This window comes from Bradyrhizobium sp. 139 (assembly GCF_023074175.1).
Lineage (GTDB): Bacteria > Pseudomonadota > Alphaproteobacteria > Rhizobiales > Xanthobacteraceae > Bradyrhizobium.
Window position 1 is genome coordinate 17501 of the sequence record NZ_JADPKS010000088.1, and the last position, 54117, is coordinate 71617.

At 64.4% G+C, this 54117-nt stretch carries 54 protein-coding genes and 1 pseudogene (1 of these 55 running past the window's edge); 35 read left to right on the forward strand and 20 right to left on the reverse strand.

The features are described from left to right. The 5 genes from IVA80_RS20985 to IVA80_RS21005 all read right to left on the reverse strand — a co-directional run. A protein-coding gene (locus IVA80_RS20985; protein ID WP_247434545.1) for a Gfo/Idh/MocA family oxidoreductase crosses the window boundary here: on the reverse strand, positions 1–1253 show its 5' portion. The gene continues 61 nt to the left of window position 1, outside the view; 1253 of the gene's 1314 nt are visible here — the first part of the coding sequence; its start codon is at positions 1251–1253; the stop codon falls past the left edge of the window. A gap of 191 nt (positions 1254–1444) precedes the next feature. Beyond that, positions 1445–2245, reverse strand: a complete 801-nt coding sequence (locus IVA80_RS20990) for a phytanoyl-CoA dioxygenase family protein (RefSeq protein WP_247434548.1) — start codon at positions 2243–2245, stop codon at positions 1445–1447. 156 nt (positions 2246–2401) lie between these two features. Continuing rightward, the gene (locus tag IVA80_RS20995) at positions 2402–3079 is read right to left on the reverse strand and encodes a GntR family transcriptional regulator (RefSeq protein WP_247434551.1); all 678 of its coding nucleotides are present in this window, start codon (positions 3077–3079) and stop codon (positions 2402–2404) included. A 191-nt stretch (positions 3080–3270) separates the two neighbouring features. Next, the gene (locus IVA80_RS21000; protein WP_247434554.1) at positions 3271–4083 is read right to left on the reverse strand and encodes an alpha/beta hydrolase; all 813 of its coding nucleotides are present in this window, start codon (positions 4081–4083) and stop codon (positions 3271–3273) included. A gap of 2 nt (positions 4084–4085) precedes the next feature. Beyond that, positions 4086–4904 carry an alpha/beta hydrolase gene (locus IVA80_RS21005; RefSeq protein ID WP_247434557.1) on the reverse strand — a complete coding sequence of 273 codons (819 nt, stop codon included), beginning with the start codon at positions 4902–4904 and terminating at the stop codon, positions 4086–4088. Positions 4905–5039: 135 nt separating this feature from the next. Between IVA80_RS21005 and IVA80_RS21010 the strand changes: the two genes are divergently transcribed. Next, the gene (locus IVA80_RS21010; RefSeq protein WP_247434559.1) at positions 5040–5582 is read left to right on the forward strand and encodes a methylated-DNA--[protein]-cysteine S-methyltransferase; all 543 of its coding nucleotides are present in this window, start codon (positions 5040–5042) and stop codon (positions 5580–5582) included. A gap of 4 nt (positions 5583–5586) precedes the next feature. Here the strand turns inward: IVA80_RS21010 and IVA80_RS21015 are convergent, their stop codons facing one another. Further along, complete coding sequence (locus IVA80_RS21015; RefSeq protein WP_247434562.1) at positions 5587–7131, reverse strand: acyl-CoA synthetase; 1545 nt, start codon at positions 7129–7131, stop codon at positions 5587–5589. 151 nt (positions 7132–7282) lie between these two features. Continuing rightward, positions 7283–8455 (reverse strand): acetyl-CoA C-acetyltransferase, encoded by a 1173-nt coding sequence (locus IVA80_RS21020; RefSeq protein WP_247434565.1) that lies wholly within the window; start codon positions 8453–8455, stop codon positions 7283–7285. 213 nt (positions 8456–8668) lie between these two features. On the opposite strand from IVA80_RS21020, the gene IVA80_RS21025 reads away from it, so the two are divergent. From IVA80_RS21025 to IVA80_RS21060, 8 genes are all read left to right on the forward strand, one after another. Further along, positions 8669–9268: a TetR family transcriptional regulator gene (locus tag IVA80_RS21025; protein ID WP_247434700.1), complete on the forward strand. Its 600-nt coding sequence runs from the start codon at positions 8669–8671 to the stop codon at positions 9266–9268. A 54-nt stretch (positions 9269–9322) separates the two neighbouring features. Continuing rightward, complete coding sequence (locus tag IVA80_RS21030) at positions 9323–10081, forward strand: SDR family NAD(P)-dependent oxidoreductase (RefSeq protein WP_247434568.1); 759 nt, start codon at positions 9323–9325, stop codon at positions 10079–10081. A gap of 185 nt (positions 10082–10266) precedes the next feature. Further along, entirely contained in the window at positions 10267–11073 is an 807-nt protein-coding gene (locus IVA80_RS21035) for an enoyl-CoA hydratase/isomerase family protein (protein ID WP_247434572.1), read from the forward strand. 44 nt (positions 11074–11117) lie between these two features. Further along, positions 11118–12989, forward strand: a complete 1872-nt coding sequence (locus IVA80_RS21040; protein ID WP_247434575.1) for an AMP-binding protein — start codon at positions 11118–11120, stop codon at positions 12987–12989. A gap of 191 nt (positions 12990–13180) precedes the next feature. Further along, positions 13181–14308, forward strand: a complete 1128-nt coding sequence (locus IVA80_RS21045; protein WP_247434578.1) for an acyl-CoA dehydrogenase family protein — start codon at positions 13181–13183, stop codon at positions 14306–14308. Positions 14309–14426: 118 nt separating this feature from the next. After that, positions 14427–15671, forward strand: a complete 1245-nt coding sequence (locus tag IVA80_RS21050) for an acyl-CoA dehydrogenase (RefSeq protein WP_247434581.1) — start codon at positions 14427–14429, stop codon at positions 15669–15671. 133 nt (positions 15672–15804) lie between these two features. Then, entirely contained in the window at positions 15805–17049 is a 1245-nt protein-coding gene (locus IVA80_RS21055; RefSeq protein WP_247434584.1) for an acyl-CoA dehydrogenase, read from the forward strand. Positions 17050–17165: 116 nt separating this feature from the next. Next, a complete protein-coding gene (locus IVA80_RS21060; RefSeq protein ID WP_247434588.1) occupies positions 17166–17873 on the forward strand; it encodes a nitroreductase in 708 nt (235 codons plus the stop codon). Positions 17874–17971: 98 nt separating this feature from the next. Here IVA80_RS21060 and IVA80_RS21065 read toward each other — a convergent pair whose 3' ends face one another. Beyond that, positions 17972–18520 carry a sigma-70 family RNA polymerase sigma factor gene (locus IVA80_RS21065; RefSeq protein WP_014491704.1) on the reverse strand — a complete coding sequence of 183 codons (549 nt, stop codon included), beginning with the start codon at positions 18518–18520 and terminating at the stop codon, positions 17972–17974. Beyond that, positions 18520–18753, reverse strand: coding sequence for a NepR family anti-sigma factor (locus IVA80_RS21070; protein WP_247434591.1), 234 nt, complete (start codon positions 18751–18753; stop codon positions 18520–18522). Before IVA80_RS21070 ends, IVA80_RS21065 begins: the two co-directional genes overlap by 1 nt. A 220-nt stretch (positions 18754–18973) precedes the next feature. Here IVA80_RS21070 and IVA80_RS21075 point away from each other — a divergent pair, with 220 nt between their 5' ends. The 4 genes from IVA80_RS21075 to htpG all read left to right on the forward strand — a co-directional run bounded on the left by IVA80_RS21075 (position 18974) and on the right by htpG (position 23213). Continuing rightward, positions 18974–19780 carry a response regulator gene (locus IVA80_RS21075; protein ID WP_247434594.1) on the forward strand — a complete coding sequence of 269 codons (807 nt, stop codon included), beginning with the start codon at positions 18974–18976 and terminating at the stop codon, positions 19778–19780. A gap of 148 nt (positions 19781–19928) precedes the next feature. Further along, positions 19929–20528 carry a nuclear transport factor 2 family protein gene (locus IVA80_RS21080; protein ID WP_247434596.1) on the forward strand — a complete coding sequence of 200 codons (600 nt, stop codon included), beginning with the start codon at positions 19929–19931 and terminating at the stop codon, positions 20526–20528. Between the two features lie 247 nt (positions 20529–20775). Further along, positions 20776–21216, forward strand: coding sequence for a hypothetical protein (locus IVA80_RS21085; RefSeq protein ID WP_247434705.1), 441 nt, complete (start codon positions 20776–20778; stop codon positions 21214–21216). Between the two features lie 119 nt (positions 21217–21335). After that, positions 21336–23213, forward strand: coding sequence for a molecular chaperone HtpG (htpG, locus tag IVA80_RS21090; RefSeq protein ID WP_247434600.1), 1878 nt, complete (start codon positions 21336–21338; stop codon positions 23211–23213). Between the two features lie 30 nt (positions 23214–23243). Here htpG and IVA80_RS21095 read toward each other — a convergent pair whose 3' ends face one another. Beyond that, a complete protein-coding gene (locus tag IVA80_RS21095) occupies positions 23244–26381 on the reverse strand; it encodes an efflux RND transporter permease subunit (RefSeq protein WP_247434604.1) in 3138 nt (1045 codons plus the stop codon). 428 nt (positions 26382–26809) lie between these two features. On the opposite strand from IVA80_RS21095, the gene IVA80_RS21100 reads away from it, so the two are divergent. Together IVA80_RS21100 and IVA80_RS21105 are read left to right on the forward strand one after the other, a co-directional pair. Continuing rightward, a complete protein-coding gene (locus IVA80_RS21100) occupies positions 26810–27088 on the forward strand; it encodes a DUF3551 domain-containing protein (RefSeq protein WP_247434607.1) in 279 nt (92 codons plus the stop codon). 28 nt (positions 27089–27116) lie between these two features. Further along, positions 27117–27386: a DUF3551 domain-containing protein gene (locus IVA80_RS21105; protein WP_247434610.1), complete on the forward strand. Its 270-nt coding sequence runs from the start codon at positions 27117–27119 to the stop codon at positions 27384–27386. Positions 27387–27407: 21 nt separating this feature from the next. Here the strand turns inward: IVA80_RS21105 and IVA80_RS21110 are convergent, their stop codons facing one another. Together IVA80_RS21110 and IVA80_RS21115 are read right to left on the reverse strand one after the other, a co-directional pair. Further along, entirely contained in the window at positions 27408–28136 is a 729-nt protein-coding gene (locus IVA80_RS21110; protein ID WP_247434613.1) for an SGNH/GDSL hydrolase family protein, read from the reverse strand. Positions 28137–28179: 43 nt separating this feature from the next. Then, positions 28180–28386: a hypothetical protein gene (locus tag IVA80_RS21115; protein WP_247434616.1), complete on the reverse strand. Its 207-nt coding sequence runs from the start codon at positions 28384–28386 to the stop codon at positions 28180–28182. 164 nt (positions 28387–28550) lie between these two features. Between IVA80_RS21115 and IVA80_RS21120 the strand changes: the two genes are divergently transcribed. The 6 genes from IVA80_RS21120 (at position 28551) to IVA80_RS21145 (ending at position 34577) form a co-directional block, all read left to right on the forward strand. Further along, complete coding sequence (locus IVA80_RS21120) at positions 28551–30365, forward strand: long-chain-acyl-CoA synthetase (protein ID WP_247434619.1); 1815 nt, start codon at positions 28551–28553, stop codon at positions 30363–30365. A 147-nt stretch (positions 30366–30512) separates the two neighbouring features. Next, positions 30513–30758 (forward strand): acyl carrier protein, encoded by a 246-nt coding sequence (locus tag IVA80_RS21125; protein WP_247434623.1) that lies wholly within the window; start codon positions 30513–30515, stop codon positions 30756–30758. Then, positions 30745–32127, forward strand: coding sequence for a class I adenylate-forming enzyme family protein (locus IVA80_RS21130; protein ID WP_247434625.1), 1383 nt, complete (start codon positions 30745–30747; stop codon positions 32125–32127). Before IVA80_RS21125 ends, IVA80_RS21130 begins: the two co-directional genes overlap by 14 nt. Beyond that, the gene (locus IVA80_RS21135; protein ID WP_247434628.1) at positions 32120–32842 is read left to right on the forward strand and encodes an SDR family NAD(P)-dependent oxidoreductase; all 723 of its coding nucleotides are present in this window, start codon (positions 32120–32122) and stop codon (positions 32840–32842) included. The genes IVA80_RS21130 and IVA80_RS21135 overlap by 8 nt, the downstream gene beginning before the upstream one ends. A 125-nt stretch (positions 32843–32967) precedes the next feature. Beyond that, a complete protein-coding gene (locus tag IVA80_RS21140; RefSeq protein WP_247434632.1) occupies positions 32968–33177 on the forward strand; it encodes a hypothetical protein in 210 nt (69 codons plus the stop codon). A 254-nt stretch (positions 33178–33431) separates the two neighbouring features. Beyond that, positions 33432–34577, forward strand: a complete 1146-nt coding sequence (locus IVA80_RS21145; protein WP_247434636.1) for a DUF3095 domain-containing protein — start codon at positions 33432–33434, stop codon at positions 34575–34577. Between the two features lie 4 nt (positions 34578–34581). Here the strand turns inward: IVA80_RS21145 and IVA80_RS21150 are convergent, their stop codons facing one another. From IVA80_RS21150 to IVA80_RS21160, 3 genes are all read right to left on the reverse strand, one after another. Next, a complete protein-coding gene (locus IVA80_RS21150; RefSeq protein ID WP_247434638.1) occupies positions 34582–35016 on the reverse strand; it encodes a DUF2147 domain-containing protein in 435 nt (144 codons plus the stop codon). A 96-nt stretch (positions 35017–35112) separates the two neighbouring features. Then, positions 35113–36498 carry an MATE family efflux transporter gene (locus IVA80_RS21155; protein WP_247434641.1) on the reverse strand — a complete coding sequence of 462 codons (1386 nt, stop codon included), beginning with the start codon at positions 36496–36498 and terminating at the stop codon, positions 35113–35115. An 83-nt stretch (positions 36499–36581) separates the two neighbouring features. Next, positions 36582–37109 carry a GNAT family N-acetyltransferase gene (locus IVA80_RS21160; protein WP_247434646.1) on the reverse strand — a complete coding sequence of 176 codons (528 nt, stop codon included), beginning with the start codon at positions 37107–37109 and terminating at the stop codon, positions 36582–36584. A 232-nt stretch (positions 37110–37341) separates the two neighbouring features. Here IVA80_RS21160 and IVA80_RS21165 point away from each other — a divergent pair, with 232 nt between their 5' ends. From IVA80_RS21165 to IVA80_RS21215, 11 genes and pseudogenes are all read left to right on the forward strand, one after another. Further along, entirely contained in the window at positions 37342–37938 is a 597-nt protein-coding gene (locus IVA80_RS21165; RefSeq protein WP_247434649.1) for a superoxide dismutase, read from the forward strand. A gap of 213 nt (positions 37939–38151) precedes the next feature. Beyond that, positions 38152–38763 carry a permease gene (locus IVA80_RS21170; protein WP_247434651.1) on the forward strand — a complete coding sequence of 204 codons (612 nt, stop codon included), beginning with the start codon at positions 38152–38154 and terminating at the stop codon, positions 38761–38763. Next, positions 38760–39260, forward strand: coding sequence for a hypothetical protein (locus IVA80_RS21175; RefSeq protein WP_247434653.1), 501 nt, complete (start codon positions 38760–38762; stop codon positions 39258–39260). The genes IVA80_RS21170 and IVA80_RS21175 overlap by 4 nt, the downstream gene beginning before the upstream one ends. Before the next feature lie 43 nt (positions 39261–39303). After that, positions 39304–39552 carry a hypothetical protein gene (locus IVA80_RS21180; RefSeq protein WP_247434656.1) on the forward strand — a complete coding sequence of 83 codons (249 nt, stop codon included), beginning with the start codon at positions 39304–39306 and terminating at the stop codon, positions 39550–39552. Between the two features lie 2 nt (positions 39553–39554). Further along, positions 39555–40313: an ABC transporter ATP-binding protein gene (locus IVA80_RS21185; RefSeq protein WP_247434660.1), complete on the forward strand. Its 759-nt coding sequence runs from the start codon at positions 39555–39557 to the stop codon at positions 40311–40313. A gap of 6 nt (positions 40314–40319) precedes the next feature. Further along, positions 40320–41189, forward strand: coding sequence for a metal ABC transporter permease (locus IVA80_RS21190; RefSeq protein ID WP_247434663.1), 870 nt, complete (start codon positions 40320–40322; stop codon positions 41187–41189). A gap of 6 nt (positions 41190–41195) precedes the next feature. After that, positions 41196–42059, forward strand: a complete 864-nt coding sequence (locus IVA80_RS21195) for a zinc ABC transporter substrate-binding protein (protein WP_247434668.1) — start codon at positions 41196–41198, stop codon at positions 42057–42059. Positions 42060–42113: 54 nt separating this feature from the next. Continuing rightward, positions 42114–43157 carry a GTP-binding protein gene (locus tag IVA80_RS21200; protein ID WP_247434671.1) on the forward strand — a complete coding sequence of 348 codons (1044 nt, stop codon included), beginning with the start codon at positions 42114–42116 and terminating at the stop codon, positions 43155–43157. Next, on the forward strand, positions 43157–44176 hold the full coding sequence (locus tag IVA80_RS21205; RefSeq protein WP_247434674.1) for a WD40 repeat domain-containing protein: 1020 nt from the start codon (positions 43157–43159) through the stop codon (positions 44174–44176). Before IVA80_RS21200 ends, IVA80_RS21205 begins: the two co-directional genes overlap by 1 nt. 146 nt (positions 44177–44322) lie before the next feature. Beyond that, positions 44323–44552, forward strand: a pseudogene (locus tag IVA80_RS21210) (MgtC/SapB family protein); the annotation flags it as partial. 119 nt (positions 44553–44671) lie between these two features. Then, complete coding sequence (locus IVA80_RS21215; protein WP_247434708.1) at positions 44672–45010, forward strand: hypothetical protein; 339 nt, start codon at positions 44672–44674, stop codon at positions 45008–45010. A gap of 150 nt (positions 45011–45160) precedes the next feature. Here the strand turns inward: IVA80_RS21215 and IVA80_RS21220 are convergent, their stop codons facing one another. The 5 genes from IVA80_RS21220 to IVA80_RS21240 form a co-directional block, all read right to left on the reverse strand. Beyond that, positions 45161–46603, reverse strand: a complete 1443-nt coding sequence (locus IVA80_RS21220; RefSeq protein ID WP_247434677.1) for a homospermidine synthase — start codon at positions 46601–46603, stop codon at positions 45161–45163. 48 nt (positions 46604–46651) lie between these two features. Next, positions 46652–47041, reverse strand: a complete 390-nt coding sequence (locus IVA80_RS21225) for a RidA family protein (RefSeq protein WP_247434681.1) — start codon at positions 47039–47041, stop codon at positions 46652–46654. Positions 47042–47171: 130 nt separating this feature from the next. After that, on the reverse strand, positions 47172–47759 hold the full coding sequence (locus tag IVA80_RS21230; protein ID WP_247434684.1) for an N-acetyltransferase: 588 nt from the start codon (positions 47757–47759) through the stop codon (positions 47172–47174). A 132-nt stretch (positions 47760–47891) separates the two neighbouring features. After that, on the reverse strand, positions 47892–49034 hold the full coding sequence (locus IVA80_RS21235) for a type III PLP-dependent enzyme (RefSeq protein ID WP_247434688.1): 1143 nt from the start codon (positions 49032–49034) through the stop codon (positions 47892–47894). A gap of 677 nt (positions 49035–49711) precedes the next feature. Beyond that, positions 49712–49966, reverse strand: a complete 255-nt coding sequence (locus tag IVA80_RS21240; protein ID WP_045004054.1) for a hypothetical protein — start codon at positions 49964–49966, stop codon at positions 49712–49714. Between the two features lie 137 nt (positions 49967–50103). Between IVA80_RS21240 and IVA80_RS21245 the strand changes: the two genes are divergently transcribed. Genes IVA80_RS21245 through IVA80_RS21255 form a run of 3 tightly spaced genes read left to right on the forward strand, consistent with a single transcriptional unit; the run spans position 50104 to position 53989 of the window. Next, the gene (locus tag IVA80_RS21245) at positions 50104–52185 is read left to right on the forward strand and encodes a M3 family metallopeptidase (protein WP_247434691.1); all 2082 of its coding nucleotides are present in this window, start codon (positions 50104–50106) and stop codon (positions 52183–52185) included. Continuing rightward, positions 52185–52823 carry a DUF1007 family protein gene (locus tag IVA80_RS21250; protein ID WP_247434695.1) on the forward strand — a complete coding sequence of 213 codons (639 nt, stop codon included), beginning with the start codon at positions 52185–52187 and terminating at the stop codon, positions 52821–52823. Before IVA80_RS21245 ends, IVA80_RS21250 begins: the two co-directional genes overlap by 1 nt. Next, entirely contained in the window at positions 52823–53989 is a 1167-nt protein-coding gene (locus IVA80_RS21255; protein WP_247434711.1) for a nickel/cobalt transporter, read from the forward strand. The genes IVA80_RS21250 and IVA80_RS21255 overlap by 1 nt, the downstream gene beginning before the upstream one ends. The last annotated feature ends 128 nt before the right edge of the window (positions 53990–54117 follow it).

The window sequence follows — 54117 nt, forward strand, 5'->3', positions numbered from 1 at the left end:
GGGTCGAATTCGACGTCGCTCCAGCGCACCATTGCGCCGCGCGCGACGTCCTGTCTCAGCTTCACGCGATGCGCCAAGCCGATCGGTAGCGCGCCGGCTTTCAGGCTCGCGGCCGCCGGCACCAGCTTGCCCCACACCGTGTAGCCGCCTTCACCGTCCAGCATCTCGCCGGCACGCAAATCGCGTTTTGCCACGGCGGCGACGTCACCGCGGAAGCCTGTGGCCTGGCCGGTGGGCTCGCCTCGCAATGCCGCCGACAGGACCGAGATGTTCAGCTCCAGCCCGATCAAATGATAGGGCTTGTACATCGCAGCGAAGCGTCCGCTGGCGTCGGTCTTCAGGCCGTATTGCCTGAAGCAGTCCGCGGCATAGTCGTTCGGCGCCTCCAGCACGACATAGACGCCCCAGCGCAGGTCGCGAAACACCGGCCGGCCGTCGCGCTCGAGCGAGGACACCACCTCCACCACGCCGGACCGCTCCAGCACGCCGCCCTTGTCGCGCAGTCGCATCACATGTGGCAAATCGTCGACGCCGCAGGGCGGAAACAGCAAGCCGCCCGTGGGCACGTCGAGCCCGCAGGCATTGGCGATCGCGGCCATCTCGATCGCCGATTTCGTGCCGTCGAGGAAGGAGTTGAACATCTGCGGGTTCATGCCGGCCGACTGCGCTTCGCCCGCGGTCAGGCCGTAATGCTGCCAGACGCCGTCAGGCGTCACCTCGTGATAGGCCGGCAGATACTTCGTGCCCTTGCCGGCGGCGACGACGCGGAAGCCGGTGGCGCGCGCCCAATCGACCATCTCGGCCGTCAGTGCCGGCTGATCGCCGTAGGCGAGCGAGTAGACCACGCCTGCTTTCCGCGCTTCTTCGGCGAGCAGAGGCCCCGCCAGCACGTCGGCCTCGACATTGACCATCACGATATGCTTGCCAGCCGCGATGGCCGCGCGTGCGTGGCGGATGCCGACCGCGGGATTGCCGGTGGCCTCCACCACCACGTCCATCGCGCCGCCGGCAATGGCGCGCGCACCGTCATCGGTGAAGACCGTTGCGGCGATCCGCGCCGCGTCCCATCCCACGGTGCGGCAGGCCTCGCGCGCGCGGTCGCGATCGATGTCGACAATAACAGGCACCTCCAGCCCCGGCGTGTGCGGCACCTGCGCCAGAAACATCGAGCCGAATTTGCCGGCGCCGATCAGCGCGACACGGACAGGTTTTCCGGCGGCGGCACGGGTCTGAAGGAGGCGAAAGAGGTTCATGGGTGAATGTCCGAGAGTGCTATGGCTGTTGGGCGACGCGAACTATCAACGTTCGTCATTCCGGGGCGACGCGACGGGACCGCGCGGAGCGCGGCCCGGGAGCCTCGAGCCCGGAATCCATCGGGCCGCAAGCGATGCGGGTAAATGGATTCCGGGCTCGCGACTTCGTCGCGCCCCGGAATGACAGAAGCCTACTCCGCCGCCTGCCGCGGCGCACGGGCGAGCCGCACCAGCGCGTCGTCGTCCACCGTCTTGATCGGCGCGAAGTCGCGATGTGCGATGTACTCGGGCCGTGTCGGGTTTCGGATGTAGTTCGAGACCGCGTTCAGCGTCAGGTATACGATCTTGCGCGGGTAGGGCGTGATGTTGCCGGCCGAGCCGTGCACCAGGTTGCCGTGGAACATCAGCATGCCGCCGGGCTTGCCGGTCGGCGCGACGATGCCGCCCTGCTTGACCAGCCGCGTCACGGTGTCCTCGTCGAGCGTCCACAGCGGATAGGACGTGGTGGCGAGGTCATGAGACGCCTGGAGATCACCGGCGTCCTGGCTGCGCGGCACCAGCATCAGGGGGCCGTTGATCGGCATCACCTCGTCGAGGAAGATCGCGATGTTCATCGCGCGCGGCTCGGGCATGCCGTCGTCGCGCTTCCAGGTGCCGTAATCCTGGTGCCATTGCCAGACGTCGCCGGTGAAAGCCGATTTCGCGTTGATCTTGAACTGGTGCATGTAGACCGGCTCGCCGAACAGCTGCTCGACCGGGTCGATCATGCGCGGATGCGCGCCGAGGATGCGGAATGCCTCGTTGTAGAGATGCGCGGCAAAGGCGGTGCGCGGCGCGCCGCTCTTCTCGCGCCAGACTTCGGGCCGGTTGGCGTCATAGATGCCGATCGCCTCGCGCGCGAGGAGATCGACCTCCTCCGGGCTGAACAGTTCGGGCAGGAACAGCCAGCCCTCGCGGTGGAAGAACTCCAATTGCTCCTGAGACAGTTTCATGGGTCGTTTCCTCCATTGATTGTTTTTGTTCTCTCTCTTCATGGCCGGGCTTGACCCGGCATCCACGTCTTTCGTTCCACGTCCAGGAAGAACGTGGATGCCCGGGACGTCTAGCGCGAAGACGCACTTCTGCCCGGGCATGACGGCGATTGTAGCCTAAGCCGCCGCCTCCTCCGTCGCCCTCAGTCTCTCCTCGGTCATCCGCCCCGCCGTCTGCGCATGCGCCAGCGCCGCGCGTTCGGCGGCGTTCACATCACCTGCGAGAATGTGTCCGGCAATCACCGCATGCTCGGCCCACGCGCTGCCGCGATAGTCGAGCTCGGCGAGCACCGTCGCCATCGAACGGCGCATATGCGGCCATTGCGGCGCGATCGTCTCCTCGATCACGGGATTGCCGGCGAGCTGATAGATCGCGCGGTGAAAATCGACATCGAGCACGATCAGCTCGGCAAGCGTCGTCTTGCCGTCGCTGCGGCGTCCGGCGGCGAGGGCTGCATCCAGCCGCGCGCGTCCCGCCGCGTCTGTGCCTGCGCGCTCCGCGGCGAGCCGGGCGGCCAGCGCATCGATGGCGCCGCGCACCTCGTAGAGCTGGCGGATGCGCGAGGGATCGAGCTGGGTGACTTCAAAGCCGCGACGGCCGCTCTCGGCGACGAGCCCCTGGCGATGCAACAAATGCAGCGCATGCGACACCGGCTGGCGCGACACGCCGAGCCTGTCGGCGAGCTCGTTTTGCCGGATGCGCTGGCCCGGCTGCAGCGTGCGGTCGGAGATCGCCTCCAGGATCCGCGCATAGACCTGGTCGATCAGGTTCGGGAGCGGGTCGAGAGGGATCACGCCGGCAGCTCCGCGAGCTCATAAGGAATACGGAATTCCGTATTCGAAGATACGCCGAGACCTGAAGGGCGTCAAGCGCGACCGACACCGCCCCCGACCTTGGTTCAGTGGTCAGCTAAGTCATTGATCTTGCTAAGTCTGGCTACTGTGCATGGGGTTGTTTTTCGAGAAAAAGAGAAGAGTGAGGCCGCTTACTCCGCCAGAAACGCATTTACCGCCTCGCCGAACGCCAGCGGCGCCTGCTCGAACATCCAGTGGCCGGCATTCGCAATCACCGCCGTTTTCGCACCAATGATGTGCTCGGCCAGCACGCGCCACATCACCGACAGGCTGCCGGTGGTCGCGCCGCCGCCGATCAGCAGCGTCGGCGTCCTGATCGCCTGCGCGTCGGCGAGCGTATAGGGCCTGCGCTGCTCGTTGATCTGGCCGAGAAAGGTCAGCGCATTGTCGCGCAATTGCTGCTTCGCCGCCGCCGGCACGCGCCGCCACGAGCCGTCGCCCTCGATGCCTTCATAGAAGTTCTGCAGCGCGCCCTCGAGGTCGCCGGCGCGGATCATCTCGACCGAACGTGCCGTGCGTGCGGCGAGCGGCGGATGCGCGGGCGTGCCTTCCGGCACCGGCAGGCTGGCGTCGAGATCGCCGCCCGGCTCGGCCAGCACCAGTTTTCGCAGGAGATCAGGCCTTGCCCGGGCCACGCGAAACGCGATGTGGCCACCGCGCGAATGGCCCATGAGGTCCACGGGCGCGGGCCTGACCTGCTCGATGAAGGCGATCATATCGGCGATGTGCTGGGCCATCTTGTAGTCGTCGCCGACGGCGTCCCAATGCTCGGGAAAGAAGTGCCGCAGGCTGACCGAGATCACGCGGTGGGCCTTCGACAGCGGTCCGAGCACCGAATACCAGGTGCGGAAATCGCCGAGCGTGCCATGCACGCAGACCAGCGGCGGGCCGTCTCCGACTTCGAGATAGGCCATGTCGTAACCGTTGACGCGAAATGTCTGCATGTTCAGCCCGCCAGGAAATCCAGGACCACTTCGGAGTATTTTTGCGGCGCCTGCTCGAACATCGGATGCGTCGCGTTCGGGATGATCGCCGTCTTCGAATAGGGCACGTGCGCGGCGAGCGCATGCAGCACTTTCGGCAGCAGGCCCTTGGTTCGCGCGCCCAGGATGAACAGCGTCGGCATCCTGATCGATTCCGCATCTGCTTTCGAGAATGGCGGGCGATTGTCCCGGACCTGGCCGATCAGCGTCATGGCGTTGTCGCGAAGATTCTGCTTCACCATCGCCGGCAGCCGCGGCCAGGTGCCGGCGCCTTCCAGCGTGTCGACGAAGACGGCGAGGCCGCCGTCGACATCGCCGGCCGCGATCTTCTCCGCCGACGCCGTGAACCGCGCCAGCAGCGGCGAGGGACCGCCGACGTAGTCCGGATCGAGAGTTGCATCGAGCTCCCCGCCGGGCTCGGCCAGGATCAACCTCTGGAGCAGGTCGGGCCGCCGCTGCGCCACCCGGAAGCAGATATGCCCGCCGCGGGAATGGCCCATCAGGTCGACCGGACCGACGTCGAGCTTCTCGATAAAGGCGATGACGTCGTCGACATGCTGGGCGATCGAATAGGTGTCACTGAGGCCGTCCCATTGCGCCGGAAAGAAGTGCCTTAAGCTGACAGCGATCATCCGGTGCCGCTGCGTCAGCGGGCCGAGCACGCAGCCCCAGACACGGAAGTCGGAGAGTGAGCCGTGCACGCAGACCAGCGGCGGGCCGCCTTTGACTTCGCCCACGTCGAGATAGGGCATGTCGTATGCGTTGACGTGGAGGCTTTGCATCAGGGACTCGCGATAGGGGCGGAACTCCTGTGCAAGATTCCCGGAAACCGGGTGGATCGCAACTATTTCCAAGCCTAGATTTAGGCAGAGTTCACAATGGGGGGATGCGACGAGGGCGCAGCCAGGAACCAAGCCATGACCGACCAGCATTTTGCCCTGTTCGACACCAGGATCGGCCTTTGCGCCGTCGCCTGGGGCCCGCGCGGCATCAACGGCACGCAGTTGCCGATGGGCGACGAGGAGAAGATCCGCACCCGCATCAGCCAGCGCCACACGGATGCCAGCGAGGCCGAACCGACCGCCGAGGTGCGTGAGGCGATCGATCGCATCACAAAATTGCTTGCGGGCGAGCCGGACGACCTCACCGACATTCCGCTCGATCTCGACGGCGTTCTCGATTTCAATCGCGGCGTCTACGAGATCGCCCGTGCCATCCCGCCAGGCAAGACCATTACCTATGGCGACATCGCCAAGCAACTCGGCGGCGTCCAGCTGTCGCGCGATGTCGGCCAGGCGCTCGGCCGCAATCCCTGCCCGATCGTGGTGCCCTGCCACCGCGTGCTCGCGGCCGGCAACAAGCCCGGCGGCTTCTCGGCGAATGGCGGCGTGGTGACGAAGCTGAAGATGCTCGAGATCGAAGGCGCGCTGGTGAACCACACGCCGAGCTTGTTTGATTGAGGCGCTAAATCTTCGCCGCCGCCTTCGGCCAATACCGGTCGCGCAAATGGCGCTTCACCAGCTTGCCGGTCGGCGTGCGGGGCAGCTCAGCCTCGAAGTCGATCGAGCGCGGGCATTTGATCGCGGACAGGCGGCCCTTGCAATAGGCGATCAAATCGGCCTCAAGCGCCTTGCCCGCACGCTTCATGTCGTGCGGCTGCACCACCGCCTTGACCGCTTCGCCCATCTCCTCGTTCGGCACGCCGAACACGGCGACGTCGGCGATCTCCGGATGGGTGATCAGAATGTCCTCGGTCTCCTGCGGGTAGATGTTCACCCCGCCCGAGATGATCATGTAGGACTTGCGATCGGTCAGGAACAGGAAGCCGTCCTTGTCGAGATAGCCGACATCGCCGAGCGTCGACCAACCCTTGGCATTGTAGGCCTTCTTCGTCTTCTCGGGATCGTTGTGATAGGTGAAAAGAGGCGCGTCGGCGAAATAGACCGTGCCGATCTCGCCCGTCGGCTGCTCATCGTCGTTCTCGTCCAGAATCTTGATCTTGCCGACCACGGCGCGGCCGACGCTGCCGCGATGCTCCAGCCATTGCTGCGAGTTGCAGACGGTGACGCCGTTGCCTTCCGAGCCCGCGTAATACTCGATCAGGATCGGCCCCCACCACTCGATCATTTTTGCTTTCACCTCGATCGGGCAGGGCGCGGCGGCATGGATCGCGCCCTTCAGCGTCGAGACGTTGTAACGGTTGCGGACCTCGTCCGGCAGCTTCAGCATGCGCACGAACATGGTCGGCACCAGCTGCGACTGCGCCACCTCGTATTTCTCGACCAGCTTCAGGAAGTCCTCGGCGTCAAAGTGCTCCATGATGATGGAGGTGCCGCCCAGCACGATGGCCATCATGTTGAAGCGCAAGGGGGCCGCGTGATAGAGCGGCGCCGGCGACAAATAGGTGCTGTCGGCATTCATGCCGCACATGTCGGCGCAGAGCACGCGCAGGAACGCATTCGGCACGTCGATTCTGTTGCCCTCGAATGCCTTCTTGATGCCCTTGGGCCGGCCGGTGGTGCCCGACGAATACAGCATGTCATAGCCGGCGACTTCGTCCGCGATCGGCGTTGTCGGCTGTGCTGCCGCTTCCTTGTCATAGGAGCGGAAGCCGGGCAGGGGTTCGTCCATCATGTAGAAGATCGGCTCGCCGGCCGTGCCCTTGATCAGCTCCTTGATCTGGTCGGCGCATTTCGGTGTGGTGATCACGACCTTGGCGCCGCAATCGGCGATGATGTAGTCGATCTCGTCCTGCTTCAGGTAGCGGCTGATTGCCGTGTAATAAAGCCCGCTGCGCTGTGCCGCCCAGCAGATCTCCATGAACGCGAGGCGATTCTCCATCAGCAGCGCGATGTGGTCGCCGGCCTTCAGGCCGAGCGAGCGGAACAGATTTGCGCCCTGGTTCGAGAGCTCGTCGAGCTCGCGATAGGTGATCGCCTTGCCGGTCCCGGCCATCTGGTAGGCGATCTTGTCGGGCGTATTGCGGGCGTGGATGGAGGGATGGGTCATGTCTCTGTTTACACGGCTAGGAGTGACGTTCCCCGGACGCAACGCAGCGCGCAGCGGTGCGTTGCAGATCCGGGATCCACTGTGAGGCATGGGTCCCGGCTCTGCGCCGCAGCGTTTCACGCTGCAGCGCGTCCGGGACACGAGAGAGAGTTTACAGCCGCTCCACGATCGTCACGTTGGCCATGCCGCCGCCTTCACACATGGTCTGCAGGCCGTAGCGCTTGCCGCGCTGATGCAGGGCGTGGACCAGCGTCGTCATCAGCTTGGTGCCGGATCCGCCGAGTGGATGGCCGAGCGCGATGGCGCCGCCATTGACGTTGAGACGTTCCGGATCGGCGCCGGTGGTTTTCAGCCAACCGGTCGGCACCGAAGCGAAGGCCTCGTTGACCTCGAACAAATCGATATCATCGATCTTCATGCCAGCCTTCTCCAGCGCACGCTTGGTGGCGTGCAGCGGCGCGTCCAGCATGATCACGGGGTCGCCGCCCATCATGGTCATGTGATGGATGCGCGCCAGCGGCTTGACGCCGAGCTGCTTGAGGCCGCGCTCATTCACCACCATCACGCCGGAGGCGCCATCGCAGATCTGGCTGGCGCTGGCGGCGGAGAGCTTGCCGTTCTCGGCGATCAGCTTGACGCCTTTGATGCCGTCGAGGGTGACGTCGAAGCGGATGCCTTCGTCGATGTGGTGGGTGTCCTTGGAGCCGTCGGCGCGGGTGATCTCGAGCGGCACGATCTCCTTCTTGAAGTGACCGCCTTGCGTCGCCACGATTGCGCGTTGATGGCTGTTGTAGGAGTACTCGTCGAGCTCATCTTTGGACAGACCGTATTTCTCCGCCATCATCTCGGCGCCCGTGAACTGGCTGAACACGATGTTCGGATATTTGGTCTCGATGCCCGGGCTCTTGTAGTTGCCAAAGCCGTTCTTGGCCGGGAGCTGCGATGACAGGCCCATGGGCACGCGTGTCATCGATTCCACGCCGGCCGCGATCACCACGTCCATCGCGCCGGACATCACGGCTTGAGCGGCGAAGTGCAGCGCCTGCTGCGAGGAGCCGCACTGGCGGTCGATCGATGTGCCCGGCACGCTCTCCGGCAGCTTCGAGGCCATGATCGCGTTGCGCGCGACGTTGTTGGACTGCTCGCCGACCTGCATCACGCAGCCCATGATCACGTCCTCGACCAGGGCGGGGTCGACCTTGGTGCGATCGACCAGTTCGTCCAGCACCTTTGCGGCGAGATCGGCCGGATGCCAGCCGGCGAGGCGGCCCCCCTTGCGCCCGCCGGCGGTACGCGCAGCGGCGACGATGTAAGCCTCGGCCATTTCGGTCTCTCCCTGGATTGTTCTGGATCGTGATGGGTTGTCGGGGCGGATTTAAGGGGCGGGATCTCGTTTAGTCAATCGATCAATTAACTCTTGTGATGAGGCGCTGCTTCGGCTTATCTGCGGCCCGCTTCAAGCGGCAGAACAGGGATCTCCGTGACCACCAGCGTACCGAACAGGCTCCCCAGCGGAAAGAATTCCACGGCAGAGAAATTGCTCGTGGCCGCGAGCGAGCTGATGATCGAACGCTCCTCGATCGAGATTTCGCTGAGCGACATCGCGCAAAAATCCGGCGCCAACGCCGCGCTGGTCAAATATCACTTCGGCAACAAGGATGGCCTGCTGCTGGCGCTGCTCGAGCGCGACGCGGGAACGGAACTGTCCAATCTCGAATATCTGCTGGTCCAGCCGATCACACCGACCGCGAAGCTGAAGCTGCATATCGCCGGCATCATCCGCGCCTATCACCGGTTTCCCTACATGAACCGGCTGATCCACTATCTTCTGCACGAGAGCGTTGCAGGCTCCGCCGATGAGGTCTCGAAGTTCTTCGTCGCGCCGCTGCTGGATTTTCATCGCCGCCTGCTCGCCGAAGGCGTCAGTCGCGGCGAGTTCCGCGCGACCGATCCGGTGCTGTTCTACACCAGCCTGATCGGCGCTTGCGATCACCTGTTCTTCGGCCGGCACGCGATGTCTCGCGCGACCGGCGTCGGCCCGGTCACCGACGAAGTCTGCCGGCAATACATCAAGCACATGGAAACGCTGATCTGCGGCGGCATCCTCAAAGCCGACGAAGCTGCCGCGGCCGGATAATCCGGCCGAAACTCAGAAGTCTAGAGAAGAAACGCCCAAGGAAAGGTACAAGCGATGCAGTTGAAAGACGTAGCCGTTCTCATCACCGGCGGCGGTTCGGGCCTCGGTGCCGCGACCGCCCGTGCCATGGCCGCCAAGGGCGCCAAGATCGGCGTCATCGACCAGAGCAAGGAAAACGCCGAGAAAGTCGCGGCTGAAGTGAAGGGCGTCGCGCTGCATGCCGACGTCACGAGCGAGGAGCAGATCAAGGCGGCGATCGCGAAGGCGGAAGCCGCGCATGGCGTCGCGCGCGTGCTGATGAACTGCGCCGGCATCGGCGGCTCGCAGCGCATCGTTGGCCGCGACGGCGTCTATCCGCTGGAAAAGTTCGCGCGCATCATCAACGTCAATTTGATCGGCACCTTCAACTGCTTGCGGCTGTTCGCCGAGCGCCTCGTCACGATCGAGCCGGTCGGTGAAGAGCGCGGCGTCATCGTCAACACCGCTTCGGTTGCCGCTTACGAAGGCCAGATCGGCCAAATCGCCTATTCGGCCTCGAAGGGCGGCGTCGTCGGCCTCACCCTGCCGGCCGCGCGCGACCTCGCCAGCCAGAAAATCCGCGTCAACACCATCGCGCCCGGCCTGTTCCTGACGCCGCTGCTGATGGGTCTGAACGAAGAGTCCCGCAAGAGCTTGGGAGCCCAGGTGCCGCATCCCTCGCGTCTCGGCGATGCCAACGAATACGGCTCGCTGGCCGTGCACATCGTCGAGAACCCGATGCTCAACGGCGAAACCATCCGCCTCGACGGCGCCATCCGCATGGCGCCGAGGTAGGCGATGCTCTTCCTTCTCCCCTTGCGGGAGAAGGTGGCGCAAAGCGCCGGATGAGGGGTTTGCATCCGCGGGTACAGACCCCTCACCCAAGCGAACTCTGGGCTCACAGCGTACATGCCCTCTCCCACAAGGGGAGAGGGCGCAGCAATCGGCACCGCGCCAGCGGCACGCAGGAGCGCTCTCCCATGTCCCAACCGCTGCTGATCGAGCATGACGACGGCGTCGACCGGGTGACGCTCAATCGTCCTGACAGTCTCAACGCGCTCGATCCCGCGCTGATCGACGCGCTCAACGTCTATTTCCAGGACCTCCAGCGCAACCGCGACACGCGCGTCGTCGTGCTGAAGGGCGCCGGCAGGAATTTCTGCGCCGGCCTCGACCTCAGGGCCGCGATGGCGCGTCGGGCCGGGCAGCAGGAGCCGCCAGGTGTCACCGAGTCGCTCGACTCGCAACGCCGCATTGCCGATATCGTGATGCTGATGCGGCGCTGTCCGCAGCCGATTCTGGCGCTGGTGCAGGGCGCGGCGGCTGGCGGCGGTTTTGCGCTGGCGCTTGCGTCCGACATCCGTATCGCGACGAAATCTGCGCGGATGAACTGTGCGTTCATCAAGCTCGGCCTCGGCGGCTGCGACATCGGCACCAGCTACTTTCTGCCGCGGCTGGTCGGCGTCTCCGTGGCATCCGAGCTGATCCTCACGGGCCGCTTCATCGGCGCCGAGCGCGCGCTTGCGGTCGGACTCGTCTCCGAGGTCGTGGACGAGGACAAGCTCGATGCGGCGGCCGAGCCGTATGTCGATGCGATGATGACGGCCTCGCCCGTGGGGCTGCGCCTGTCAAAGGAATGTCTCAACATGAGCGTCGATGCCGGTTCGCTGGAAGCCGTGATCGCGATGGAGGACCGCAATCAGGTCCTGTGCAGCCGCTCCGAGGAATTTTCGGAAGGCATCAGGGCCTTCCTTGAGAAGCGAAAGCCTGTCTATATCAGGCGCTGAAACGAGAACGATCCGTAAAGGACGATAATTCCGGGAGACGCAAAATGAGTCGGAGCGCGGCGGCGGTGATGACGAAGCCCGCCTTTCGCAAGGTCGAGTGGCTGGCGCGCGACATTGACGTCGAGCGTCGCGATGACGGCACGGTGGTCCTGAAGTCGCGCATTCCGCTGCAGGCTTACGAGAAGCATCTTCCAGCGTCGCTGGCGAAATGGGCGAGGCAAGCGCCTGACCGCATCTGGCTGGCGCAGCGCGGCGGTCCGAACCGCGAATGGCGCAAGGTGTCCTACGGCGATGCCAAGCGCAGCGTGGATGCGCTGACGCAGGCGCTGCTCGATCTCAAGCTCGACGGCCGCCCGGTCACGATCCTCTCCGGCAATTCGATCGAGCACGCGCTGATGACGCAGGCGGCGATGCAGGCGCGCGTCCCGGCGGCTCCGGTGTCGCCGGCCTACTCCTTGATGAGCCACGATCACGTCAAGCTGAAATATCTGTTCGACCTGATCAAGCCGGCCGTCGTGATGGTGCAAGTCGGTCCGACTTTCGAGAAGGCGCTGAAAGCACTCGACCTCACCGGCGTCACCGTCGTTCACGTCGTGCGTCCCTGCGACGGCATCAAGAGCGTCAGTTTTGCCGAGCTCGCGGCAACGTCTGTGACCGCCGATGTCGAAGCATCAATCGCAAAAATCACGCCGCAAACCGTCGGCAAGCTGCTGTTCACCTCCGGCTCGACTGGCATGCCCAAGGCCGTCATCAACACGCAAGAGATGATGTGCGCCAATGCTGCGATGATGATGCAGGTGCGGCCACGCGATCCGCAAGGCCCGATCGCGACCATGCTCGACTGGATGCCGTGGAATCACACCATGGGCGGCAATGCGGCGTTCCACCCGATCCTGGTCGACGGCGGCACGCTCTATATCGACGATGGCCGGCCGATGCCGGGCCAATTCGAGGAGACGCTGCGCAATCTGCGCGAGATCTCGCCGACCTATTACGCCAACGTGCCCGCCGGCTATGCCGCGCTCGCCGCCGCCATGGAGAAGGACGAGGCGCTCTGCCGCTCCTTCTTCAAGAACCTCACGATCATGGCCTATGGCGGTGCGCGGCTGCCCGACGATCTCTACGACCGCATGCAGGCGCTCGCCGTGAAGACCACCGGCGAACGCATCGTGTTCTACACCGGCTGGGGCTCGACCGAGACGGCGCCGACCTCGACCGGCACCTATTGGGACACCGAGCGCGTCGGCCTGATCGGCCTGCCGTTCCCCGGCGTCGAATTGAAGATGGTGCCATGCGGCTCGAAATACGAGCTGCGGCTGCGCGGCGTCAACGTCACGCCCGGCTATTTCGGCCAGCCGGACCTGACGAAGAAGATGTTCGACACGGAGGGTTTTTACTGCATCGGCGACGCCGGCATTTTTGTCGATGACAGCGATCCTTTGAAGGGCATCATCTTCGCCGGCCGCGTCGTGGAAGACTTCAAGCTCACCACCGGCACCTTCGTGCACGTCGGATCGCTCCGCACCGATGCGATCGCGGCCGCGACCCCCGTCGTGCATGACGCACTGGTCGCGGGGCAGGACCGCGCCTTCATCGGCCTGCTGGCCTGGCCGAACCTGCATGCCTGTCGCCAGCTCGTCGGCAATCCCGACCTGAGTTTCGAGGCCGCGGTGAAGCACCCCGAGGTGATTGCCTGCTTCAGGCGCGGGCTGGAAGCGCACAACCGGGAGTGTGAACGCGCCAGCAGCCGCATCATCGCCCGCGCGATGCTGATGGACGAGCCGCCCTCGATCGACGGCAACGAACTCACCGACAAGGGCTACATCAACCAGCGCGCCGGCCTGGAACGTCGGGCTGAGCTGGTGGAACGGCTCTATGCCGACAAGCCGGATCAGGATGTGATCGTGCTGCGATGAGGACGCAACTCTCTCCATTCGTCATTCCGGGGCGCGCGCAGCGCGAGCTTTGATGCGCAATTGCTCATCAGAGAATCCATCAGGCCGCATACGCAAGACGAAATGGATTCCGGGCTCGCGACGTTGTCGCGCCCCGGAATGACGGTCTCAATGAATGACAATGAAATAAACGAATAAGAGAGTAAACCGCCATGAACTTCGATTTCTCCGATGACCAGAAACAGCTCCGCGACCAGGCGCGCAAATTCCTCACTGAGAAGTGTTCGCCGAAGGCGGTGCGTGTCGTGCTGGACGGCAAGGCGTCCTATGACGAGGAGCTCTGGAAGGGCCTCGCGGAGATGGGTTTTCTCGGCGTTGCAATCCCCGAGGCGTTCGGTGGCGCTGGGGCCGGTCATCTAGAGCTTTGCGTGATCGCGGAAGAGATGGGGCGGGCGAACGCGCCGGTGCCGTTCTCCTCGACCGTTTATCTCGCGGCGGAAGCGCTGCTGATTGCCGGCAGCGATGACCAGAAGAAAAAGTGGCTGCCGGCGATCGCCTCGGGTGAGGCGATCGGCACGCTGGCGCTGTTCGAAGGCAAGGGCAATCCGTCTCCGAAGAACGTTAAGCTGACGGCTGCGAATGGCGTGCTCAACGGCGTCAAGAAGCCGGTCGCCGACGGCGCGGTCGCCGACTTTGCTGTGGTCGCCGCACGCACGGGATCGAGCGGCCGCGACGGCGATATCTCGCTGTTCGTTGTCGACCTCAAGGCTGGCGGAGTCGAGGTGAAGAGCCTCACCAATCTCGATCCCACCCGCGGGCAGGCCGAGATCACTTTCAGGGATTGCAAAGCTGAGCCGCTCGGTGCCGCCGGTGAAGGCTGGAGCATTTTGACTCAGATGCTTGACCGCGCCGCGGTGCTGTGCGCTTTCGAGCAGGTCGGCGGCGCCGATCGCGCGCTGGAGATGGGCCGCGATTACGCGCTCGACCGCATCGCCTTCGGTCGCCAGATCGGCTCGTTCCAGGCGGTCAAGCACATGCTGGCCGACATGTATGTCTCGGCGACGCTGGCGCGCTCCAACAGCTATTACGGTGCCTGGGCGCTCTCGACCAACGCGGCCGAGCTGCCGGAAGCGGCCGCCGCCGCGCGCATCAGCGCGACGCAGGCGTTCCAGCACTGCGCCAAGAACAACATCCAGGTTCATGGCGGCATGGGTTTTACCTGGGAGTTCGACTGCCACATGTATTATCGCCGCGCCAACGCCATGGCGCTGGGACTCGGCAGCCTCACCTATTGGGAAGACCAGTTGATCGAGCACATGCGCAAGAAGAACGCGGCGTAAACATTGGTGATTTGTAGGATGGGTAGAGCGTAGCGAAACCCATCATGACGCGGGTGGTTAACAGATGGGTTTCGCTTCGCTCTACCCATCCTACGGCACCGGCGAAGGATGAGAGACCATGAACTTCGACGACACCCCGCAGGAAGCCGAATTCCGCACCACCGCGCGCGCCTGGATCGGCGCCAACGCGCCGAGGCAATATGAGGAGGAGCTGCACAAATCCTCGCTCGGCCGCACGCAGCTGACGAACGCTGACATCCTCGAAGTCGCAAAGGCCTGGCAGAAGAGGAAGGCCGATGCCGGCTGGGCCTGTCTGCACTGGCCGAAGGAGTATGGCGGCCGCGGTTCGACGCCGATCGAGCGCGTGATCTGGCAGCAGGAAGAAGGTCCGTTCGGCCAGCTGTCCCGCATGTTCATCATCGGCCACGGCATGTGTGGGCCGACCATGATGGCGTTCGCGCGCGAGGAGCATAAGCGCACTTACCTCCCGCCGCTCGCCTCCGGTGAAAAGGTCTGGTGCCAGCTGTTCTCCGAACCGGCCGGCGGCTCGGACGTCGCAGGGCTTCGCACGCGCGCGGAGAAAGACGGCGACGACTGGGTGATCAACGGCCAGAAGATCTGGACCTCGGGCGCGCATTATTCCGACTACGGCATTTTGCTCACCCGAACCGATCCAACCGTGCCCAAGCACAAGGGCCTCACCATGTTCTTCCTGGACATGAAGAGCCCCGGCGTCGAGGTGCGGCCGATCAGGCAGGCGAGTGGTGCCTCCGACTTCAACGAGGTCTATTTCACCAATGTCCGCATTCCCGATCACCAGCGCCTCGGCGAGGTCGGCGACGGCTGGAACGTGTCGCTGACCACGCTGATGAACGAGCGTAGCGCGATCGGCGCGGCCGTCTCGACCGGCTTTCCCGAGCTGTTCGAATATTGCTCCAGCCTGATGCTCGACGACGGTCCTGCGATCGAGGATCGCGCCGTGCGCTCGAAGCTCGCCAACTGGGCGGTGAAGGCGAGCGGGCTGCGCTACACCAGCATGCGCGCGATCTCGGCGCTGTCGAAGGGCGAACGGCCGGGGCCGGAGAATTCCATCGGCAAGCTGGTCGCGGGTTCGATGGTCCAGGATGTCGCGACCTATGCGCTGGACTTGCAAGGCGCATCCGGCGTGGTGAGTGGTCCCGAAGATGCCGAAGTCGCCGGCCGCTTCCAGGCGATGCTGTTGCGCGCGCCGGGCACGCGCGTCGAGGGCGGCACCGACGAGATCATGCGCAACATCATCGCCGAGCGGGTCTTGGGCCTGCCCGGCGACATCCGGGTCGACAAGGACGTGCCGTTCAACAAGATCCCGACGAAGGGAAGATGAGTTCGTAGAATCGTAGGGTGGGCAAAGGCGCGCAGCGCCGTGCCCACCAATTCTGTCGAGAACGAGGGAAAGGTGGTGGGCACGCTTCGCTTTGCCCACGCTACGCACCGAGCAAGGGATTGAGAGGTCCGCCATGAATTTCGACGACACGCCGCAGGAAGCCGCTTTCCGCGAGAGCGCGCGCAAATGGGTCGAGGCCAATGCACCGAAGGAGCTGCATGCCGAGCTGTCAAGATCCTCGCTCGGCCGCATCCGGCTCGCCAAGCACGACATTGTCGATGTCGGCAAGGCCTGGCAGAAGAAGAAGGCCGAAGGCGGCTGGGCCTGCCTGCACTGGCCGAGGGAATATGGCGGTCGTGGCGCCACGCCGATCGAGCGCGTGATCTGGCAGCAGGAGGAGGGCGTCTACGGCAAGCTGACGCAGCCGTTCCAGATCGGCGAGGGCATGTGCGGCCCGACCGTGATGGCCTTTGGCAGCGAGGATGCCAAGCGCCGCTATCTGCCGAAGCTCGCCTCTGGTGAGGAGATCTGGTGCCAGCTGTTCTCCGAGCCGTCCGCCGGCTCCGACGTCGCGGGCCTGCGCACCCGCGCGGAGAAGAAGGGCGATAACTGGGTCGTCAACGGCCAGAAGATCTGGACCTCGGGCGCGCATTATTCCGACTATGGCCTCCTGATCGCGCGCACCGATCCGAATGTGCCCAAGCACAAGGGTCTCACCATGTTCTTCCTGGACATGAAGAGCCCGGGCGTCGAGGTCCGCCCGATCAAGCAGGCCAACGGCATGCAGGAGTTCAACGAGGTCTATTTCACAGATGTGGTGATTCCCGACAGCCAGCGGCTCGGGGCTGTCGGCGAGGGCTGGAGCGTGTCGCTGACGACGCTGATGAACGAACGTATGTCGATCGGCTCGCGGCTCGCGACCGGCGTCCCTGAATTGTTCGAGTTCTGCTCCAATCTGATGCTGGAGGATGGCCTCGCCATCGACGATCCCGCCGTGCGCTCGAAGCTTGCGAACTGGGCGGTGAAGTCGAGCGGGCTGAAATACACCAGCTACCGCGCGATCTCGGCGCTCTCGAAGGGCGACCGGCCGGGCCCGGAGAATTCGATCGGCAAGCTCGTCTCGGGCATGATGCTCCAGGATATCGCCACCTACGCCATGGACCTCCAGGGTGCGGCCGGCGTTCTCACCGGCGCGGACGAGGAGACGGTGCAGGGTCAGTTCCAGCAGATGCTGCTGTCCTCGCCCTCGATGCGCATCGCCGGCGGCACCGACGAGATCTTGCGCAACATCATCGCCGAGCGCGTGCTGGGCCTGCCCAGCGACATCCGCGTCGACAAGGACGTGCCGTACAACAAGATTCCGACGAAGGGACGTTGAAGAAGGACTGTAGGGTGGTTAGCGAAGCGTAACCCACCACTTCTGCCGACGCTGAAACAAAAGAGGTGGGTTACGCCTTCGGCTAACCTACCCTACGCAGATGAAAAGGCCGCGCCATGGATGCGAAATCGCCCACTCACTCCACCGAAGACCGCATCGGCGTGCTCGAAGAGCTTCTCAACGAGCGCTACTCCGTCCGCGCCTTCCAGCCGAAGGAGGTCGATCGCGCGACCATCGAGCATGTGCTGACCACCGCGCAGCGCACGGCGTCCTGGTGTAACAGCCAGCCCTGGCAGGTCACCATCGCCAGTGGCGCGGCCAAGGAGCGCTTCCGCCAAGCGATCTACAAGGAAGCGTCGGGCGGATTGGGAGACGATTACGACTTCACCCCGCCGCGCGAATATGTCGGCGTCTATCTCGAGCGCCGCCGCGAGAGCGGCTTCCAGCTTTATAACACGCTCGGCATCGCCCGCGCCGACAAGATGGCCTACGCCAAGCAGGCGCTGGAGAACTACAATTTTTTCGGCGCGCCGCATGTCGCGATCATTCACACCAACGAGCCGCTCGGCATCTACGGTGCGATCGATTGCGGTGCGTATGTTTCCAATTTCATGCTGGCCGCGCAGGCGCTCGGGCTCGGCACCGTTCCGCAGGCCGCGCTCGCGCGCCACTCCGGCCTGATCCGCCGCCACTTCAACCTGCCCGACGACCGCCGCGTCGTCTGCGGCATCTCGTTCGGCTATGCCGACCACGCCCACAAGGTCAACAGCTACCGTACCTCGCGCGCGAGCGTCGCCGACACCGTCACGTTCGTGGACGAATGATCGAGCGGCTTCACCCGCGCCATCAGTTTCACGCGCGCGAAGACGGCCGCGGGAACGGCCGCCTTCACATTTCGTCTCGCATCGATTGACGCCGCCCGCTATCCGCCGCTGCCGCCGATCACGGCGCGCACGGTCTCGTCGGGCCCGAAATCCTCGGCGCCGTCGACATAGAGCAGCGCAGCGAGCTTCGAGCGCGCGCGATTGACACGGCTCTTGATCGTGCCGACCGCACAGCCGCAGATCGAGGCCGCATCCTCATAGGAGAAGCCGGAGGCGCCGACCAGGATCAAGGCCTCGCGCTGGTCTTGCGGAAGCTTCTCCAGCGCGCCCCGGAACTCCTCGAACTCGAGATGCGCGTTCTGCGAGGGCTGCGTCTTCAGCGTCTTGGCATAATTGCCCTCGGCATCCTCCACCTCCCGCCGCCGCTTGCGATAGTCGGAGCGGAACAGGTTGCGAAGGATCGTGAACAGCCACGCCGGCAGATTAGAGCCGGGCTGGAACGAGTCGATGTTCGCGAGCGCACGCAGCAGCGTTTCCTGCACAAGATCGTCGGCGCGATCCGCATTGCCGCTCAGCGAGATCGCGAACGCGCGCAGACTGGGCACGGCCGCGAGGATGTCGTCACGTAGGGAGTCCGTGAGAGGCATTAATCCCTCCCATTGTTGTTGTCGTTGGAGCCCCCGTCAGTTTCCACTTGGGATGCGCCTCCGGGCGCATCAAGCTTCTTGATCAGTTCCGCGAACCGGTCCGGAACCCCCTGCCGTACCACGTCATCGTACATGGCGCGCAGCTGATGCCCGATCCGGGACTGGATCTCCGGAGTGAGGCCTCCCTTGCCGGGGGTCGTGCTTTTGCTGGCTTGAGACTTGAGATCTTTCATGACCTGTTCCACGTTTCCCCGAGTTAAGTGACTGTAAAATCGAGAGGTTTTCTCAACCGGGAGCCGTTCCCTGGATAGGCACAATTCGAGGTTCGACAAAAAGTTCCCAGATAAGCGGAACTTTTCTTGGCCTGAGGCGTAGTCAGCCAGCAGGGGAACCCGGGCCTCCCCTCGTGTTGCCTGGTGCTTCAAGCTCGGCCCGAACATGAATGGAGTGGGGATGTCCCGTTCACAGCTCGTTGCTGAACACTTGCCGTTGTTGCGCCGGTATGCGCGCGCCCTGACGGGCAGCCAGGCCTCCGGAGACGCCTATGTCGCAGCCATGTTGGAAGCCATGCTGGGGGATCCGTCCGTGCTTGATGAGGCCCATGGTGCGCGCGCGGGCCTGTTCCGGCTGTTCACCCAGATCTGGAATTCGGTCTCCGTCAACGACGATGCCGAGGTGACGACCTTGCCGATGCCGCCGGAGCGGCGCCTGTCGAATATCACGCCGCTGCCGCGGCAGGCGTTTCTGCTGCTCTCGCTCGAGGGCTTCTCGGAAGAGGAAGTCGGCTACATCCTCGGCACCGATGTTGCCGAGACGCGGCGGCTGGCCGACGCGGCAGGACGCGAGATGGCGGCCGAGATCGCTACCGACGTGCTGATCATCGAAGACGAGACTTTCATCGCCATGGACCTCGAGAGCCTAGTGAAGAATTTGGGCCACAACGTTGTCGGCGTCGCGCGCACCCATGCCGATGCAGTGGCGCTGGCCAAGAACAAGCGGCCGGGCCTGATCCTCGCCGACATCCAGCTCGCCGACGGCTCGTCGGGCCTGGATGCCGTCAACGAGCTGCTGCGCACCTTCGAGGTGCCGGTGGTGTTCATCACCGCCTATCCGGAGCGCTTCCTGACCGGCGAGCGCCCCGAGCCGGCGTTCCTGATTTCGAAGCCGTTCCAGCCCGCGATGGTGTCGGCGGTGGCGAGCCAGGCACTGTTCTTCCAGCGCAACTCGCGCAACCGCGCGCCCAAAGCGCCTGCGGCGTAAGCAAGGCGGCGGCGGTCCGAAGTTTCGCGAATACGATCTGATCCGGCGTGCTGCAAGGCACGCCGTTTTTTTCGTGCCCGCTGCCAAGCTTGACGGCCGTCGAATTCGCCGCTCATACCTCATGCATCGCCTCAACCGGAGATGTGCCATGGACCAAGCGCTGCTCGATCGCCTCGCCATCCGCGACCTCGTCGAGAACTGGGCAGTGTGGCGCGATGCCGGTGACTGGGAGCGCTTTGCCACGGTCTGGCACGAAGAAGGCTGGATGTCCGCCACCTGGTTTCAGGGGGCGGCGCGGGATTTCATGCGCGTCAGCCAGGAGGGATTCGCCAAGGGCGTGCGCATCCTGCATTTCCTTGGCGGCACCAGCATCGACCTGTCCGGCGAGCGTGCCATCGCCCAGACCAAGATGACGATCTCGCAGCGCGCCCCGGTGCATGACGTGCTCTGCGACGTCGTCTGCACTGGACGCTTCTACGATTTCCTGGAGAAGCGGCAGGGCCAATGGGGCATCGTCCGCCGCCAGCCGATCTACGAGAAGGACCGGATCGACCCGGTCGATCCCGCCGCGACACTTCGCCTCGACCAGCAGGCGCTCGCCGCGCTGCCCGAAGGCTACCGCCACCTCGCCTACATGCAGGAGCTGATCGGCTACAAGGTCAAGCGCGACATGCCGGGCCTGACCGGGCCTGAGGTCGAGACGCTCTATCGCGAAGGGCGGGACTGGCTCGCGGGGAAGGCGAACTGAAGCCCAGACAAAAGTAAGGCGCGACTGGCATCACCACAGTCGCGCCCTACGTCGCCGGCTTATGGGGCAGGGGGGAATAGCCGGCTGCTGAGACGACTCCTGTCCGCGAGAGTCGTTCCAGGCCCTGCGAAATATTTTGCGGACCTGCGACATTTGTCGCACACGGTTAAGTGATCGTAACTGCCGAGAACCCCTGATCCTCCGCCCGCGTTGTTCCATCATCGCCATGGGGCGAGGGTCGATAGCCATGTCACAGATTCAAAAGGTATTTTTTGGTGCCGTTGCGATCGCGGCGACGCTTGGCGCCGTCCAGGTGGGCGCCGTGCAGCTGGCCTCCGGCCATGATTTGGCCGACCGCTGGCAGGCGGTCGCCGACATACCAAATCAAGACGTGCCAAGCCAAAATGCGGGTCACAACGTCAACCGTTCCGGCAAGGCGGACCGGTTCGCCGAGATCAAGCAGGCCCCGATTCCCACGCGCACCGTGTCGATGCGCCTGAACGATCTGGCCGATACCTCGGTGCTGCTGCGGGTCCCCGCGGTGATCGAGACTGGCAACGCCAAGCCGCCGGTGCTGCTGCAAAACAAAAGGCCGGCCGGCAACAGGCCGACGATCGCTTGCGAGCCGATGGTCAGCTCCCTGACCGAGGTCGCCAAGCTGCTCCAGCCCGGTCGTTGTGTGACCTGATCCAGTCCAAAGGACAAATCGCCCTCCGCCGGGAGGGCGATTTTTCACGTCCACTTGATCCCCCATCCCCTCGCGTTATATCCCGGGTTTCCTCCTCCTTTGATTGACCGGGTAAACGCATGACGACGTCAGATACGGCCGCGCATACGCAGCCTTTCCAGGCCGAGGTTTCCGAGCTTTTGCATCTGATGGTGCACTCCGTCTATTCCGAGACCGACATCTTCCTGCGCGAGCTCGTCTCCAACGCCTCGGACGCTTGCGACAAGCTGCGCTACGAGGCCATCGCCAATCCGGCGCTGCTGGGCGAGGGCGACGCGCCCAAGATCCGAATCATCCCGAACAAGACGGCCGGAACGCTCGCGGTCGCCGACAATGGCATCGGCATGGAGCGCCAGGAGCTGATCGACCATCTCGGCACCATCGCCCGCTCCGGCACCAAGGCTTTCGTCTCGAAGCTGAAAGAGGCCAAGGACGGGCTCGGCCTGATCGGCCAGTTCGGCGTCGGCTTCTATTCCGCCTTCATGGTCGCCGAGAAAATCGTCGTCGTCAGCCGCCGTGCCGGCGAGAGCGACGTGTGGACCTGGACGTCCTCCGGCGGCTCCGGCTTCGAGATTGCGCGCGCAAGCGATGAGGAAGCGGCGCGCCTGGCATGCGGCACCGAGATCGTCCTGCACCTGAAAGACGACGCCAAGAAATATCTCGAGACTTACGAGATCGAGCGCATCGTCGGCGCCTATTCCGACAACATCCTGTTCCCGATCGAGCTGGTGCCGGAAGAGGGCGAGCCGCGCCAGATCAATTCGGCGAGCGCGCTGTGGCAGCGCTCCAAGTCCGAGCTGACAGCCGAGGACTACAAGAAGGCGTATCAGCAGATCGCATCCGCCTTCGACGATCCCGCGATGACGCTGCACTACCGCGCCGAAGGCCGCTATTCCTACGCCGTGCTGCTGTTCGCGCCGTCGACGAAACCGTTCGACTTGTTCGAGCCCTCGCGTAAAGGTCGCGTCAAGCTCTACGTCCGCCGCGTCTTCATCACGGATGACGCCGATCTGTTGCCGGGCTATCTGCGCTTCATCCGCGGCGTCGTCGACAGTGAGGATCTTCCGCTGAACATCTCGCGCGAGATGCTGCAGAACAATCCGCAGCTCGTGCAGATCCGTAAAGCGGTGGCGACGCGCGTGGTAAACGAACTCGAAAGCCTTGCCGACAAGGACCCGGAGAACTTTGCCAAGATCTGGGACGCCTTCGGCGCAGTGCTGAAAGAAGGCATCTACGAGGATTTCGAGCGGCGCGAGAAGCTGCTGTCCTTGTCGCGCTTCACCACCACCTCGGGCGAGAAGCGTTCGCTGAAGGACGTCATCGCCGATTTCAAGCCGAATCAGACCGAGATCTACTATCTCGTCGGCGACAGCATCGAGCGGCTGAAGTCCAATCCGCGGCTGGAGGCGGCGACCGCGCGCGGCCTCGAGGTGCTGCTTCTGTCCGATCCGGTCGACGCCTTCTGGACCTCGATGCCGACGGAATTCGAGGGCAAGCCGTTGAAGTCGCTGAGCCAGGGCGATCTCAATCTCGACCTGATTCCGCGCGTTGACGATGCGGACGAGGCGAAGAAGGACGAGCCTGTCGCCGACGAAGCCGCCACCATCGCGGTGATCAAGGCCGCACTCGGCGAACGCGTCAGCGACGTCAAGGTCTCGACGCGGCTCACCAGCTCCGCCTCCTGCCTCGTCGCCGATAGCCAGGGCCCGAGCCGCGAGCTCGAGCGCATCCTGTCGCAGCAGAATCGCGGCATGAAGGCCAAGCCGATCCTTGAGATCAATCTGCGCCATCCGCTGGTGACGGCGATCATCAGGGCGCAGGCCGGCTCCAAAGTGGTCGACGATCTCAGCCTGCTCCTGCTCGAACAGGCGCAGATCCTGGACGGCGAATTGCCGGAAGACCCTGCCGCGTTTGCGGCAAGGCTGAACCGGCTGGTGTTGCAGGGGCTCGGCGGGTAGTTCGGGCACAGGCCATATGCTTCGCCGCGCTCACTCCGCCGCGTGATCCTTCCGCTCGTCGCGCGCGGCGGCGGCCTGCGGCTTCTTCTCCATTCGGCGCGAGAGCAAGTCGGAGAAGCGGTCGAGGTAGAGGTAGACGACCGGGGTCGTGAACAGCGTCAGCGCCTGGCTCACGAGAAGGCCGCCGACCATGGCATAGCCGAGCGGCTGGCGGATTTCGGAGCCGGTGCCGCTTCCGAGCATCAGCGGCACGCCGCCGAGCAGGGCCGCCATTGTCGTCATCATGATCGGGCGAAAGCGCAGCAGCGCCGCCTGGCGTATCGACTGTTCTGGGGTGAGATGCTGCTCGCGTTCGGCCGCGATGGCGAAATCCACCATCATGATGCCGTTCTTCTTGACGATGCCGATCAGGAGAATGACTCCGATCAAGGCAATGAGGCTGAAGTCGAAGCCGAAGATCATCAGGATCGCGACGGCGCCGACGCCGGCCGAGGGCAGTGTAGACAGGATGGTCAGGGGGTGGATGTAGCTCTCGTAGAGCACGCCGAGGATCAGGTAGACCACGACCAGTGCGGCGAGGATCAGCAACGGCACGGTGCCGAGCGATTGCTGGAATGCCTGCGCGGTGCCCTGAAAGCTCGTCGCCAGCGCCGGCGGCGCGCGCATCTCGCCGACCGCGTGCAGCACCGCGTCGGTCGCCTGTCCCAGCGCCACGCCCTCGGCGAGATTGAAGCTGATCGTCACCGACGGGAATTGGCCCTGATGTGAGATCGCAAGCGGTCGCACGGGCACATTGGTCCAGTTGCAGAACACCGAGAGCGGCACCTCCTCGCTGGTCAGCGGCGATTTGAGGTAGAGCTTGTCCAGCGTGCCGAGCTGGCCTTGCAGTTCCGGCGTGATCTCCAGGACGATGTGATAGCTGTTGGTCTGGGTGAAGTATTGCGCGACCTGGCGCTGGCCGAACGCGTCATAGAGGGTGTCGTCGATCAGTTGCGGCTGGATGCCGTAGCGTGCGGCGGTGTCGCGATTGATCTTGAGTTGAATCGTCGTGCCTTCAGTTTGCTGGTCGGTCGCGACGTCGCGCAGTTGTGGCAGTGTCTTCATCGCGTCGAGGATTTTTGGCGCCCATTCGTTCAGTTCGGCGAGGTTGGCGTCCTGGAGCGTGAATTCGAACTGGGTGCGGGTGGCTCGGCCGCCGAGGCGAACGTCTTGCGAGGCCTGCATATAGAGCTTGGCGCCCTCGACCTTGGCGATCTTGGGCCGCAGCCGCGCGATGATCTGCTGCGCGCCCGCGTCACGCTCCTCCCGCGGTTTCAAGGTGATGTACATGCGCCCCGAGTTCAGCGCGGTGCCGCCGCCGCCGATGAACATCGCGATCGAATCGACGGCGGGATCGGCCTGCACGATCGTGTTGAGCTCCACCTGGCGCCGCTTCATCTCGGTAAAGGAGATGTCCTGGGGCATCTCGGACACGGCCGTAAGGAAGCCGTTGTCCTGCTGCGGGAAGAATCCCTTCGGGATCAGGAGGAAGAGGTAGACCGAGAGCGCGACGGTCGCGAAGAAAATGCAAAGCGTCACGAAACTGTGGCGCAGCGCGACGTCGAGCCCGCGCTCGTAGGCGCCGAGCAGCCCTTCGAACATCCGTTCGCTCCACTGGTAGAAGCGGCCGTGCCGGGCCTCGTGGTTGGCGCGCAGGAAGCGCGAGGCCATCATCGGCGTCAGGGTCAGCGACACCACGAGAGAGACGAGGATCGCCATCGCCAGCGTGACCGCGAATTCGCGGAACAGCCGGCCGATGATGCCGCCCATCAGCAACAATGGTATCAGCACCGCGATCAGCGAGATGCTGATCGAAACGATGGTAAAGCCGATTTCGGCCGCGCCCTTGTAGGCTGCAGCAAGCGGCCTCTCGCCCTGCTCGACGTAACGGGTGATGTTCTCCAGCATCACGATGGCGTCATCCACCACGAAACCGACCGCGATCGTCAGCGCCATCAAGGAGAGATTGTCCAGCGAATAGCCGAAGACCCACATCAGCGAGCAGGCTCCCAGCAGCGCCAGCGGCACGGTGATGCTCGGGATGATCGTGGCCCAGAAGCTGCGGAGAAAGATGAAGATCACCATCACCACGAGCGCGATGGTGGTCATCAGCGTGATCTGTACGTCCTCGACGGCGGCGCGGATGGTGGTGGTGCGGTCGCTGATGATCTTGATCGCGATGGCGGGCGGGATCGCCGCGATCAGCCGCGGCAGTTGCGCCTTGATGCGGTCGACGGTCTCGATGACGTTGGCGCCGGGCTGTTTGAAGATGACGAGGAACACGCCGCGCTTGCCGTCGGCCCAAGCCGCCGTCTTCATGTCCTCCGGCCCTGCCACGGCCTCGCCGATGTCACGGATCCGCAACGGCGCGCCGTTGCGATAGGCGACGATGACGTCCTGCCAGTGCTGGGCCTGGGTGAGCTGGTCATTGGCGTAGATCGTGTAGGCACGCCTGGCGCCGTCGATGCTGCCCTTCGGGCTGTCGGTGGTCGCGGCCGCGATTTGGGCGCGCACGTCCTCCAGCGACAGACCCTTGGCGACGAGCTTGGCCGGATCGACCTGTATGCGCACCGAGGGTTTCTGCTGCCCGCCGACGAACACCTGCGCGACGCCGGATATCTGGCTGATCTGTTGCGCGAGCTGCGCATCGGTGCGGTCGCTGACGACGGTCAGCGGCAGCGTGTCCGACGTCGCCGACAGGATCATGACCGGCGAATCCGCCGGGTTGACCTTGCGATAGGTGGGAGGCGAGGGCAGGTTCTTCGGCAACTGACCGCTCGCCGCGTTGATCGCGGCCTGCACGTCGTTGGCGGCGGCGTCGATCTTGCGGTTGAGGTCGAACTGGATGGTGATCGACGCCGAGCCCAGCGAGCTGGTCGACGTCATCTGCGTGATGCCAGGGATCTGCGCGAGCTGGCGTTCGAGCGGCTGGGCCACCGAGGAGGCCATCGTTTCCGGGCTGCCGCCGGGGAGCGACGCCGCGAGCTGAATGGTCGGGAAGTCGACCTGCGGCAGTGGCGCGACCGGCAGCAGGGGATAGGCGACGAGGCCCACGAACAGGATGCCTGCCATCAGCAGCGAGGTGCCAATCGGATAGCGGATGAACGGGGACGAGAAGCTCTCTTGCATGCCCTGACACCATCGACTGGTCAGCGCAACTTCTCCCGTAAAGCGGAGCCGCGCCCGAGAGAACTCGAACGCGAATGTGCGTTTCCTTCAGCCCATTTGTTGGTTGGTTGCTCCAGAACTTCGATGGTCCGGGGCCAGCGTTGTCAGACGCGAGACTAGTCCCTTCGAGCAAGCTTGCGAAAGGAATCCTGCGCCGAACGCTTGCAACCTTTGTCGAAGGATAGATGCAGTGAGATATGCGTTCTATGCAGGCCGTAACGGAGCGCTCTCTTTCCTTTCCCGCCAACTTGGCGCAGTTTCTCCACTTTTTGAGCGTGCGTCACAAGCGGGAGAGGTATCGTGAGGAACGATCGCTTCTTTTGTGGCGTTGTGCCATAGGAAGCCGTCGGCATCAGATCCGTCGCCGCCATCGATTCGAGGATGTTTCCATGCGTTTGCCGTTCCTGTCCCTCACCGCGATTGCCACGCTGTTCGTCGCGGCGGATGCCAGCGCCCAGACCTATGATCCGCGCTACCCGGTGTGCATGCACGTCTACACGCCCGGCGGCTTCGGCGGTGGCGGCGGGGATTATTTCGACTGCTCCTTCACCTCGCTGCCGCAGTGCCGCGCCACGGCGTCGGGCCGCTCGGCGAGCTGTGACGTCAATCCCTACTATGCTTTCGATGAGCCGCCGCCGCCGCGCCGGCGTCATAAGAAGGTGCATTAGCAATCCGCGATTTCCGGGACATTATTTCATGCTTCGCTCATTCGGCCTGATCGCGATCGTCGGTGCATTGCTCATGGCCGCGCCGTCAGGTGCTCAAACCTACGATCCCCGCTATCCCGTCTGCATGCACGTCTATTCTGGCGCGAATGGAGGTGGCGGGGAATGGTACGATTGCTCCTTCACGTCGCTGCCGCAGTGCCGCGCTACGGCTTCAGGCCGCGCCGCGACCTGCGATCTCAATCCGTATTATCCGGTCAACGCACCGCCGCCGCGCCCACGCCACGGGAGAAGCGGCTAGCCCGGGCGATTGTATGTCGGACTAGCTGCCGTCTGCGTTTCCGGTGCGCGGCGCTTTGTTGGCTGCCGCGACGATCGCGTCGGTCAATTGCCAGGTCATCTTTTCCGTGGTCCAGTCGCTTGCGTGCAGCCTGGCATCGTCGCCGGGATCGACCATGCGGTCGAACGATATCTTTGCGACGTCGTGCCAGCCCCTCATCAGCGCGAAGCGACGAAAGACGTTGACCCGCTTCGCATGCGCGATGTGGCTGATCGCCTCGACCATAGCGTCCGCCTTTTTGGCCGTTGCCGGTGTCAGCAGCGCCGGCACATATTGCAGGTCCATCAGGATCACGTCGGCCCGCCTGGCGCCAAGCAGCCGGTCAACACCCTCGCGGATGGCCTGCGTGGTGTCCTCGAACGACGGAGGATTCTGAGCGGCGGGTTGCCACACTGAATTGGTGCCGACCTGCCAGATGACGAGATCGGGGTTCAGGTCGAAGACGTCATGGTCGAACCGCTTGAGTTCCAAGGGGGCCTCTTCGCCGCCGATGCCACGGTTGATCACCTCGACCACGACATTTGGAAACCGTGTCCGAAGGTTCGCCAGCAGCCGCTGCGGATAGGGAGCAATGCCTCCTTCGCCCGCCGTGGTCGACGAGCCGATCGCGACCACCTTGACCTGTCCGCCCTTCGCGCGGCTGGCGAAATGGGTCAGTGGCTGCTCGAACGGCGCGGCCTGGACGGGAAACTCTGACGGGTCGAGAGCCACGGGTCGTCTCCCTTCGTAAGCCGGACAACGCAGGGTAGAAAGCTTAGCCCGTTTGCCCCGGTACGACTAGCCTTGCGAGGCCGGATCGCTCCTCCTTCCGGATACCCGACAATGCCACCACCTTGCGCCAACGTTCGGTCTCGGCCAGCGGAATCGCGCCGAGTTCGGCGATGCGGGCCTTGATCTCGGATCCACGCGCTCCGCTTCCTTCTCCCATTTGGGCGAGGGAGAGCACGTCACTCGGCGTCATCGCTTTGCTATCGCAAGAGCTGCGCCGCCGCGCACGCCGATCCCGTCGGCTTGATAAAGGATGACCAGAGTTAATCGCCCACTAACCGGGTTTTACCTTGTCTCTTAACACCTGGGCAGGGCGTGCGAGCTAAGCTGTCGAACCAGCAGACAATTTTCGAAAGAATGAACGGCATGACCACCGGCGTCGTCGAGCAACCGAAAGCCGCGCGCGCACCTTCGGCCTCAAAGACCTGGCTGAAGGCGATCGAGCTCACCGCGCGCATCGAGACGCTGCCGGGCCGGCTGTTCGCCGACGTCGTCAATGATTGGGCGCGGCGTCAGCCCGATCGCACCGCGCTGGTCACGGACGACGCAGACCTCGATTACGAAGGCCTCTCCAGGCGCATCAACCGCTATGCGCGCTGGGCGTGCTCGGTCGGCGTGGCCAAAGGCGACACCGTCGCGCTGCTCATGCCGAACGGCATCGACTATGTTGCCGCGTGGCTCGGCATCAGCCGCGTCGGCGGCGTGGCCGCGCTGATCAACACCAGGCTCGTCGGCCAGTCGCTCGCGCATTGCATGGACGTAGCCAAACCGTCGCATGTCATCGTCGCGCACGAGTTCATGGAGACGTTGGACAGCGCGTCGCCGCACCTGAAGACAGACGCAGAGGTCTGGATCCATGGCGATGCCCGCAGCGAGCGCGCGATCGATGTCGCGCTTGCCGCGCTCGAGGACGGGCCGCTCTCGCCGGACGAGCATGGCGATGTGACGATCAACGACCGTGCCCTGCTGATCTACACCTCCGGGACCACCGGCCTGCCGAAGGCGGCGAGCATCAGCCACCGCCGCGTCCTCAACTGGGGCTTTTGGTTCGCCGGCCTCACCGGCGCCACTCCGCAGGACCGGCTCTATGATTGCTTGCCGTTGTTCCATTCGGTCGGCGGCATCGTCGCGCCGTGCAGCATGCTCGCCGCCGGCGGCTCGGTGGTGATCGCGGAAAAATTCTCGGCCTCGCATTTCTGGCCCGACATCGTGCGGCACGATTGCACTCTGTTTCAATATATCGGCGAGCTCTGCCGCTATCTGCTCAATGCGTCGCCGTCGGAATACGAGAACCGGCATCGCTTGCGCCTTGTCTGCGGCAACGGGCTGCGCGGCGACATCTGGGACGATTTTCAGGGGCGCTTCGCCATTCCGCGCATCCTCGAATTCTATGCGGCGACGGAAGGCAATTTCTCGTTGTTCAACGTCGAGGGCCAGCCGGGCGCGATCGGCCGCATTCCGCCGCTGCTCGCGCATCGTTTTCCTGCGGGGCTTGTCAAGCTCGATCCGGACAGCGGTGCGCCGCTGCGCAATGATGATGGCTTTTGTCTCGCCTGCGCCCGCGGCGAGGCCGGGGAGGCGATCGGCCGCATCGGTGCCGCGGACGAGGGCGGTGGCCGCTTCGAGGGCTATACGGACGCGGGGGAGACCGAGAAGAAGATCCTGCGCGACGTCTTCGCCAAGGGCGACGCTTGGTTTCGCACTGGCGATCTGATGCGCCTCGACGACAAGGGCTTCTTTCACTTCGTCGACCGCATCGGCGACACCTTTCGCTGGAAAGGCGAGAACGTCGCGACATCGGAGGTCAACGACGCTGTGCGCGATTTCACCGGCGTCGTCGATGCCACCACCTATGGCGTCAGTATCCCCGGAGCCGACGGCCGCGCCGGTATGAGCGCGATTGTCGTGAACGAGGGCTTCGATATCGAGAAGCTGCCCGCTCATCTCGCGCAGCGCCTGCCGGCTTATGCCCGCCCCGTCTTCATCCGCATCTCGCACCAGCTCGATGCGACCGAGACGTTCAAGCAGAAGAAGGGCGATCTGGCCCGCGAGGGCTTCGATCCCGGCATCATCTCCGATCCGCTGTTCACGGCCGAGCCGAAGTCGGGCGCCTATTTGGCACTCGATTCAGAGGTCTATTCGAACATCATCGACGGTTCGATCAGACTCTAGCCGAGCGAAAATCCGGAGATAGGTCGAATTTTATCTGAATTGTCCAAGAAGCCATTTACTTCTATCGGGTAAACAAGCGGCCATGGGAGGCGGTCTCAAATAACCGCCGCACGAACGACGAACGATAAACAAAACAGCGAGCCAGCGATGTCGGTAAGGTCCAGAGTTATCGAAGCGATTCAGCAGATCGCCACGGAGCAGCACGTCACGCTTCCCGCACTTTCGGACGATCTGTCCCTGCACGAGACGGGCTTCGATTCGCTCGCCTTCGCGATCCTGGTCGCACGCCTCGAGGACGAGACTGGCGTCGATCCCTTCACCATTTCCGAGGACGCAGCGTTCCCCGCCACCGTGGGCGATTTCGTGCGGGCCTACGAAAATGTCCCCGCGTGAGATCTTCGCGCTCCGCGACCATCTCGGCGCGGAGCTGACGGGCCGCATCCTGTCGGATGCACACCATGTCGTGTCGCTGACGGAGATCCTGTCGCAGACGGTCCTGGGCGGCCGCCTGCGCGAGCTGTCCGGTCGCGCCGTCTTGCTGAAATTATCCGATCAGCTCCGGTCGGGTCTTGCCATGATCGAGCTCGACGGTATCGCCCGTCGCATGCTGCTGTGTCCGCCTGATCTCAACCCGGCCTATCTCGAAGCTCTGATCGCTGATGCGGACATCGATGCGGTCGTCACCGATGAGCCCGATCGCTGGGGCGAGGCTGACGTATCGCTCGTCGTCACCGCGCGATTGCCGCTTCAAACCACCGCGCCGGCCAAGACCGAGCGCGCGACCGAATGGCTGATGCTCACGTCGGGCACATCGGGCGTGCCGAAAATCGTCGGCCATACGCTGGAGGCACTCACCGGCGCGATCCTCGCCGAAGGCCCTGCGCGCGGACCTGCACCTGTGTGGGCGACGTTCTACGACATCCGCCGTTATGGCGGCCTTCAGATATTCCTGCGCGCCGTCCTCTCCGGCGGCTCGATGGTGCTGTCAGACCCGCATGAGACCCTCGGCGATCACGTCGCACGGTTGAACGCGCGCGGCGTCTCCCACATCTCCGGTACGCCCTCGCACTGGCGCAAGCTCTTGATGAGCGGCTCGGCTGCGCAGTTCGCGCCGCGCTATGTCCGCCTCTCCGGCGAAATCGCCGACCAGGCGGTGCTCGACGGCTTGAGGGCCGCGTTCCCCAATTCCTCCGTCGGTCACGCCTATGCCTCGACCGAGGCGGGCGTCGGCTTCGCCGTCAATGACGGGCTCGAGGGCTTTCCGGCCGATTATCTCGGTGACCGCAACGGCGTCGAGATGAAGGTCGTGGATGGCTCGCTGCGCATCCGCTCGACGCGCACGGCGCATGCCTACATCGGCCGCAATGCGGCCGCGCTGACCGATGACGACGGGTTTGTCGACAGCGGCGATATCGTCAAGTTGCGCGGTGACCGCTACTATTTCATCGGCCGCCGCGGCGGCATCATCAATATCGGCGGGCTGAAGGTTCATCCCGAGGAGATCGAGGCGGTGATCAACCGTCATGACGACGTGCGGATGTCGCGGGCGAAATCGCGCCGCAGCCCGATTACGGGCGGCATCGTGGTGGCCGACGTGATCCTCGCCGACGGCACCGATCAGGCGCGGGTGAAGGAGATCCGCGAGCAGATTCTGGATCAGTGTCGCGCGCAGCTTGCTTCTCACAAAGTGCCGGCGGTGATCCGTTTCGTCGAGGCGCTCGACGTCACCCCGGCCGGAAAACTGGCGCGCACCGATGCATAATGTCCTCGTCACCGGGGGCAGCCGCGGCATCGGCCTTGCGATCGGCAAGCGGCTGGTTGATGCCGGCTACAACGTGATTGCGGCGGCACGGCGCGAGAGCGAAGAGCTCAAGGCGGCGATCGCCGTCTCCGAACGGCGCCTGCATTTCCGCGCCTGTGACCTCGCTGTGATCGACGCGATCCCGGCTTTCGCAAAGCTCGTCCGCGACGAGTTCGGCCCGATCTACGGCCTCGTCAACAATGCCGGCCTCGGCACCGAAGGCCTGCTCGCCACCATGCACAATTCCGAGATCGAGGCGCTGGTGCAGCTCAACGTGCTGTCGCCGATCATCCTCACCAAATATGTCGCGCGCCAGATGATGGCGGATGGCGCCGGCCGTATCATCAACATCTCCTCGATCATTGCGACCACGGGCTACAACGGCCTGTCCGTCTATGGCGCGACCAAGGCCGCCGCCACCGGCTTTACCCGCTCGCTCTCGCGCGAGGTCGGCAAGCTCGGCATCACCGTGAATGCAATCGCGCCGGGCTTCATCGACACCGAGCTGACGCACAATCTCTCCGACGAAGGACGCAAGCGCATCGCCGGCCGCAGCGCCCTGCGCCGCCTGCCGGAGACGGACGACGTCGCGCGCATGGTAGAATATCTCCTGGGCGAGGGCGGCCGCAATGTCACCGGCACCGTGTTCACGGTCGACGCCGGCAATACGGCGTAGTTGGAGCTCCGCCGCCACAATTGAGTTGACCGGCTCAAATGACATCAAGCCGGATTGGTCGTAAGATGCTCCGCAATCGATTGGGTTATGTCAATCGATCTGCCCCAACTGACAGGGAGCAGTCCATGACCACGTCAAGCGTGACCGCTTCAGATCAAGGCCGGACTGAGCGGCCTGGCGCGAAACCGGACGATGTCCATTGCCCGCCGATGACGCATCAGAATTCCGGTGGTCACGGCCACGAAATGTATCCGCAGCAATTCGTGCGCCTGGTCGGCTGCCATGACGCGTCTCTCGATGCGCCGCGCAAGCGCGAGGACGAAAAGCTGCACTAGGCGTTTACGTCCGTTGCTTCGGTCGATGATCCCGCGCAACAATGTCGGATAATCAAGACTAGACGCCATTCGCGGCCGACTGTTTGACGTCGATCAATGACGGACTGCGGCATTTGCAGCGCGGCGCGATCTTGTTGTCCGGGTGCATTTCGGCCAATGATCGGGGATCGAAAAGGGGCGCCGGCGGGCGAACCCGGATCGATCCGGTCTCGTATCTTCCTCGGACGCGCATCCCAACCATCCGGCATCACCCGATGACATCAGGCGAATCCTTCTACGGTGGCATTCCCGTCTTCCGCGGCTTCACCAGCCTGATGGACCCCGCGCTTTATGCGCCGCTGCCGGACAATTGGAGCATCGGCGTCGCCGATATCGTCGATTCCACCAAGGCGATTGCGGCAGAGCGCTACAAGGCGGTCAACATGGCCGGCGCCGCCGTGATCGCGGCGGTGACCAATGCGCTCGAGGGCCGCGAATTCCCCTTTGTGTTCGGCGGCGATGGCGCGAGCTTCTCGGTCGCGCCTTCCGGTGCCGACCGTGCGCACGAGGCGCTTGCCGCGACCGCGACCTGGGTGCGGAACGATCTCGATCTGAAGATGCGGGTGGCGCTGGTGCCGGTGAGTGCGATCCGCGAGCAAGGTCTCGACGTGCGCGTCGCGCGCTTCGGTCCGTCGGCCAATCTGTCCTATGCGATGTTTTCCGGCGGCGGGCTGGCATGGGCCGACGCCGCGATGAAGCGCGGCGAGTTCGCAGTGACGGAGGCGGCTGCCGGCACGCAGCCCGATCTTTCCGGCCTGTCCTGCCGCTTCGAGGTGATTCCGGCCTCGCGCGGCCTGATCCTGTCAGTGCTGGTGATGCCGGCGCGCGGCGCCGATCCGCATGGCTTCCGCAAGGTGATCGAGGACATCATACATCTCGTCGAGCGCAGCCCGGATGGCGGCCGCCCGGTGCCGCCGCAGGGGCCGCCGCTGAAATGGCCGCCGCAGGGGTTCGATCTTGAAGCCCGCACCAGGCGCGGCGGTCCGCTGATCGCTCGCCGCGCCGGCGTGCTGGCCTACACGCTGTTCGCCTATCTGATCATGCGCTTTGACCTCAAGATCGGCGGCTTCGTGCCAAACGTCTACAAGCGTCAGGTGGTCGAGAACTCGGACTTCAGGAAATATGACGACGGCCTGCGCATGATCCTCGACTGCACCCCGCAGCTCGAGCGTGCGTTGAGCGATCGTCTCGCGGCTGCGGCCCGCGACGGCATTGTGCGCTACGGCCTCTACCAGCAGGATGCCGCGATGATGACCTGCTTCACGCCGTCGGCCCTGCGCAGCGACCACGTTCATTTCATCGACGGTGCGCGGGGCGGCTACGCGTCGGCGGCGACGGCGCTGAAGGCGATGATGGCCTGAAGCGCTAGTGCCCCGCGCGCGTCCAGGTCTCGCCGCCGCAGAGGGCGCCGACACAGCCTTCGACCCGCAGCGCGTCCGCGCCTGTTACGGTGACGCTGCTCGCGTAACTGCCGCCGTCGTCGGCATTGTAGATCTGGCCCGACCATTTGTTCGGCCCTGATGCCTGCATGCCGCTGAACAATGGCAAGCCTATCATCGGACGCCTGGCAAGCGCGGGATTGGGATTCTTGCTGTCGGTGGCGGGCTGGCCGGTTGCGGTATCGTGAGGCTCGCGCAGCCAGACGATGATGCCGCAGATGCCGCCACCGCATTTGCTGATCTTGACGTGCGCATCGCCGGCCTGGGTGAGCCAAGTCCCGTCGGCGCTTTGCGCATGCGCGGCCGTCGCGCCGAGCAGCGCAGCCATGAGGACGGAGAGGACGGCGAATCTGCTGAACATGGAGAATGCCCCAAAAAAATGGAGCGCCTCCATAGCAGCCCGGCAGGATAGTGCAACGCTGGATGGAATCACAATCTTGCGCTCATTTGCCTGCGCTCATTTGCCCCAGCGGACGAAGGCGACCGAGGCTGCGGTCGAAAGCCCGAACACGACCATGGCGCCGCCGACCAGTGCGAACAGCGTCCAGGCCGGCGCCTGCGCCATCATCAGGCCGACGCCGCCGATCGCGACGATCAGAAGCCGCGCCGTAGAGGCGAGCACAGGGCCACCGACGCGCGCGGCACCTTGCGAGGAGAAGTACAGCGACACGCCCATGCCGAAGAACACGAAGGCCGGACCTGCCCAGTGGAAATAGCTGTGCGCCGCGGCGGTGACGCCGGGATCCCTCGTGAAGAGCGCGACCCACAGCGACGGATCGAGCGCGATGACGAGGCCGATCAGGCCAACGGTAAGTCCCGAAGCCGCAGCCGCCGTCCAGGCGACATGTCGCGCGCGTTTCAAATGTCCGGCGCCTATCGCCATGCCGACCATCGGCACCGAGGCGATCCCAAAGGCGAAGGTGATCGGGATCAGCAAGAATTCCAGCCGCGAGCCGATGCCGTAGCCGGCCAGCATCTCGGTGCCGAAGGTCGCGAGGATTTTCGTGAAGATCAGGATGGTGAGCACGGTCTGGAGCGGCGACAGGCAGGCGACCGCGCCGACCTTGAGGATGTCCAGGAACATCGCGCGCTCGAAATGGAAGGCGCGGACCTGCAGCGGGAGGTGGCTGCGGCCGGACAGGAGATACCAGAGCAAGAAGATCGCCGCGCCGGTGAACGCGATCAACTGGCCGGCGGCGACGCCCGGCATGCCGAATTGCTTCACGCCGAACAGGCCGAGCCCCAGCGTGCCGCCGAGCGCGATCTGGAGCACGCTCGCCCCGATCAGCGTCATCGAAGGCAGGCGCATGTCGCCGGTGCCGCGGATCACCGAGGCCAGCGTATTGACGAGCCAGATCGCGACCGCTCCGGAAAACAGCATTTGCGAATAGCCGGAGGCCTCATCGAGCACGCGCTCGCGGCCGCCGAGCAGCGTGAAGAACCAGCGGCCGAAGGCGAGCATCATCACTGTGAAGAGCAGTCCGCCGCAGAGGCCGATGATGGCGGCATGCAGCGCCAGCGTCGCCGCGCGGTCACGATTCCCTGCGCCGAGCGCGCGGCTGATCGCGGACGAAACGCCGCCCCCCATCGCGCCCGCGCTCATCATCTGCGTCAACATCGCGAACGGAAACACCAGCGCGATCGCCGCGAGCGGAATGGTGCCGAGCCTGCCGATATAGGAGGTCTCGGCAATCGCAACCAGCGTGCTTCCGACCATCGCGATCATGTTGGGAATCGCGAGCCGCAGCAGCGTCGGCAGGATCGGCGCCGTCAGCAGGCTGGCCATGGGGGAGGCAGCCGGGGCACGCGGCGGCGCGGCGTCTGCGGAGGCGTCGATCGTCATGTCTCACCGGGCGGAATATTGGATGATGGTCGACATGTTATAAGGCGCAGCACCTTCGCGCCAGTCCTCACCTCACGCAGGGCTCACCACGGCAGACCGCATAGGTCGATGGTGCCCAGCGTCGGGACGCGGACGATGTCGAAGACGTAGGGCGCCATATGGTCGAAGCGGATTCGCCCCTCCGGCTGCTCGCAATAGACCTCGCCCGTAAAGGGTTGCCATTTGCGCGCCTGGTAGAACGCCACATTGTGCGGTTCGCAGAACAGCAGCGCGAAGCGCACCGCCTCGTTGGCGCGCATGGTGTGCATCGCCGCGTCGATTGCCATGGTTGCATAGCCGTGGCCGCGCCGGTCCTGCCGCGTGCAGACACCGCCGATGCCGCCGACGTGAACCTTCTGCCCGTTCCAGGTGATGGTGCGGAAATAGATGCCGACATGGCAGACGAGGCCGTCCTCGGGCGTCTCGATCAGCACGCGAAGGTCGGCATTGGCCCATTTGATATGGCTCCAGGGCAGCTTCTCGACGATGTCTGGTCCGAAGACGGCCTGGTGCAGCGGTTTTGCGATCGGCCACGAGGTGTCGCCGTTCAGAATGTCGATGTCGATGCTCATCGCTCTACCTTTACATCCGCTCGCCACAGCGGGTTCGTTCTCCCGTAAGCGCCTCAAAGGCAACAATAATTTTTGCTGCGACCGCCGACATCCGATCGATGGGTCGATTCTATGCAATCTGGCGAAGCGTTCGCATCACTGTTTGCCCAAATTGACGGTATTTAACGGCCGCGGAACATTCTATAAGGGGTGACCGTTAAGCCTCGTTCCCACCAGTTGCGGACAAGAACCCATGACATTCACGCTGCCCCCACTTCCTTACGCCTATGACGCCCTCGGCCAGTTCATGTCGAAGGAAACGCTGGAATTCCACCACGACAAGCACCATCAGGCCTACGTCACCAACGGCAACAATGCGCTGAAGGGGACCGAATGGGAAGGCAAGTCCCTTGAGGAGATCGTCAAGGGCTCGTTCGGCAAGAATCCCGCCGTGTTCAACAATGCCGGCCAGCACTACAACCACATCCACTTCTGGAGCTGGATGAAGCCTAATGGCGGCGGCACCAAGCTGCCGGGCAAGCTCGAAAAGAAGATCAACGAGGACCTCGGCGGCTTCGACAAGTTCAAGACGGACTTCCAGGCGGCCGGCGTCGGCCAGTTCGGCTCCGGCTGGTGCTGGCTCCAGGTCAAGAACGGCAAGCTCGAGATCTCCAAGACCCCGAACGGCGAGAATCCGCTGGTGCACGGCGCCACGCCGATCCTCGGCTGCGACGTCTGGGAGCACTCCTACTACATCGACTATCGCAACCGCCGTCCGGACTATCTGAAGGCGTTCGTCGAGAACCTCGTGAACTGGGAATACGTCGAGTCCCTGTTCGACAAGGCCTGAGGCCTCGCGCATTCCGGGTTCGGCTCCGCCGCTCGGAATGACGGAATTGAAAAAGGCGGTCGCATGCGCGGCCGCCTTTTTGCCGTGCGGAATTCGTATCCGCCGCGCATGGCCCTGCGCAGGGCGCGCAATGCTTCCGCCGCTGTACTGTTTGCATCGCGAGGACGGCGCCCTTAATCAGGACGGGCATCACCCTCGAGCCGAACGCGCCCGTTGTCAGAATCTTCTCCGAAAGACCCGGCGCCTGCCGAGGACGTGGAGTACGAGCCGCGGCCGGGGCGTGTGCGCAAGCCGATCGGCTGGTCGACGATCATCATCGCGGCCCTGGTGGCGGTGAGTGCGGGTCTGGTCTGGCGGCGTGATGGCACCGACGGCGTTCTCGACATTCTCACCCACGATCTCTCGCTGTTCGGCGGCATCCTGCCGCGCGTGCTGGCGGGTTGCCTGCTCGGGGCCTTCATCTCCGAAATCCTGCCGCACGAGAAAGTCTCGCGCGCGCTGGGGCCGAAATCAGGGCTGAAGGGCCTTTTGATCGGCACCGCCTTCGGCGCGATCCTGCCGGGCGGACCCTTCACCGCTTATCCGGTGGCGAGCGCGCTGCTCGCGGTCGGCGCCGATTTCGGCGCCACCATCGCCATGGTCGTGAGCTGGACCCTGATCGGCTATGGCCGCGCGGTGGCCTGGGAAATCCCGATCATGGGCACCGATTTCACGCTGTGGCGCATCGTCATCTCGCTGCCGCTGCCGGTGCTCGCCGGCAGCCTCGGCCGCTTCGTCCATGTCCGGCTCTATCCGAAGCCGGCCGCGAAGGACGACGAGACGTGAGCGCCGCGCTGCTCATCGACATCCTGTTGTGGGGCTCGGTCTTCGGCGTCGGCCTGATCGCCTTCCGCCGCGGCCCCCCGGTGTTCAAGGCTTCGCTCCGCGAAGGCTCCATGGACTTCATCAACATCGTGCCGCGCATTGCGCTGGGCGTGATCGGCTCCGGCTACATCGCAGCCATCATCCCGCAAGAGGCGATCACCGGCTGGCTCGGGCCGGACAGCGGCTGGCTTGGGGTTGCGACTGCCGTGGTCGCCGGCGCCGCCACGCCGGGCGGGCCGGTGATCGGCTTTTCCATCGGCACAGTGGCGCTGAAATCCGGCGGGGGCGTGCCGCAGGTCGTCGCCTATGTCGTCGCTTGGGCGCTGTTTGCCTTCCAGCGGGTGATCTTGTGGGAAATCCCGTTCATGCCGGCCCGTTTCGTCTGGTTCCGCTGCGCCGTCTCAGTGCCGTTCCCGTTCGTCGCCGCCGCCATCGCGATGGTGATCGGCAAGCCCTGAGCCGGCCGTGGACAGGAGTAATGTTATAATATAACGTCCTGGAATGGTTCCCGCCGCGTCCCAAGCTCATCATCACGACCATGCTCATGACCATTCTCATGATCATTCTCATGGCCACGGGCATTCGCATGGGCACGACCACACCCACGCTCATGTCCATGATGCGGCCTCGCCCCATCCGGCTCAGGCCGCGCCCTGGTCGATCCTGCGCATGACATTGGCTGGCCGTCTCGCAGCTGCACTTGCCGTCTGTGCCGTGCTCTGGGGCGTGGTCTTCCTGGCGATGAGGTGATCATGGCGGCGGCGCTGCACTTTCACAATGTCACGCTCGGCTACGACCGCCATCCGGCCGTGCACCATCTCAACGGCGAGGTCGCGCGAGGTGCGCTGGTCGCCGTGATCGGTCCGAACGGCGCCGGCAAGTCGACGCTGCTGCGCGGCATCGTCGGCATTCTCCGGCCGCTCGACGGCAGCATTCATCTGGGCGGGCTCGACTCCCGCGAAATCGCCTACCTGCCACAGAGCGCGGAGATCGACCGCAGCTTCCCGATCTCGGTGTTCGACTTCGTCGGCACCGGGCTATGGCGCGGGACCGGCCTGTTCGGCGGCATCGGCAAGGCCGCGCGCGAACAAATCCTCCGAGCGATCGCATCCGTCGGCCTCAATGGCTTCGAGAACCGTCCGATCGGCACGCTCTCGGGCGGACAGATGCAGCGCATACTGTTCGCGCGGGTGCTGCTCCAGGACGCGAGGCTGATCGTGCTGGACGAGCCCTTCAACGCCATCGACAGCAAGACCACGACCGACCTGCTCGCGCTGGTGAAGCACTGGCACGGCGAAGGCCGGACCGTGCTCGCCGCGCTCCACGACATGGAGATGGTGCGCAACCACTTCGCCGAGACGCTGGTGCTGGCGCGCGGCCCCGTGGCGTGGGGATCGACGGCGGAGGTGCTGACGCCGGAAAACCTGTTGGTCGCGATGCGGATGTGCGAAGCCTTCGACGACAGCGCCGCGGCCTGCGCGGCCGATGATGCCCGCTCGCGGGCCGCGTGATCACCGATGCTCTATGACGCGCTGATCGGCCCGTTCACCGAATTCGAGTTCATGCGGCGCGCGCTCGCCGCCGTGATCGCGCTGTCGCTCGCGGGCGCGCCGATCGGCGTGTTCCTGATGCTGCGGCGGATGAGCCTCGTCGGCGATGCCATGGCGCATGCGATCCTGCCTGGTGCGGCCGTCGGTTTCCTGCTCTCCGGCCTCAATCTGTTCGCGATGACGGCCGGCGGCCTGATCGCGGGCTTTGCGGTCGCGATCCTCGCAGGCCTCGTCGCGCGCTCGACCGGGCTGAAGGAGGACGCTTCGCTTGCGACCTTCTATCTGGCGTCTCTGGCGCTGGGTGTGACCATCGTCTCGATCAAGGGCACCAACATCGACCTCTTGCACGTGCTGTTCGGCAACATCCTCGCGATGGACGACCAGACGCTGCTGGTGGTGGCCTTCAACGCCACGGTCACGCTGCTCGTGCTCGCGGTGATCTACCGCCCACTTGTGATCGAGAGCGTCGATCCCTTGTTCTTACGCACCGTGAGCCGCGCCGGCGGGCCCGCACATCTTGCCTTCCTCGCGCTCGTCGTCATCAACCTCGTCAACGGCTTTCAGGCGCTCGGCACGTTGCTGGCGGTGGGCCTGATGATCCTGCCGGCGGGCATTGCCCGGTTCTGGTCCCGGGATCTCACCATCATGATCTGCATCGCCGTCCTCGCTGCCGCAGTCTCGGGCTATGCGGGCCTTGTGCTGTCGTTTCAGACCCGCGTGCCGTCGGGCCCCGCAATCATTCTCGTGGCGGCGGTGCTTTACATCGTCTCCGTGTTGTTCGGCCGCGTCGGAGGCGTCGTCAGGCAAATGTTTCCCGGCCGGCATCTGGAAGCGTGACCGGCGATGCGCTTCCTTCTGCTCTTCGCCTTGCTGCTGATCGCGACCCCGCTGCACGCGGCCGAGCGGCTCAATGTTGTCGCCAGCTTCTCGATCCTCGCCGATTTCGTCCGCACGATCGGCAGCGACCGAATCAATCTGACGACGCTGGTCGGGGTGGACAGCGACGTCCACGTCTATACGCCTGCGCCAAGCGATGCGAAGCGGATTGCGGATGCAAAGCTCGTCATCGTCAACGGGCTCGGCCTCGAGGGCTGGCTGCCGCGTCTGGTGCAGTCCTCCGGAGCCAAAGCGCAGGTGGTCACCGCGAGTGCTGGCATCGCGCCGCTGAAGCTCGGCTCTGCCGCGGACCCCCATGCATGGCAGTCCGTTCCGAACGCCAAGACTTACGTGACGGACATCGCCAATGCGCTGGCCGCGGCCGCCCCTGACGACGCGGAATTCTTCCGCGCCCAGGCGAAGGGCTATCTGGACAAGCTCGAAACGCTCGACCGCGAGGTGCGGGAGGCCGTGGCAAAAATCCCGCCGGAGCGGCGCAAGGTGATCTCCACCCACGAAGCCTTCGGCTATTTCGCCGCCGAATACGGCGTCCAGTTCATCGCGCCCCTGGGTGTCTCCACCGAGACCGAGCCCAGCGCGCGGGACATCGCCGCCATCATCGGCCAGATCAAGGCCCAAAAAATTCCGGCCGTGTTCCTGGAAAATATCAGCGACGACCGGCTGATCCGGCGGATCGCGGCCGAGACGGGCGCAAAGGTCGGCGGGACCCTGATTTCGGACGGTTTGACCGGCGAAAAGGGGCCTGCACCCACTTACATTGACATGGTCAGGCACAATATAAAGGCCCTGACCAGCGCGCTTGACCACTAGGGCAGGGGGCCACCCCGCCTCGCGTCGCGCGGAAGCCCAAAGTCCGGAGTTGTTATGTCTGAAGCGACGTCCCAAAAAATTCCCGTGACCGTCCTGACCGGCTATCTCGGAGCCGGCAAGACCACGCTTTTGAACCGCATCCTGTCGGAAAACCACGGCAAGAAATACGCCGTCATCGTCAACGAATTCGGCGAGATCGGCATCGACAACGACCTCATCATCGGTGCCGATGAGGAAGTGTTCGAAATGAACAACGGCTGCATCTGCTGCACCGTGCGCGGCGATCTCGTGCGCATCATGGACGGGTTGATGAAGCGCAAGGGCAAGTTCGACGCCATCATCGTCGAGACCACGGGCCTCGCCGATCCGGCGCCGGTCGCCCAGACCTTCTTCGTGGACGAGGACGTGCAGAAGAACGCCCGCCTCGATGCGGTAGTGACGGTCGCCGATGCCAAATGGCTGTCGGACCGGCTGAAGGACGCGCCCGAGGCCAAGAACCAGATCGCCTTTGCCGACGTCATCGTGCTGAACAAGACCGATCTCGTCACCAAGCCGGAGCTTGCTGAGGTCGAAGCTCGCATCCGCGCCATCAACCCCTATGCGAAGCTGCACCGCACCGAGCGCTGCTCGGTGGCGTTGGCCGACGTGCTCGATCGCGGCGCGTTCGACCTCGACCGCATCCTCGACATCGAGCCGGACTTTCTGAATGCCGATGATCATGACCACGATCATGATCATCACGGCCACAACCATGATCACCATCATGATCACGGCCATGGCCTGAAGCACTATCACGACGAGGACATGCAGTCGCTGTCGCTCAAGAGCGACAAGCCGCTCGATCCGAACGTATTCATGCCCTGGCTCCAGAACCTGGTGCAGGTGGAGGGCGGCAAGATCCTGCGCTCCAAGGGCATTCTCGCCTTCCACGATGACGACGACCGCTACGTCTTCCAGGGCGTCCACATGATGCTGGAGGGCAACCACCAGCGAAAATGGAAGGACGGCGAATCGCGCGAGAGCCGCCTCGTCTTCATCGGCCGCGAATTGCCCGAAGAGCTCATTCGCACGGGCTTCGAGAGCTGCATCGTCTCGTGATGAAAGAGTTTACGCCGGCTCCCGATTCCGCCTCGATCGTCTCCGTCACCGACCGCGTCAAGCCGGTCGCGCTCGGCATGGGCGTGATCTCAGCGCACTTCCTCGCCGACCGCGCCGTTTTCGTCGGCGGCGAGGAGAACGTCGCGTTCGTAGGTAGCCAAGGCGAGATCACCACGGTCGCCGTGCACAGCGGCGGCATTCTCTCGACTGCGTCCGATGGCAAGCGCCTCGTGATGGGCGGCGACGATGGGAAAGTCGTTTCGCTCGAGGCCAAGGGCGAGGTGACGCTGCTTGCGATCGACCCGAAGCGGCGCTGGATCGATGCGGTGGCGCTGCATCCGGACGGCGCCTATGCCTGGTCGGCTGGCAAGACGGCTTTCGTCAAGAGCGGCAAGAATGAAGAGAAGTCGATCGAGGTGCCCTCGACCGTCGGCGGACTTGCGTTCGCGCCGAAGGGCCTGCGGCTCGCGATCGCCCACTACAACGGCGCGACGTTGTGGTTTCCCAACATGGCGGCCGGCGCGGAGTTCTTGCCGTGGGCCGGTTCGCATCTCGGCGTCACCTTCAGCCCCGACAACAAGTTCCTGGTCACCACGATGCACGAGGCGGCGCTGCACGGCTGGCGGCTCGCGGATAACCGCCACATGCGCATGACCGGCTATCCCGGCCGCGTCCGTTCGATGTCCTGGAGCGCGGGCGGCAAGGCGCTTGCGACCTCGGGCGCCGACACCGTGATCCTGTGGCCGTTCGCCAGCAAAGACGGCCCGATGGGCAAGGAGCCCGCGATGCTCGCGCCGCTGCAGGCGCGCGTGTCCGTGGTCGCCTGCCACCCCAAGAACGACATCTTCGCCGCCGGCTACAGCGACGGCACCGTGCTGATGGTGCGTCTGGAGGACGGCGCGGAGATCCTGGTCCGCCGCAACGGCACACCAGCCGTCGCCGCGCTCGCCTGGAACGCCAAAGGCACGCTGCTGGCCTTCGCCGACGAAAATGGAGACGGCGGTCTGCTGGAACTTTAATCTGTCGTCGTTCTGACCGCAGGGTGGGCAAAGGCGCTCTTGCGCCGTGCCCACCATCTCTCCGCGAAACAGAAGTGGTGGGCACGCCGCGCGAAGAGCGCGCCTTTTGCCCACCCTACCGTATCTCCCAAATGGCGCGCGAACACATGCGGTTTCTGACGACATTCCAGATTGCTGACTTCCTCGACACGCTGGTCAGCCTGTTCACGGCCTTCGTGCTGGCACGCTGATCGGCGCCGAGCGGCAATATCGGCAGCGCACCGCGGGCCTGCGCGCCAACGTGCTGGTTGCGGTCGGCGCCGCGGCCTTTGTCGATCTCGCCATGCATCTAACGGGCGCCGACGGTGCCGTTCGCGTGATCTTCAATGTCGTCTCCGGCAGCACCACGGAATAAGCGCGGCGTTTTGGCGCGTGAGGGGTTGGTTCCCGCTTCACCTGGCACGGAACCGCAGCCCGGCGATTTCGTTGATCCCGCGGACAAAGGCGGTGATCGACATGACCGGCCACAATGACAAGCGCAGATTGAAACTCGACCTGGTGATTGCCTGTTCGCTGTTCGCCGCAGGTGTCGTGATCTCAGGCATGTCGCTGGCGCAAATCCGTGCCGAGAGCCGGATGCAGACGGCGCAGGCGACGCCGCCGCTCCAGGGCACCCCGTCCGAGGATCAGAGCAAGACGCCCGCTGAATCCAAGCCTGGCGGCGACCGCCCGACGACCCCGGCGCCCGAGCCCGCCCGCCCCGATCCGCAGACGCAAGGCGCTGCGGGCGCGGCTAAACCAGCATTGCCGCAGGCACCTGCCGAGAAGATCGCGCCACCGATCAAGGAGAAGTAGTTTTCCCCGTCATTCCGGGTTGCGACGTTGTCGCGAACTCTGATGCGCAATTGTGCATCAGAGGATCCATTGATCCGCATGCCCGATGGATTCCGGGCTCGGCGCCACGCGTCGCCCCGGAATGACGGGCGGAGGGAGTCGGACTCCCCCTCACCGCACCAGCACATTCCGGAACTGCCAGGGATCGCTGGTATCGATATCTTCCGGAAACAGTCCCGGACGATCCGTCAGCGGCGTCCAGTCGGTGTAGAAACCCTTCACCGGGCCGAGATACGGGATCTGGATTTCCAGCAGACGATCGAAATCCATCTCGTCGGCTTCGACGATGCCTTCGTTCGGGTTTTCCAGCGCCCACACCATGCCGCCGAGCACGGCGGAGGTCACTTGCAGGCCGGTGGCGTTCTGATAGGGGGCGAGTTTGCGGGTCTCTTCGATGGAGAGCTGCGAGCCGTACCAGTAGGCATTGTTGTCGTGTCCGAACAGCAGCACACCGAGTTCGTCGATGCCATCGACGATCTCGTTCTCATCGAGGATGTGGTGCTTTTCCTGCATCTTGGCGGCGCGGCCGAACATTTCATGCAGCGACAGCACGGCATCGTCAGCCGGATGATAGGCATAGTGGCAGGTCGGCCGATAAATCGCCGTGCCTGATGCGTCGCGCACCGTGAAGTAATCGGCGATCGAGATCGACTCGTTGTGGGTGACGAGGAAGCCATACTGCGCGCCGCGGGTCGGGCACCAGGTGCGCACGCGCGTGTTGGCGCCGGGCTGCATCAGATAGATGGCGGCGCCGCAGCCGGCTTCGTGGGTACGCGCATTCTCGGGCATCCATTTTTCATGGGTGCCCCAACCGAGTTCGGACGGCTGCACGCCTTCCGACAGGAAACCTTCCACCGACCAGGTGTTGACGAAAACATCAGGCTCTTTCGGCGACTTGGAGCGCTGGGTGTCGCGTTCGGCGATGTGGATGCCCTTGACACCAGCCTGCCGCATCAAGTCCGCCCATTCGGCTTTGGTCTTCGGCTTGGGAGCGTTGAGCTTCAGATCAGCGGCGACATTGAGCAGCGCCTGCTTGACGAAAAAGGACACCATGCCAGGATTGGCGCCGCAGCAGGAGACGGCCGTGGTCGAGCCCGCGGGGCGCGCCTTCTTGGCGGCCAACGTCGCTTCGCGAAGGGCGTAATTGGAGCGCGCTTCCGGTCCCTTCGAAGCATCGAAATAGAAGCCCAGCCAAGGCTCGTTGACGGTGTCGATATAAAGAGCGCCAAGTTCGTTGCAGAGCTCCATGATGTCGGTAGAGCCGGTATCGACCGAGAGATTGACGCAAAAACCCTGGCCACCGCCTTCAGTGAGCAGCGGGGTCAGCAAGTCGCGATAATTGTCCTTGGTCACGCCCTGCTGGATGAACCTGACATTGTGCTTCTCGCAATGTGCCTTGCGGCCCTCGTCCTTGGGATCGATCACGGTGATGCGCGACTTGTCGTAATCGAGATGCCGCTCAATCAGAGGCAACGTGCCTTTGCCGATGGAGCCGAAGCCGACCATGACGATGGGGCCGGTAATCTTCGCGTAAATCTGCGAGGCGGGGCTCATGGGATGGTTTCTCCGGAACGTGCTGGCGGATAAAGGGTGAGGGGTTGATCAGGCGCTGCGGCGCTTCGCGGTCGCTTCGATCTCGACCTTCATCTCGGGCTTGTAGAGCGCCGAGACGACGAGAAGCGTTGCGGCCGGGCGGATCTCGCCGAGGACTTCGCCGCAGACGGCGAAATGCGCGTCTGCGTCCTTGGCGTCGGTGAGGTAGTAGGTCACGCGGACGAGGTCGGCCATCTCGAAGCCGCCCTCCTTCAGGGCAGCTTCGATGGTCTTGAAGCAGTTGCGTGACTGGCTGGTGACGTCGGCCGGCATTGTCATCGTCGTGTAGTCATAGCCGGTGGTTCCCGCCACGAAGGCGAACTCGCCGTCGATCACAGCGCGGCTGTAGCCGGCGGCCTTCTCGAACGGGGAGCCGGTGGAAATCAGGCGGCGGGACATGGTCTCGGACCTCGAGGGTGTTTCGCGGGGTTAAAGGGCGTTTCCCGGGCCCGCGCAACCCCCAAGGGACAGGCGCGGGTGGGCGTTACCGCGGAACGCGGCTTGGGTCCTCGCCATGATGGCAAGTCCCTTAAGCCGCGTGCGCGTGAGGAGCGAGCGATGCCCGCCGTTCGGGCAAGACTGAGCCAGTCGGGACGATCATCCCGGACACGCCGTCGAGCGCACCTGCGGTGAATTCGAGCGCCAGCAGGCGGTCGCGCTCGAACGGACCGGGCAGTGAGAGCTCGCCGGTCTTCTCAGGTGAGAAGCCGAAGCGGGCGTAATAGGGGGCATCGCCGAGCAGGATCACGGCGGCATGCCCGCGCGCCCGGGCGGCGGCCAGCGCTTGTCGCATCAGCGCGGCGCCGATCCCGAGCTCGCGGCAGGCAGGGTCGACCGCCAGCGGTCCGAGGACCAGAGCGGGCCTGCCTCCGGCGCTGACGTGCCACAGACGCACGGTTCCCACGAGTTGTCCCTCGTGCACGGCGGCCAGCGCGAGGCCGGCGGCGGGTGCGCGTCCGTCGCGCAGGCGCTGGCAGGTGCGGCCGTGGCGGTTCTCGCCAAAGCAGGCATCCAGCAGCGCTTCACGCATCGCGACATCGGCAGCACGCTCGCTGCGGATCGCGAACGAAGCGGCTTTCGACGTGAGGGCGTCTTGTGGCTTCCGAAGTGCGGTCATGGCGCGTCAATCCCCGCTTGAACCCGCGTGCGAGAAGCACGCCGGTCCAAGGCGTCGTCAAAAATCGAAATGTCAGGGAGGGAGCCGGCAAGCCGGCTCCCGGGTTCGTCAGGCCTCAGAACGAGAGGCGGATCAGATGTGATAGGTCTTCAGCGGCGGGATGCCGTTGAACGCCACCGCCGAGTAGGTCGACGTATAGGCCCCGGTGCCTTCGATCAGCAATTTGTCGCCGATCTCGAGCGTGACGGGAAGCGGATACGGGTTCTTCTCGTACAGCACGTCGGCGCTGTCGCAGGTCGGACCTGCGAGCACGCACGGCGTCATGTCCGCGCCGTCATGCGGGGTGCGGATGGCGTAGCGGATCGACTCGTCCATGGTCTCGGCGAGACCGCCGAACTTGCCGATGTCCAGATAGACCCAGCGCACCTCGTCCTCGTCGCTCTTCTTCGAGATCAGCACGACCTCGGATTCGATGATGCCGGCGTTGCCCACCATGCCGCGACCCGGTTCGATGATGGTCTCCGGAATCTGGTTGCCGAAGTGCTTGCGCAGCGCGCGGAAGATCGAGCGGCCGTAGGTGACGACCGGCGGCACGTCCTTCAGGTATTTGGTCGGGAAGCCGCCGCCCATGTTGACCATGGAGAGGTTGATGCCGCGCTCGGCACAGTCGCGGAACACCTGCGAGGCCATCGCCAGCGCACGGTCCCACGCCTTCACCTTGCGCTGCTGCGAGCCGACATGGAAGGAGATGCCGCACGGCTCCAGGCCCAGGCGCTTGGCGACGTCGAGCACCTCGACGGCCATCTCCGGGTCGCAACCGAACTTGCGCGACAGCGGCCACTCGGCGCCGGCGCAGTCATAGAGGATGCGGCAGAACACCTTCGCGCCGGGAGCGGCACGGGCGACCTTCTCGACCTCGGCGGCGCAGTCCACGGCGAAAAGCCGAATGCCGAGCGCGAAGGCGCGCGCGATGTCGCGCTCCTTCTTGATCGTGTTGCCGAAGGAGATGCGCTCGGGCGTCGCACCAGCGGTCAGCGCCATCTCGATCTCGGCGACCGTCGCGGTGTCGAAGCAGGAGCCCATGGAAGCGAGCAGCGCCAGCACTTCCGGCGCCGGGTTCGCCTTGACGGCATAGAACACGCGGCTGTCGGGCAGCGCCTTGGCGAAGGTCTGGTAATTGTCGCGCACGACCTCGAGATCGACGACGAGGCACGGCTCGGTGTCGAGGCCATCCTTGCGGCGGTTGCGCAGGAATTCCTGGATACGATCTGTCATAGCACTCTCCCAAACGGCCCAGCGACGGGGATCCGTTCAAAAAATGACGTCGGATAAGAGCGCTCCGGCCAGATCACGCGATGGAGGCGTGACGAGCCAAAGACTCAAACCAGACTGTGCTGCCGTGGATTGGTTGGGAATGTTCCCACCCGCACACCTGGCAATGAAGGACAAGCCTTTTCAGTAGCCCGCGCCGGCGTTGGACTGCCGGTAGAGACCAAAAAAGCCCGATCCGTCGTTGCTTTAAGTCGCGTCCCCCGTTGAGAGCGGGGTGCGCCGGTTCGCCTCCGGCTGCCAGTCACGGTTGCAAGAAGTGAAGTCACCTTCGACAAGGCATCTCTTGAGAGAGATGCTGGACGCTCCGGGTTTGCTTTCGTCTTCAGGCCTCTTGAGCCTTCCGACTTCTGCACTTCCGAAGAGCCCCTCGGCTTCTTCACCCCTTGGCGGCTGTCCGGCCTCTTGTCCGGATACCTACCGACTGACACACGACCACAGGCACGTGCGAAATTGGGCAAGACCGCACATAAGCGTTTTGACTCTGGTTCGCAAGAATTTTTTTAGGCTGACAACAGAATTGCCTAACATCTGCTTGCGCAGTGTTGCGCGAGCGATGCGGAAGATGAACGTGCGTTAAGTTTTCACAGCACGCGCGCGCATCTCTTGCGCGAGAGGAAGCGTCAGCCGCGCTTCGTGAACGGCTCGACGCGCTGAGCTGCGCGGATGAACGCGGTCATCACGAGCACGCCGAGTGCGAACAGCACGGCCTGAAGGATGTGCGCGCCCTGATCGCCGAGCCCGAACAGGATCGCGAGCGCCCAGCCGCCGGCGAACGCGGCGCCGAATACTTCGGCGCCGATCAGGATGGCAGCGCTGATGACGGTGATGACGCTTGGCCAGACGATCTGACGGGAAGACGAGGAAGGCGCGTTCATGAGCTCAGGGGTCCCTAGGCTTCGAGGGCCGCAATCTCCCCGAAAAGGCGGCCGGGAGCAAGGGCAAATGGCCCAAAAAAGCCCCATCGCGTGCTATAGCTGGCCGCAACAAATCAGCTCAAAAATCGGGACTTGCGATGTCAGAACCCCGCCAAACTACGGACGCCGAGACCAACCCGCTGCTGGAGGCCTGGGTGACGCCGTTTGCGACCCCGCCGTTCGACGAGATCAAGCCTGAGCACTTCCTGCCGGCGTTCGAGCAGGCCTTCGCCGATCACTCCGCCGAGATTGCGGCGATCACGAATGATCCGGCGGCCGCCGACTTCGCCAACACCATCACGGCGCTGGAGCGCTCGGGCAAGCTCCTCAACAAGGTCACGGCCGTCTTCTACGACCTCGTCTCGGCGCATTCCAATCCGGCCATCCTGGAGATCGACAAGGAGGTCTCCTTGCGGATGGCACGGCACTGGAATCCGATCATGATGAACGCCGTGCTGTTTGGTCGCATCGCCCATCTGCACGAGAACCGCGCCAGTCTTGGCCTGACGCCTGAGCAGCTCCGCCTGCTGGAGCGCACCTACACCCGCTTCCACCGCTCCGGCGCGGGCCTCTCCGAAGAGGCCAAGACGCGGATGGCGGAGATCAACGAGAAGCTTGCGCAACTCGGAACCAGCTTCAGCCATCATCTGCTCGGCGACGAGCAGGAGTGGTTCATGGAGCTCGGCGAAGGCGATCGCCAGGGCCTGCCCGAGAGCTTCGTTGCCGCCGCCAAGACCGCGGCAGAAGAGCGCGGTATGGCCGGCAAGGCGATCGTGACGCTGTCGCGCTCCTCGACCGAGCCGTTCCTGAAGAGCTCGGCCCGGCGCGACCTGCGCGAGAAAGTCTACAAGGCCTTCACGGCGCGCGGCGACAACGGCAATTCCAACGACAACAATGGAATCATCGTCGAGATCCTGCAGCTGCGGGAGGAGAGCGCCAAGCTCCTGGGCTATCCGACCTTCGCCGCCTACCGGCTCGAGGATTCCATGGCCAAGACGCCGGATGCGGTGCGCGGCCTCCTGGAGCGGGTCTGGAAGCCGGCGCGGGCGCGCGCGCTTGCCGACCGTGACGAGATGCAGGCGCTGATCACGACAGAGGGCGGCAATTTCAAGCTCGCGCCCTGGGACTGGCGCTTTTACGCCGAGAAGCTCCGCCTCCAGCGCGCCAATTTCGACGACGCCGCGATCAAGCCGTATCTCACGCTCGATCACATGATCGCCGCCGCCTTCGACTGCGCCACGCGGCTGTTCGGCATCACCTTCGCGGAGCGCAAGGATGTCCCGGCCTGGCACCCGGACGTCCGGGTCTGGGAGGTGAAGGGGCCGGATGGCACGCACAAGGCGCTGTTCTACGGCGACTACTATGCCCGGTCGTCAAAGCGCTCCGGCGCCTGGATGACGTCGCTGCGCGACCAGCAGAAGCTCGACGGCGAGATCGCGCCGCTCATCATCAATGTTTGCAACTTCGCCAAGGGCGCGGGCGGTGAGCCCTCCCTGCTGTCGCCCGACGATGCCCGCACCCTGTTCCACGAATTCGGCCACGCCCTGCACGGCATGTTGTCCAATGTGACTTATCCGTCGCTGTCGGGCACCTCGGTGTTCACCGACTTCGTCGAATTGCCCTCCCAGCTCTACGAGCACTGGCAGGAGCGGCCCGAAGTGCTCCAGCAGTTCGCCCGCCACTACCAGACCGGCGAGCCGCTGCCGGACGATCTGCTGCAGCGCTTCCTTGCCGCGCGAAAATTCAACCAGGGTTTTGCGACCGTCGAGTTCGTCTCCTCGGCGCTGGTCGACCTCGAATTCCACACCCAGCCGGCCGCCGCCGCGCAGGATGTCCGCGCCTTCGAGAAGAAGGAGCTGGAGAAGATCGGCATGCCCGAGGAAATCTCGCTGCGTCACCGACCTACACAATTCGGCCATATCTTCTCCGGCGACCATTATGCCGCGGGCTATTACAGCTACATGTGGTCCGAGGTGATGGATGCCGACGCCTTCGGTGCGTTCGAGGAGGCCGGCAACATCTTCGATCCGGCGGTCGCCAAGCGTCTGCACGACGACATCTACGCCTCGGGCGGATCGGTCGATCCGGAAGCCGCCTATGAGGCCTTCCGTGGCCGCCCGCCCGAGCCCGACGCGCTGCTACGTCGGCGCGGCCTGCTCGACGACGCAAAGGCGGCCTGATGGGCATGCGCGCCCTGTTCGGATTGCTGCTCGCCGCCGGCCTGTCGTTCCTGGCGGGCACGGCGCGCGCGCATCCGCATGTCTGGATCACCGCGACCAGCGAGTTGCTCTACGCTGCGGACGGCACCATCACCGGCGTCCGCCACGCCTGGACGTTTGACGACATGTTCTCGGCCTATGCGGTGCAGGGGCTCGAGAGCAAGACCAAGGGCGCCTATACCCGCGAGGAGTTGGGCCCGCTGGCGCAGACCAATGTCGAGTCGCTGAAGGAATACGCCTACTTCACCTTCGCGCGAGCCGACGGCAAGAAGGAGCGATTCCAGAAGCCGACCGACTACTTCCTCGACTACAAGGATACGGTGCTGACCCTGCACTTCACGCTGCCGCTGAAGAACCCGGTCAAGCCGAAGCAACTGGTGCTCGAAGTGTTCGACCGTTCCTTCTTCATCGACTTCCAGATGGCCAAGGACAATCCGGTCAAGCTGGTCGGTGCGCCCGCGGGCTGCCAGATGAAGCTTGATCGGCCAAGCGACGGCACGGCGAGTGCGCAGAAGCTCAACGAACAGACCTTCATGGATGGCCCGAACGCCAATTTCGGCATGATGTTCGCCAACAAAATCACGGTGGATTGTCCTTGATCGGTCGTCTTCATTCTCCGCTCGCGCGCGGGCTGCTCGCCTGTGCTGCGGTCCTCCTCGTCGTAGGCGCGGCCGATGCGGCGCTTCACGATGTTCTCGCGCAAAGTCCGTTCGGCGCGCCGCGCCCGGCACAAGCCGCCGAGCCCGGGGCCGGCGGCGTCATCGGCTGGCTGCTCGCCAAGCAATCGGAATTCTATCGCCAGATGTCGGCGACCATCCGCTCCGCTAAGACCGACGGCTCGGCAGTGTGGACGCTACTGTTCATCTCCTTTGCGTACGGGATCTTCCATGCCGCCGGTCCCGGCCACGGCAAGGCGGTGATCGCCTCCTATCTTGTCGCCAACCGCGAGACGTCCCGGCGCGGCATCGCGCTGTCGTTCGCGTCCGCCCTGATGCAGTCGCTGGTAGCGATCCTCATCGTCGGTATCTCGGCCTGGGTGCTGAACGCGACCGCAAAGACCATGTGCAAGGCGGAAGGCGTGATCGAGATCGCGAGCTACGCCCTGATCGCGGCGTTCGGCCTGCGCCTGGTCTGGGTCAAGGGCGGCGGCTTCATCCGCGCGCTCCAGACGGCCCAGCCGGTGCCGGCGATCGCCGGGGTGCCGCATCACCATGACCACGGCCATCATCATCATCATGATGTGCATGATCATCATGACCATATTCACGGCCATGATCATCAACATCACGGGCACGACCACGTCCATGACGAGCATTGCGGCCATTCTCACGGGCCGACCCCGAGCGAGCTCGCCGGGCCCGGCGGCTGGCGGCGCGGGTTTGCTGCGATCCTCACCGTCGGCATCCGCCCCTGCTCGGGTGCGATCCTGGTGCTGGTGTTCGCGCTCGCCCAGGGCCTGTTCTGGGCCGGCATCGCCGCGACCTTGCTGATGGGGCTCGGCACCGCCATTACGGTCGCGGCCATCGCCGTCGTCGCCGTCTCCGCCAAGGACATCGCCGCCCGCCTCAGCGCCGGCCGCGACGGCGGCGGCGCTCTCTTCATGCGCGGCATCGAATTCGCCGCCGCCCGCCTCAGCGCCGGCCGCGACGGCGGCGGCGCTCTCTTCATGCGCGGCATCGAATTCGCCGCCGCCGGCCTCGTGCTGCTGTTCGGCGCTGGCCTGCTGTTCGGCTACATCGCGGCCGAGCGGACGACGTGTTTTTGAGTGCGGGCCTTGTAGCCCGGATGGAGCGAAGAGACTGGGCAATTATTTGTTTTGTCGCCGGCTTACGCGGTCGTGTCGGAATGTTTGACGGATTTAGGCTCGGAGTGGCGCTGGGGCGGCCCGTAGCC

Coding starts and splice junctions, on each gene's coding strand:
- IVA80_RS21145 (WP_247434636.1), top strand. CDS start 33,432: ATGACATCAGGCGAATCCTTCTACGGTGGCATTCCCGTCTTCCGCGGC.
- IVA80_RS21120 (WP_247434619.1), top strand. CDS start 28,551: ATGAACGGCATGACCACCGGCGTCGTCGAGCAACCGAAAGCCGCGCGC.
- IVA80_RS21040 (WP_247434575.1), top strand. CDS start 11,118: ATGAGTCGGAGCGCGGCGGCGGTGATGACGAAGCCCGCCTTTCGCAAG.
- IVA80_RS21035 (WP_247434572.1), top strand. CDS start 10,267: ATGTCCCAACCGCTGCTGATCGAGCATGACGACGGCGTCGACCGGGTG.
- IVA80_RS21205 (WP_247434674.1), top strand. CDS start 43,157: ATGAAAGAGTTTACGCCGGCTCCCGATTCCGCCTCGATCGTCTCCGTC.
- IVA80_RS21130 (WP_247434625.1), top strand. CDS start 30,745: ATGTCCCCGCGTGAGATCTTCGCGCTCCGCGACCATCTCGGCGCGGAG.
- IVA80_RS21225 (WP_247434681.1), bottom strand. CDS start 47,041: ATGTCCCGCCGCCTGATTTCCACCGGCTCCCCGTTCGAGAAGGCCGCC.
- IVA80_RS21220 (WP_247434677.1), bottom strand. CDS start 46,603: ATGAGCCCCGCCTCGCAGATTTACGCGAAGATTACCGGCCCCATCGTC.
- IVA80_RS21245 (WP_247434691.1), top strand. CDS start 50,104: ATGTCAGAACCCCGCCAAACTACGGACGCCGAGACCAACCCGCTGCTG.
- IVA80_RS21045 (WP_247434578.1), top strand. CDS start 13,181: ATGAACTTCGATTTCTCCGATGACCAGAAACAGCTCCGCGACCAGGCG.
- IVA80_RS21065 (WP_014491704.1), bottom strand. CDS start 18,520: ATGCCTCTCACGGACTCCCTACGTGACGACATCCTCGCGGCCGTGCCC.
- IVA80_RS21020 (WP_247434565.1), bottom strand. CDS start 8,455: ATGGCCGAGGCTTACATCGTCGCCGCTGCGCGTACCGCCGGCGGGCGC.
- IVA80_RS21050 (WP_247434581.1), top strand. CDS start 14,427: ATGAACTTCGACGACACCCCGCAGGAAGCCGAATTCCGCACCACCGCG.
- IVA80_RS21235 (WP_247434688.1), bottom strand. CDS start 49,034: ATGACAGATCGTATCCAGGAATTCCTGCGCAACCGCCGCAAGGATGGC.
- IVA80_RS21150 (WP_247434638.1), bottom strand. CDS start 35,016: ATGTTCAGCAGATTCGCCGTCCTCTCCGTCCTCATGGCTGCGCTGCTC.
- IVA80_RS21190 (WP_247434663.1), top strand. CDS start 40,320: ATGCTCTATGACGCGCTGATCGGCCCGTTCACCGAATTCGAGTTCATG.
- IVA80_RS21000 (WP_247434554.1), bottom strand. CDS start 4,083: ATGCAGACATTTCGCGTCAACGGTTACGACATGGCCTATCTCGAAGTC.
- IVA80_RS21030 (WP_247434568.1), top strand. CDS start 9,323: ATGCAGTTGAAAGACGTAGCCGTTCTCATCACCGGCGGCGGTTCGGGC.
- IVA80_RS21080 (WP_247434596.1), top strand. CDS start 19,929: ATGGACCAAGCGCTGCTCGATCGCCTCGCCATCCGCGACCTCGTCGAG.
- IVA80_RS21055 (WP_247434584.1), top strand. CDS start 15,805: ATGAATTTCGACGACACGCCGCAGGAAGCCGCTTTCCGCGAGAGCGCG.
- IVA80_RS21115 (WP_247434616.1), bottom strand. CDS start 28,386: ATGACGCCGAGTGACGTGCTCTCCCTCGCCCAAATGGGAGAAGGAAGC.
- IVA80_RS21165 (WP_247434649.1), top strand. CDS start 37,342: ATGACATTCACGCTGCCCCCACTTCCTTACGCCTATGACGCCCTCGGC.
- IVA80_RS21125 (WP_247434623.1), top strand. CDS start 30,513: ATGTCGGTAAGGTCCAGAGTTATCGAAGCGATTCAGCAGATCGCCACG.
- IVA80_RS21075 (WP_247434594.1), top strand. CDS start 18,974: ATGTCCCGTTCACAGCTCGTTGCTGAACACTTGCCGTTGTTGCGCCGG.
- IVA80_RS21155 (WP_247434641.1), bottom strand. CDS start 36,498: ATGACGATCGACGCCTCCGCAGACGCCGCGCCGCCGCGTGCCCCGGCT.
- IVA80_RS20990 (WP_247434548.1), bottom strand. CDS start 2,245: ATGAAACTGTCTCAGGAGCAATTGGAGTTCTTCCACCGCGAGGGCTGG.
- IVA80_RS21085 (WP_247434705.1), top strand. CDS start 20,776: ATGTCACAGATTCAAAAGGTATTTTTTGGTGCCGTTGCGATCGCGGCG.
- IVA80_RS21095 (WP_247434604.1), bottom strand. CDS start 26,381: ATGCAAGAGAGCTTCTCGTCCCCGTTCATCCGCTATCCGATTGGCACC.
- IVA80_RS21070 (WP_247434591.1), bottom strand. CDS start 18,753: ATGAAAGATCTCAAGTCTCAAGCCAGCAAAAGCACGACCCCCGGCAAG.
- IVA80_RS21135 (WP_247434628.1), top strand. CDS start 32,120: ATGCATAATGTCCTCGTCACCGGGGGCAGCCGCGGCATCGGCCTTGCG.
- IVA80_RS21215 (WP_247434708.1), top strand. CDS start 44,672: ATGACCGGCCACAATGACAAGCGCAGATTGAAACTCGACCTGGTGATT.
- IVA80_RS21140 (WP_247434632.1), top strand. CDS start 32,968: ATGACCACGTCAAGCGTGACCGCTTCAGATCAAGGCCGGACTGAGCGG.
- IVA80_RS21060 (WP_247434588.1), top strand. CDS start 17,166: ATGGATGCGAAATCGCCCACTCACTCCACCGAAGACCGCATCGGCGTG.
- IVA80_RS21230 (WP_247434684.1), bottom strand. CDS start 47,759: ATGACCGCACTTCGGAAGCCACAAGACGCCCTCACGTCGAAAGCCGCT.
- IVA80_RS21240 (WP_045004054.1), bottom strand. CDS start 49,966: ATGAACGCGCCTTCCTCGTCTTCCCGTCAGATCGTCTGGCCAAGCGTC.
- IVA80_RS21100 (WP_247434607.1), top strand. CDS start 26,810: ATGCGTTTGCCGTTCCTGTCCCTCACCGCGATTGCCACGCTGTTCGTC.
- IVA80_RS21005 (WP_247434557.1), bottom strand. CDS start 4,904: ATGCAAAGCCTCCACGTCAACGCATACGACATGCCCTATCTCGACGTG.
- IVA80_RS21200 (WP_247434671.1), top strand. CDS start 42,114: ATGTCTGAAGCGACGTCCCAAAAAATTCCCGTGACCGTCCTGACCGGC.
- IVA80_RS21015 (WP_247434562.1), bottom strand. CDS start 7,131: ATGACCCATCCCTCCATCCACGCCCGCAATACGCCCGACAAGATCGCC.
- IVA80_RS21185 (WP_247434660.1), top strand. CDS start 39,555: ATGGCGGCGGCGCTGCACTTTCACAATGTCACGCTCGGCTACGACCGC.
- htpG (WP_247434600.1), top strand. CDS start 21,336: ATGACGACGTCAGATACGGCCGCGCATACGCAGCCTTTCCAGGCCGAG.
- IVA80_RS21160 (WP_247434646.1), bottom strand. CDS start 37,109: ATGAGCATCGACATCGACATTCTGAACGGCGACACCTCGTGGCCGATC.
- IVA80_RS21010 (WP_247434559.1), top strand. CDS start 5,040: ATGACCGACCAGCATTTTGCCCTGTTCGACACCAGGATCGGCCTTTGC.
- IVA80_RS21250 (WP_247434695.1), top strand. CDS start 52,185: ATGGGCATGCGCGCCCTGTTCGGATTGCTGCTCGCCGCCGGCCTGTCG.
- IVA80_RS21195 (WP_247434668.1), top strand. CDS start 41,196: ATGCGCTTCCTTCTGCTCTTCGCCTTGCTGCTGATCGCGACCCCGCTG.
- IVA80_RS21180 (WP_247434656.1), top strand. CDS start 39,304: ATGGTTCCCGCCGCGTCCCAAGCTCATCATCACGACCATGCTCATGAC.
- IVA80_RS21105 (WP_247434610.1), top strand. CDS start 27,117: ATGCTTCGCTCATTCGGCCTGATCGCGATCGTCGGTGCATTGCTCATG.